The sequence below is a fragment of the Candidatus Glassbacteria bacterium genome, from assembly GCA_019456185.1.
In the GTDB taxonomy this organism is placed as follows: domain Bacteria; phylum Gemmatimonadota; class Glassbacteria; order GWA2-58-10; family GWA2-58-10; genus JAJRTS01.
Window position 1 is genome coordinate 13,383 of sequence record VRUH01000018.1, and the last position, 40,993, is coordinate 54,375.

31 protein-coding genes and 1 pseudogene (1 of these 32 running past the window's edge) are annotated in these 40,993 nt (G+C 61.3%); 18 read left to right on the forward strand and 14 right to left on the reverse strand.

Annotation, left to right across the window (positions count from 1 at the left end):
- The 7 genes and pseudogenes from FVQ81_08650 to FVQ81_08680 all read right to left on the reverse strand — a co-directional run.
- Nucleotides 1–625, reverse strand: a pseudogene (locus FVQ81_08650) (glycosyltransferase family 4 protein) (it extends 101 nt beyond the left edge of the window).
- A 64-nt stretch (nt 626–689) separates the two neighbouring features.
- The gene (locus FVQ81_08655) at nt 690–1,598 is read right to left on the reverse strand and encodes a bifunctional molybdenum cofactor biosynthesis protein MoaC/MoaB (protein MBW7996617.1); all 909 of its coding nucleotides are present in this window, start codon (nt 1,596–1,598) and stop codon (nt 690–692) included.
- Nucleotides 1,599–1,638: 40 nt separating this feature from the next.
- On the reverse strand, nt 1,639–4,851 hold the full coding sequence (locus tag FVQ81_08660) for an AAA family ATPase (GenBank protein ID MBW7996618.1): 3,213 nt from the start codon (nt 4,849–4,851) through the stop codon (nt 1,639–1,641).
- Complete coding sequence (locus FVQ81_08665; protein MBW7996619.1) at nt 4,844–7,873, reverse strand: PD-(D/E)XK nuclease family protein; 3,030 nt, start codon at nt 7,871–7,873, stop codon at nt 4,844–4,846. Before FVQ81_08665 ends, FVQ81_08660 begins: the two co-directional genes overlap by 8 nt.
- A gap of 83 nt (nt 7,874–7,956) precedes the next feature.
- On the reverse strand, nt 7,957–9,699 hold the full coding sequence (locus FVQ81_08670) for a DUF5060 domain-containing protein (GenBank protein ID MBW7996620.1): 1,743 nt from the start codon (nt 9,697–9,699) through the stop codon (nt 7,957–7,959).
- Between the two features lie 89 nt (nt 9,700–9,788).
- Nucleotides 9,789–10,013, reverse strand: coding sequence for a helix-turn-helix transcriptional regulator (locus tag FVQ81_08675; GenBank protein MBW7996621.1), 225 nt, complete (start codon nt 10,011–10,013; stop codon nt 9,789–9,791).
- Between the two features lie 19 nt (nt 10,014–10,032).
- Nucleotides 10,033–10,668 carry a DUF2975 domain-containing protein gene (locus FVQ81_08680; GenBank protein ID MBW7996622.1) on the reverse strand — a complete coding sequence of 212 codons (636 nt, stop codon included), beginning with the start codon at nt 10,666–10,668 and terminating at the stop codon, nt 10,033–10,035.
- Between the two features lie 462 nt (nt 10,669–11,130).
- Between FVQ81_08680 and FVQ81_08685 the strand changes: the two genes are divergently transcribed.
- From FVQ81_08685 to FVQ81_08710, 6 genes are all read left to right on the forward strand, one after another.
- Nucleotides 11,131–12,507 carry a hypothetical protein gene (locus FVQ81_08685; protein ID MBW7996623.1) on the forward strand — a complete coding sequence of 459 codons (1,377 nt, stop codon included), beginning with the start codon at nt 11,131–11,133 and terminating at the stop codon, nt 12,505–12,507.
- Between the two features lie 155 nt (nt 12,508–12,662).
- Nucleotides 12,663–13,628 (forward strand): acyltransferase, encoded by a 966-nt coding sequence (locus tag FVQ81_08690; protein ID MBW7996624.1) that lies wholly within the window; start codon nt 12,663–12,665, stop codon nt 13,626–13,628.
- Between the two features lie 199 nt (nt 13,629–13,827).
- Nucleotides 13,828–14,376, forward strand: coding sequence for a hypothetical protein (locus tag FVQ81_08695; GenBank protein ID MBW7996625.1), 549 nt, complete (start codon nt 13,828–13,830; stop codon nt 14,374–14,376).
- Nucleotides 14,377–14,453: 77 nt separating this feature from the next.
- Complete coding sequence (locus tag FVQ81_08700) at nt 14,454–16,088, forward strand: DUF5060 domain-containing protein (GenBank protein ID MBW7996626.1); 1,635 nt, start codon at nt 14,454–14,456, stop codon at nt 16,086–16,088.
- Between the two features lie 196 nt (nt 16,089–16,284).
- Nucleotides 16,285–16,875, forward strand: a complete 591-nt coding sequence (locus tag FVQ81_08705) for a hypothetical protein (GenBank protein MBW7996627.1) — start codon at nt 16,285–16,287, stop codon at nt 16,873–16,875.
- Between the two features lie 3 nt (nt 16,876–16,878).
- On the forward strand, nt 16,879–17,460 hold the full coding sequence (locus FVQ81_08710) for a hypothetical protein (GenBank protein MBW7996628.1): 582 nt from the start codon (nt 16,879–16,881) through the stop codon (nt 17,458–17,460).
- 62 nt (nt 17,461–17,522) lie between these two features.
- On the opposite strand, the gene larC is transcribed toward FVQ81_08710, so the two are convergent.
- From larC to FVQ81_08735, 5 genes are all read right to left on the reverse strand, one after another.
- Complete coding sequence (larC, locus tag FVQ81_08715; GenBank protein MBW7996629.1) at nt 17,523–18,743, reverse strand: nickel pincer cofactor biosynthesis protein LarC; 1,221 nt, start codon at nt 18,741–18,743, stop codon at nt 17,523–17,525.
- Between the two features lie 81 nt (nt 18,744–18,824).
- Entirely contained in the window at nt 18,825–19,547 is a 723-nt protein-coding gene (locus FVQ81_08720; GenBank protein MBW7996630.1) for a hypothetical protein, read from the reverse strand.
- A 120-nt stretch (nt 19,548–19,667) separates the two neighbouring features.
- Nucleotides 19,668–20,522, reverse strand: a complete 855-nt coding sequence (gene larE, locus FVQ81_08725; GenBank protein MBW7996631.1) for an ATP-dependent sacrificial sulfur transferase LarE — start codon at nt 20,520–20,522, stop codon at nt 19,668–19,670.
- A gap of 57 nt (nt 20,523–20,579) precedes the next feature.
- The gene (larB, locus tag FVQ81_08730) at nt 20,580–21,329 is read right to left on the reverse strand and encodes a nickel pincer cofactor biosynthesis protein LarB (protein MBW7996632.1); all 750 of its coding nucleotides are present in this window, start codon (nt 21,327–21,329) and stop codon (nt 20,580–20,582) included.
- A 237-nt stretch (nt 21,330–21,566) separates the two neighbouring features.
- Nucleotides 21,567–21,689 (reverse strand): hypothetical protein, encoded by a 123-nt coding sequence (locus FVQ81_08735; protein ID MBW7996633.1) that lies wholly within the window; start codon nt 21,687–21,689, stop codon nt 21,567–21,569.
- A gap of 876 nt (nt 21,690–22,565) precedes the next feature.
- Between FVQ81_08735 and FVQ81_08740 the strand changes: the two genes are divergently transcribed.
- The 5 genes from FVQ81_08740 to FVQ81_08760 all read left to right on the forward strand — a co-directional run bounded on the left by FVQ81_08740 (nt 22,566) and on the right by FVQ81_08760 (nt 29,364).
- Nucleotides 22,566–23,828, forward strand: a complete 1,263-nt coding sequence (locus FVQ81_08740; GenBank protein MBW7996634.1) for a hypothetical protein — start codon at nt 22,566–22,568, stop codon at nt 23,826–23,828.
- Between the two features lie 3 nt (nt 23,829–23,831).
- Nucleotides 23,832–24,614 (forward strand): hypothetical protein, encoded by a 783-nt coding sequence (locus FVQ81_08745; protein ID MBW7996635.1) that lies wholly within the window; start codon nt 23,832–23,834, stop codon nt 24,612–24,614.
- Between the two features lie 105 nt (nt 24,615–24,719).
- A complete protein-coding gene (locus FVQ81_08750) occupies nt 24,720–26,828 on the forward strand; it encodes a hypothetical protein (protein MBW7996636.1) in 2,109 nt (702 codons plus the stop codon).
- Between the two features lie 108 nt (nt 26,829–26,936).
- Nucleotides 26,937–28,937, forward strand: a complete 2,001-nt coding sequence (locus FVQ81_08755) for a hypothetical protein (GenBank protein ID MBW7996637.1) — start codon at nt 26,937–26,939, stop codon at nt 28,935–28,937.
- A gap of 154 nt (nt 28,938–29,091) precedes the next feature.
- Complete coding sequence (locus FVQ81_08760; protein MBW7996638.1) at nt 29,092–29,364, forward strand: integration host factor subunit beta; 273 nt, start codon at nt 29,092–29,094, stop codon at nt 29,362–29,364.
- 141 nt (nt 29,365–29,505) lie between these two features.
- Here the strand turns inward: FVQ81_08760 and FVQ81_08765 are convergent, their stop codons facing one another.
- Nucleotides 29,506–30,039, reverse strand: coding sequence for a hypothetical protein (locus FVQ81_08765; protein ID MBW7996639.1), 534 nt, complete (start codon nt 30,037–30,039; stop codon nt 29,506–29,508).
- A 33-nt stretch (nt 30,040–30,072) separates the two neighbouring features.
- Nucleotides 30,073–31,233, reverse strand: coding sequence for a divalent metal cation transporter (locus FVQ81_08770; GenBank protein ID MBW7996640.1), 1,161 nt, complete (start codon nt 31,231–31,233; stop codon nt 30,073–30,075).
- 909 nt (nt 31,234–32,142) lie between these two features.
- On the opposite strand from FVQ81_08770, the gene FVQ81_08775 reads away from it, so the two are divergent.
- The 7 genes from FVQ81_08775 (at nt 32,143) to FVQ81_08805 (ending at nt 40,770) form a co-directional block, all read left to right on the forward strand.
- Complete coding sequence (locus FVQ81_08775) at nt 32,143–35,517, forward strand: AAA family ATPase (GenBank protein ID MBW7996641.1); 3,375 nt, start codon at nt 32,143–32,145, stop codon at nt 35,515–35,517.
- Between the two features lie 179 nt (nt 35,518–35,696).
- The gene (csrA, locus tag FVQ81_08780; protein MBW7996642.1) at nt 35,697–35,954 is read left to right on the forward strand and encodes a carbon storage regulator CsrA; all 258 of its coding nucleotides are present in this window, start codon (nt 35,697–35,699) and stop codon (nt 35,952–35,954) included.
- A gap of 148 nt (nt 35,955–36,102) precedes the next feature.
- Nucleotides 36,103–36,651 carry a hypothetical protein gene (locus FVQ81_08785; protein MBW7996643.1) on the forward strand — a complete coding sequence of 183 codons (549 nt, stop codon included), beginning with the start codon at nt 36,103–36,105 and terminating at the stop codon, nt 36,649–36,651.
- Nucleotides 36,652–36,681: 30 nt separating this feature from the next.
- On the forward strand, nt 36,682–37,530 hold the full coding sequence (locus tag FVQ81_08790; protein MBW7996644.1) for a hypothetical protein: 849 nt from the start codon (nt 36,682–36,684) through the stop codon (nt 37,528–37,530).
- A gap of 183 nt (nt 37,531–37,713) precedes the next feature.
- Nucleotides 37,714–38,562 (forward strand): RNA polymerase sigma factor RpoD/SigA, encoded by an 849-nt coding sequence (locus FVQ81_08795; protein MBW7996645.1) that lies wholly within the window; start codon nt 37,714–37,716, stop codon nt 38,560–38,562.
- A gap of 333 nt (nt 38,563–38,895) precedes the next feature.
- On the forward strand, nt 38,896–40,053 hold the full coding sequence (gene pilM / locus FVQ81_08800; protein MBW7996646.1) for a type IV pilus assembly protein PilM: 1,158 nt from the start codon (nt 38,896–38,898) through the stop codon (nt 40,051–40,053).
- A gap of 54 nt (nt 40,054–40,107) precedes the next feature.
- Complete coding sequence (locus FVQ81_08805) at nt 40,108–40,770, forward strand: PilN domain-containing protein (GenBank protein ID MBW7996647.1); 663 nt, start codon at nt 40,108–40,110, stop codon at nt 40,768–40,770.
- Nucleotides 40,771–40,993 lie beyond the last annotated feature (223 nt).

The window sequence follows — 40,993 nt, forward strand, 5'->3', positions numbered from 1 at the left end:
CCTGTTCGCGACCGGCGAATTCAGCCAGTTCCGGCCAGACAGCTTCGAAATAACGCGAGGTGGCCGGCGAGCCGATCCAGCCGACTGTGAAGCAGTCCGGATCGAATGCCGTGCGTGGCTCGAAACGCGAACAGGCAATCGGAGTGTAAACTGTCTGCACTTTATCCGGCGACGCCCCCCGGCTTACCGCCTCATCGGCCGCCAGCCGGCTGACCGCCAGTACGACAGACGCGGTCCTGACCTGGTGGCTGAACCTGACATTGCGCATATCGCTGCGCAGGTAGACCGCGTCGTCGAAATCATAGACCACCCGCGGGTTGATCCTGCGAATCAGCTTCTGCAGGCCGACCGGAAAGAGTACGCGCTGGATCAGCACAATATCGGCTGTGGCTGCGCCGGCCAGCAGACGGACGACTGACCACAGGTGCCAAAACTGTTCGAGGACAACCCTGAGCGCCCCGATCCGGCGACCGTCAACCAGACGCCGGCAATAGCCATCCGAGGTGTAGCTGAGCGCCGTGTAGCTCAAAACGCCGTCGTTGCGCAGACGGTCGAGCAGGTCGTAGACCCTGATCCTGCTCGCAGGCGCGGTCCGGGTACCCTCTGTCAGCGCCAGTAATTTCAATGCGGTTCCTTACAGCCGACTGGAAAAGTAAAGATATTGGCGATCCACCGCTGACGGGGTTCTCTCAGTGGTCTCCCCCGCTAATCATCCGCAGGCCGTGTTTGACCGCCGGAAGCAGGCAGTCCAGGTACTCTTCCACGGCCGATGGCGAGCCGGGAAGGTTGATTATCAGGGTCCGTCCCCGGATACCGGCCGCCCCGCGGGAGAGCATCGAGAACGGCAGGCGGAGCTGTCCGTGGGCGCGGGCCGCTTCGGCGATTCCCGGAGCCGGCCGCTCGACCAGGCGACGAGTCACCTCGGGAGTGTTGTCCCTGGGTCCGGGACCCGTGCCTCCGGTAGTCAGCACCAGCTCTAGTTTGCGGCCGTCTGCGTATTCCAGCAGGGCGCGCTCCACTTCTTCGGGGTCATCCGGCACCACCCGGATATCGTCCACCAGGAACCCCTCCTCCTCCAGCCGTCCGGCGATCAGTCCGCCGGACTTGTCCGCCCGCGTACCGGCGGCGGCGCGGTCGGATATCACCAGCACGGCCGCTTTCGGCTCACCCTCGATCGGGGGATTGTAGTCCGATTTCCCCCCGCGTTTCGACAGCAGGCGCACCTCGCCCAGCTCCAGGTTGTCATCGACCATTTTCGCCATATCGTAGATTGTCAGCGCGGCCACCGAGGCTCCGGTCAGCGCCTCCATTTCCACTCCCGTGCGATGGATCGCCTTGACCTCCACCCGGCAGTCGATACCGTCCTCGCCCACCGTGAACTCCACCCCGACAAAATCCACCGCCACCGGATGGCAGTAAGGGATCAGCCGTGACGTTTCCTTGGCTGCCTGGACAGCGGCCACCTTGGCCACCGGCAGGGGATCGCCCTTGGGAAGGCCGCCGTCGCGCACCAGCGCCACCGTCGCCGGGGACAACCTGACACTCGAGACCGCGACCGCGGTGCGCAGGGTTTCGAATTTCCGCGAGATATCCCTCATAGCTTCTCCACCTCCGCTGATTCAGCCCTGTTTCTGTTGTTCAATCTATTGTCTTGTATAATCCCGGGCCAGTGAAATAGAGCCCTGTCTCCTTGACATTTTCCCCGACTGCGGATTCCCAGGCGGCCGCATAGAACCTGAGCTGCCCGGCGTAATAGACTGTCAGCTCGTCGAGACGGCTCTCTGCGTCACGGTCGGTCTTGTAGTCCACCAGCACCCAGCCGTCCGGCTCGCGAAAGGCCAGATCCACCATCCCGCGCACCACTGCCGGCACGCCCTGCTCGTTCCAGCGGACCAGCTCGAACGGCACCTCGGCCATCACCCGCTGCGCCCCGGCGGCCCTGCGCCACAAGTCGCTCTCCAGCACCGCGCGGGCCGTGTCGACCGCGCTGTCGATATCGATACCCTCGCAGTTCTCCGGATCAAGCAGCCGGCTGGCCAGCAGAGACAGGTCCTGGCCGGGTTTGCGGGCGCCGGCCTCCAGCAGCAGATGAACCGCCTGACCCCACTCGGTGCCGTGCTCACCGGATGCGCCCGGATGAGACAGACTACCCGAGAGCGCCAGGCGCTTGGCCTGGTCCAGCTCGTAACCGGGGACGGCAACCCGTTCCCAGGCCGCGGCCAGTTCCGGCGGATGCGCTTGCAAATCGCCGTCACCACAACCTTTCCCGGCATCTGCCAGGGGGTCGTTAAGGTTGCCGTAATCAAGCCGGTCGCAGTCATCCAGCGCGGAACGAAAATCCTTCCAGGGATTGTGATGGTCGCCCTTTTCACGCGAGCTTACAACCAGCCGGTCGCGGGCGCGGGTGGCGGCCACGTAGAGCAGCCTGACCCGCTCGGCTTCCAGAAACTTCCGCTCCTCGTCCATTTTGTCCGGCCAGTCGGGATGGGAAGCCAGCAGTTCGCCGGGTCCGCCGAACGGGTTCTGACGGCTGATCGCCAGAAAGCCGCGGCTCTCCGCGCCGGAGCGGTCCACGTGGACCTCGACCGTACGCCTGGCGCTGAAGCCGGTCGGGTCCGCCAGGAAGACCACGTCGGCCTCCAGTCCCTTGGCCTTGTGCAGGTTCATCACCGCCACCGGCCGCTCGTCGCCCGGACGGGCCTCCGTGCTGTCGGCCTCAAGTTCGCCTTCGGCCAGACGGCGCAGCAGCTCGAGCACCCCGGTGACCGAGTTCCGGGCCTGCTCCCGGCCGCGGACAATCTCCAGCGCCCGCGCCAGTCCACCCGCTCTCTGGTTGCCTCCCCGGGCGGCAGCGGCGGCTGCGAACAGTCCCATGTCCGCCGCGATCCGCTCCAGCGCGGCCACCGGTGCCAGTTTTTCCAGCCATCTCGCGTAGCGTTTAAGCCGGGCGAAAGCGTCACGGTAACTTTCCGCTGCCTCCGGTTTCAGACCGGGGGGCAGCTTGTCATCCAGGTAGCGGAACACGCCGTCGTTGCGCACCAGCTCGTACAATGCGGGGTCGCTGAACCCGAACGCCTCGCTGCGCAGGGCGGCCACCAGTGTCAGCGGGTCCTCTGGACGGGCCGCGGCCGAGGCCGTCAGCCAGAGCTGCCGCACCTGGGGCAGCAGACCCAGGGAACTGCCGCCGGACACCTGGTTGGCAATACCCAGCCTGTCCAGCGCGGCGGAGTAAAGAGCGAGACCGGCGCGGCGCCAGGTCAGCACCATCACGCGGGGGACTTCGCCGTCACCTGCCCGTTCCAGAATATCGCGGACAGCGGCGGCGACAATCCCCGGCTCCACGGCGCGGACACTGCTGTTGCTTTCCGATCCGGCCTCATCCAGCCACAACTGCTCCACCCTCCCCCCCTCCGGGTCATCGCGGGCCGGTTCGAGCCTCACATACTCCGGCGAGTAGAGATCGCCGCCGAAGTTGTCCGCGAACTGATCGTTAACCCAGCCGACAACCTCGCGTTTAGTGCGGAAATTGGACCACAGCAGCAGCACCTCGCCGCCGCTGTCCCTGATCCTGTCCCGGACCTGCTCGTAGGTGACAATATCGGCCCGGCGGAAGCGGTAGATCGACTGCTTGGGATCTCCGACCACGAACAGCGCTCCCGGACGCGGCCTGCATCGGGTCCAGTCCGTCTCAGCCGGGTCTTCCGCTGTGAGCAGCAGCATGATTTCCGCCTGCACCGGGTCCGTATCCTGGAACTCATCGACCAGCAGGTGGGTGAACCTGCGGGCGAAATAGCTCCTGGCCTCGTGGCTGTTCTCCAGCAAATCCCGCGCGGCAAGCAGCAGGTCGGTAAAATTCAGCCGGCCGCTCTGCAGTCTGCCGTGACGGTTATAGTCGGCGGCCCTGTGCAGAAGCTCCATGGAGGCCGTATAGCGCATGGCGCGCCAGCGCGCGAGCAGGGGTTCCGCCTCGCGAGTGCAGAACTCCTCCCATTCATCCCGCTCACGGACCGCCCTTTGACTGTCCGGCCAGATTTTCCGGACAACCGTCCGGGGACGGCAGGCGGTCAGAATTTCCGCCAGCTCGGCGGGGCTGCTCCTGTCCGCCTGGGAGAACATCCGCAGCAGCTTGCGGAACAGGGGTATCAGCTTGTCGTTGCCGGTGTCCGGCGGCAGCCGCAGCTCCCTCAGCAACCGCCCGATTCGCTCGATCCGGGGGGCCAGTACCCTGTCCAGCTCCCCGGCCGTCAGCGGCTCGATCTCCGGGGGCAGCGGCCAGCGGTCGATATCGGGGTAATCGCAAAAAATCGAGTAGGCCCGCTCCAGGTCCGAGGGTAGAATACCCAGCCGGTCGAGTTCGCTCAGCGCGGGGTCGGAACCGGCGATCAGCCCGGCGATAAACTCGTGCCAGCACTCGGCCCGCAGCTGCTCGTCCTCCTCCTGCTCGATCTCGCGGAAATCCGGGTCGACTCCGGCTTCCACCGGCCGCTCGCGGATCAGCCGGGCGCAGAAGGAATGGATCGTGCCCACAAAGCCGAGGCCGGGCTGTTCCAGCGCCTTCGCTATTCTCTCCGCCCGTTCGCCTGTTTCCTGATTGTCTGGCGGTTCGAGACGCTTTTCAAGTTGCTCGCGGAAACGGGTCCGCAGCTCGCCGGCGGCCTTGCGGGTGAATGTGACAGCCGCCATCTGCTCCACAGCGCAGCGGCCGGTGGCCACCAGTTCCACCATCCGGCCCACCATGCTGGTGGTCTTGCCGGTCCCGGCGGCGGCCTCGACCAGGAAATTCCGTTCGAGATCGGTGAGGATCGTCTCGCGCTGGGTGGCGTCCCTGATGTTCGCTGCGCGCTCAGTCATAGGTCCTCACCCGGCGGACATTCTTCAGCACATCGTTGGCTGGGTCCTCCAGCTTGCGCGCCTGGGCCGCGGCCTGGGTTTCGACATCGCCGCAGATTTTCCGGTAGGCGCAGTAGCGGCAGTCGGCTGTATCCTCGGAGGCCGCGAACGCTCCCTGGCGGCTGATCCCGCAGAGTGAATCGAGCAGTTCCCGTCCCCGCCGCAAATCTCCCGCTGTCCATACGACAGCCTCTCCGCGTCCGCCGCCGGCCGGGAAGAAATAGCGGAACCTGTCGGCAGCGGCGCCTGGCCGGAGCTTATCGAGCCGGACCTGCACCATCGCCAGATACAGTGCATGCTGGACCCGCCGCCCCCCGTTGAACGGCCTAGGAATGCTGTAGCTGAAAGTGCCGCCTGACTTGTAATCGGTAACCGTAAACCGGTTCCCGTCGTCTTTCAGGCTGTCGATCCGGTCCACCCGGCCGCGGACCCTGACTGTCCCGCCGGGCAGCGCCAGCGGCAGCGGCGTGTCACAGCCCAGCTCATCGCTGCCCTCGGCCGCCAGTCCAATCGATGTCTCCAGCCAGCGGGGTACGTGCCTGGTGCAATATTCCGCCTCCTCGACCAGGAACACCCGGCAGGCCTGCAGCAGCCAGTTGCGGCGCGCCTGGGCCGCGGCCTCGCCCGGCACGGGGAACTCGACCCTGAACTCCGCCAGCGATTCCGCGGCGATTGCGGCGATCAGCTCGCGCTGTCCGGGGGAATTCTCCGGCAGGACACCGTCCTCCAGGAGCCGCTCCAGGAAGCGGTGCAACACCTGATGGACCAGCTGGCCGGCGGCGGCGGGGTCGAGCCACTGGGACGGCGGCGGGGGTTCGCAAGGCTCCTCGAGGCCCAGCACGTAGCGGTAGTAGTAGCGACGGGGGCAGGCTCCCAGGGTTTCCAGGCCGCTGGCCGAGAGCACCGGCCCATCCCCGGAGTACGGGTCGAGTTCCGCCCCGGCCTCCGCGAGCAACCCGTCGTACACGCCGAATGACGTGGACAATCTGGCGCGGACGGCCTCTTCCCCGCGCACGAGATGGGGAAAATGTTCCCCGAGCAGCGTTCGCGATTCCCCGCTGCGGTTACTCAGCAGCCGGGCCAGCCACCAGTCGGTCTCGCGGCAGGCCATCCCCGCCTCCGGCGGCGCAAACGAGGAGGGCGCCGCCAGCGACTCCAGCAGCTGTTTCTGACCCGCGCCGCTGTCGCCGCAGAGCGAGCGGTAGACGGGCAGGAGCGCCGGAGCGGGAAACAGCTCGCGGCCATCCTGCGGATCGCTGGAGGAGAACGAGAGAATCACCCGTCCCCGCAGGCGGGCCAGCAGAAGACCCAGTTCGCGCTCTGCGCGCTGCTGGCGTTGGAGCGAGGTGGCGAGGCCGGGGCTGAGGCGCTGACGTTCGCTATCGAGCAGCAGCGGGTTCTGGCCGCCAGACGGAGGCCAGCGGGTATCGTCCATGCCCAGCACCACGCTCAGCGGCCGGCCGGAATGGCCGCCGGAGATTATACCCGCCACGTGGAGTTTGCCCGGCTGCGGCGCGTTACCCATCACCGGCACTTCACCGGCCAGCTCGGCCAGGTAGGCAGCCGCCTCGATCCCGCCGCCGTGGACCTGCCGCCAGTCACGCAGCCCGGTCAGGCGGTCCAGCAGGGCGCGGCGGGCATAGGTGTCGAGTTCGGTGGGATGGGCCGCGAAATCCTCGATCAGACGGCACGCGCCCGCGACAAGCTGTTCCTCATCGCCGCCGCTTTCCGGGCTGATTTCCAGCAGGGATGAAACGGTATCTCGCAGCAGCCGGGCCGCTTCCAGTTGACGAGGTTCGACACCGCCGCGATCATTTTTCCGCCGCCGTCCGAGATTATTCACCCGCTGGCCGAGCAGCCTGATCCAGCGGTCCCGTCCCTTGCCGACCGGCAGGGATTCGAGCTGCGAGGCCAGGAAAGCGTAAGGGAGCTGGTTGTCATCGGAGCCGGGCGGCAGCAGCAGACCCTCGCCCACCATCTCGGCAATCCCCTGCATGGCGAACCCCGATTCGACCCAGCGCAGCCAGGCGGCCAGCAGCCGGCCCGGTCGGGTCAGCCGCGACCGGACACCCTCGGCGAACGTAACCGGCAGGCTGTCGCCACGCAGCAGAGACTCCGGCAGGGACTCCTGGAGAAGTTCATAGACCAGCTGTGGATATGTTTCCCGGTCTGGATGGACCAGTTCCACCTGCTCAAGCGGAATTCCCGCTGAAATTATCCGCCGCAGGACACCGCGGACCTCGTTGGCCGGACCGACCGCCCGCACTATTTCCGCTCCCGTCCCGACCGTGCTATCCCGGAAACGGCAGTCATTCCCCGCCTCTTTTTCCCAGCCGCAGCCCTCAGCGGGCGAGTCCACCGGCAGGCGCTCCACCCTGCCCCCGGGCAGCGAGTCCAGAAACCCGCTTTCCATGACAGTCAGCTCGGAATCCTCCGGCAGAAGCAGGAGCGGCAGGTTCGCCCGTTCCCGCTTTAGTTCAGCGGCAGCCATCCGCAGCAGCCCGGCATAGTCGGCCAGCTTTTCGCGTTCGAGGAATTCGAGATAGTTTTCGAGCAGAGCTGAGAGTTCCCGGCCTTTCAGCCCGTTTTCGAAGGCCCTGCCCGCCAGCTCGTCGGGTTTAAGCCCGGCCAGACGGAATTCCTCGAGCAGGCGGCTGAATCGGGCAATCAGCGCGGGAGTGGGCCGGAGGGAAAACAGATAGCCGCCTTCACCGGTGCGCCGGGACTGGAAGAGCCTGCCGGTGAGCAGCAGCGCGCTGCGCGAGTTGAGGATTTCGAACCCGCCGCTCTCGAGCCGGGGGGCGGCCAGCGAGGCGGCAGCGCCGCGCAGGGTGCGGACATGCAGGTTCAGGACTGGACAATCGCCAGCCGCTACGGAATCGATCCACTGGTAGCCGACCCGGCGGGTGGGCGCGATCAGCCATTTCTCATCGGCGGGATGCGTGCGGCAGAAATCGGCGATCGCACTGGTGAGAGTATTCATAGCCGGAATCCGAACCAGCCGGGCAGGCGGAACCTCCCGGCCCAAGGAGTAGTCATGCGGCAGCCTCCGGATCGCCCGGTGTGTTACTGTCCGGCCCCGATACTCAGCACCCAGTCCTCGGCGCCGGGCGCGGTGAATGTCCCGACCCCGCCGCCGGAGACAGTGAACGGCTCGCCGTAGCTCCCGTCACGGGGGTCGAACCAGCGGGCGCTCAGTTTGCCGGTTGCTTCGCTCAAGTCCAGGCTGATTTTTCCGCCGGCCGGGGCGTAGACCATGTACTGACGGCCCGGTTCGGCCAGGCAGTAGGCCTCGCCGCCGCCCTGGACCAGCTCGTTGTGCGGCTCCATCTTCCAGTACTCGTAGCGTTTGATATGCTCCGCCGCCAGCGCGAGCTGCTCGTCGCCCACACAATCTGCCCCCAACTGACGGAGACCGAACAGGTGGCGCTCCAGCGGCTTGGCCGGCGCCCAGCTGCGGCCGATGGAGCCGTAGGTATGGTCGTTGTTCTCGTAGCGCCAGTCGGCCCAGACAGTGTGCGCGCCGGCGGCGTAGAAACTCCAGATTATTTTCAGCGGTTTCTCCGCCCGCGCCTGGCCCTCCCAGAGACCCTCGGTGACGATCACCGGAAAACCGCCCGATTCCGGCGGCGAGGCCCAGGTATCGAGCGCCAGGGCGTTGTTCAGCGAGGCTTTCTGCCACTCCGGGTTGCTGTAGTTGCCGACCGCAGTCTGGACGGTGTTCAGTTTACGGCTGTCGGGGATATCCAGTTCGCTCAGCCAGCGGCGGTCCTCGTTGTGCCACTGCTCGCAGTCCTGGGCGGTAATCATCCTGCCGAACGGGGTCAGCGAGGCGAAGAACCTGCCGTATTCGAGGAACTCCTGCTTATCATCCACGCAGTAATCGAAGACCTCGGTGTTGCCCAGCGACCAGTAGGCCACATTCCAGAACGCGGCCTGGCGCGCCAGGAAATAGCGCATCAGCGAGATGTTGGTCTCAGAGTCGAACCGGTCGTGAATCCTGGGTTCGAACACGAGCTCATCCGGCGGGTACTTGCCCTTTTCCTGACCGCCGAACTTGCCGCAGGGTCCCTCGAACGAACCGAGATAGATTCCCGCGGCGGCGGCGGTGCGGATCATCTCGTCCCATTCGCGCCACATCGGGAGGTTGAACCGCTGGTAATTCACGATTTTATGGAGGTCCTCTTTAACAAACTCGGCTTTTTCCGATGGCTTGGTGGCCCAGGCGGTCCGGTTACCCCAGCCATCGCCCCAGACAGTTGTGTTGAAATTGGGTACGACCAGGGTGTTGTAGCCGCGAGCCTCGCACCAGGCGATCATGTCGCGCCAGTCGGTGGGAGTGAGATGGCAATCGGCGAACACCGCCAGGGGCAGGAAATGTTCGCCGTGCGAGTCGGTCAGCCAGCGCGGGTTGTCCGGGTCCTGCTTCCAGGGACCGGGCAGGGAGCCTTTTTCCACGCACTCGAAACTGCCGACCTCGCCCGGCCAGCCGTCGCTGAAATTCAGCGAGTAGAACCAGGTGCCGAGTTCATCGGGCATGAAGCGCTGCCGCCAGAGGTTTATCCCGTCGTAAAAACCCCAGAAGCGGACCACGCGGCCGCTCGGCGAGGTGAAGCTGGCGTTGAGCGTAACATCGGAAAACGGGTTGCTGTAACGGGACTTGTTGGTAACCGAGGTCTCGAACAGGCCATAGAGCGGCACGCGCACCTCGCCCGTGCGCGGCAGATCAAGCTCGAATGCTTCTTTACCGCAGGAAAACGATAACGTCAGGGCGGCAAGCAGGACGGCATAAGTCAAAATTCGGGTCATGGCAGGTTTGTCCTCCACCTGTGCAGGCTGATTGTGACAGATACTGTTTAACTCAGGCAGGGACAAGTTAAGGCAGGAGGGGGGCAAAATCAATCCCCCGGCTCGTGGTCGTCCGGCGTGTACTCCAGGATGTCGCCCGGCTGGCAGTCAAGCTCGCGGCAGATCGCCTCCAGGGTGGAAAACCGCACCGCGCGGGCCTTGCCGGTTTTGAGCACCGACAGGTTGGCGATAGTGACCCCCACGCGCCCGGCAAGCTCGGTGAGGGACATTTTTCTTTTGACCAGCATTAGATCCAGATTGATTAAGATCGGCATTTTTTGCAGTTTTCCATTGTCACACTGTCAGATCACTGTCTTTTTGCAGGCGCACACCCATGTCGAACACCTGGGCCAGGACCAGGACCAGCAGGCCGAGAAGAGGAAGATTTATTGTCCAACCCACATTGAAACTGGCGCTTACCTCGGCTCCCGGAATTTTCAGATATTCAAGATAGCCAAGAGAAACAAGGTAATACACCAGGGAAAGCAGCGGGCCATAGAGTACTATAATGATGCCGATCAACCTGACCCGCCGCACGTTATCGAACGTAAACGGCCTACCATCCCGCGCCGTGCGGACGATTTTACGTAACATGAAAGCCACGATAAGATACAGGAAAGATACCGGGACGACAGCCATCTGTGTCCAGTTGTTGGCCTTTTCATTTACGCGAAGAACTGCAGGGCCAGACATGTATTGAATAGCAACAGGGCTTTCCTCCAATGCGGCACTGCCCACAGCGGCTTGTTCATTGAATTTAAGAGTCAGCGTTGCGGTTGCTATACCCTCAGGTCCGACTCCGGTAGCGGTCATTGCCGTTTCAATCAACATAAAAGTTAACCCCAGCAAACCGGCGTACCAATTAATATCCACCACGATTACCGCAATCCTGGTCAGCAGAGTTTTCTTGACCGCACTCGTTTCAGCCATTGTAAGCTCTCCGGGCAAAGGTGTAATAAGCAGTTGTTGACAGGTGTCTTTTACCTATTATCGCTAATCTTTTATCGTTTGTCAATAAATGTTGCAGAATATTTTTAACCTGGAGTTCGTTCCAGTTCAACGCACCCTGCCCAAATCTTTGCATCCCCGCCCGCGGCCTGTTATAGTGTTTCTCGAAAGTTTTGTCTTTTTTGCAAAGGAAAGAAAATCCTGAGAATGGTACGGAATAACTTCCATTGTTCGTAAGAAATCGTAGGGGCTTTCCCTTGTGTTCGCCCGTTAAGCTGTTGGGCTACTGTATACTTTGCGGGCGAGGCATGCCTCGCCCCTACGCGGAAAGGAACGGCTCTTCGAAGGTTATTCACGTGGACATTTCTTTTGAGAATCGCACTAGTATGAATCTCAATTGAACTCAGCAATTATCTTACTACAGCAACCTAGAGGGCCTCGACGATGAAAGAAAAAGTGGTCCTGATCGGCGCGGGCAGCGCCATGTTCACCAGCGGGCTGGTGGCGGATTTGCTGAGGGCTGAGTGGGAGGCCGAGCTGGCCCTGGTCGATATCGACCCGGAGGCACTCTCCGTGGCGGAGAAAGTGGCGCGCAAGATGGTGGCCGCCAGCGGAGCGCCGGTGACTATCTCCGCATCCGCCGAGCGCCGCGATCTCCTGCCCGGCGCCACGGCCGTGGTCTGCACCGTGGGGGTGGGGGGACGGCGGGCCTGGGAGCAGGACGTGCTGATTCCCCGTAAGTACGGGATCTTCCAGCCTGTCGGCGACACGGTGGGGCCGGGCGGGATGAGCCGCGCGCTGAGGATGATCCCGGCGATGGTGGCGATTGCCGAAGACGTGCTTGAACTGTGCCCGGACGCGCTGTTTTTCAACTACTCGAACCCGATGACCGCTACCTGCACGGCGATCCGCAGGGCCACCGGCGCCAGCGTGACCGGCCTCTGCCACGGAGTGGGCGAGGTGGCCAAGTACCTCTCGGAGCAACTGGGTGTTCAGGAGGATGAACTGGACTGGCAGGCGGTGGGCTTGAACCACCTCACCTGGTTCACCCGTGTGGCCGCCGGCGGGAAAGACATGTCGGACAGGCTGGAGCAAATCGCTCGTGAGAAGCTGGAATGCGAATGGGTGGACGGCAATCTGGCGGAGAATTTCCTCGACAACTGGCAGTGGCGCCGTCCCGATGACGAACCCGAGGAACTGAACCCGGTGAGCTGGCAGCTGCTGCTTTCTTTCGGGGCGTTCCCCGCGGCGATGGACCGTCACGTCACCGAGTTTTTCGGCCTCCAGTATCTTCGCCAAGGATCCTACCACGGCCGCACCCTGGGGGTGGACAGCTACAGTTTCGAGCGCACAATCGCCGCCGGGGACCGCGAGTACGAGATCATGCGCGAGCAGGCCGAAAGCGCGGGCGAGCTGGACGAGAGTTTCTTCCGCCACAGCAGCGGCGAGCACGAGCAGGTGATGGAGATTATCGGCAGTATCCGCGGCAACCGGGGGCGGGTCTATTCGGCAAATCTGCCCAACCGCGGCCAGGTGGAGAATCTCCCGACAGGCGCGGTGATCGAAAGCCCGGCGGTGGCCAGCGCCGAGGGACTCCGCCCGATCCGGCCCTCGCAGCTTTCTTCCGCCCAGGCGGCGGTGATCCGCAACCGGCTTGAGGCTGTCGAGATGATTGTGGAAGCTGCATTGGAGGGCAGCCGGGCAAAATTCGTGCAGGCCCTGATGCTCGACGGGGCGGTGGCGGGCGCGGGCGCTGCGGAAAAACTGGCCGATGAGCTGCTGGCCGCCCAGCCGGATTTTTTACCCTGGTACGGGGGATGAGACTGCCGGTGATTTTAGCCGGGGCAGGAAATTAAAATCATTTCTCCTCGTCTTTAACGGCTGGTGTATTTCAGATGCTTGCCACCCAGTGCAGCTTCTAGTAAACTGCGGTCAACCACAGTCATACATTCCACTTAAACGGACCCACACACTCGATGAAACCTCTCCGCGCCGCCGCTGTCCAGTTCGAGCACGCTCCAGGCGACAAGGACGCCAACCTGGATAAAATCCGCCGGTTCACCGCCAAGGCCGCAAAGCGCGGGGCCGATCTGGTGGTCTTCCCCGAATGCTGTATCACCGGCTACTATTTCCTGCGCCACCTCTCGCGCCGGGAGCTGACCGAACTGGCCGAGCCGGTCCCGGCGGGGCCATCCACGCGCGAACTGGCGCGCCTGGCCGCAAAGCACAACATGGCTGTCGGGGCGGGGCTGGTGGAACTGGCCAACGACGGCCGGCTGTACAACAGCTGGGTAATCGCCCTGCCCGATGGACAGGTCCACAGTCACCGCAAGCTGCACTGTTTCGTGAGCGAGCACATGGACAGCGGCGATGAGTTCACCGTGTTCGACACTCCCTCGGGCTGGCGGCTGGGCGTGCTGACCTGTTACGACAATAACATCGTCGAAAATGTCCGGGCCACCGCGCTGCTGGGCGCAACCGTGATCCTGGCCCCCCACCAGACCGGCGGCGTGCGCTCGCCCGATCCGCACACGATGGGCCTGATCGACCGCGCGTTATGGGACAACCGCCAGCAGAACCCGGCGGAGATCGAAGCCGAACTGCGAGGCGACAAGGGCCGGGGCTGGCTGATGAGGTGGCTGCCCTCGCGCGCTCACGACAACGGCGTGTTCTACGTGTTCGCCAACGGCGTGGGCGTGGACGACGACGAGGTCCGCACGGGCAACGCGATGATCCTCGATACCTACGGCCGCGTGCTGGCCGAGACTTGGAAAGCCGGCGACGAGATGGTGAGCGCCGAGCTGGACCCGGTGCTGCTGGAGCGCAACACCGGCAAGCGCTGGATACTCACCCGGCGGCCGGAACTCTACGGCAGCCTGGCCGAATCGACCGGCAGGGAACGCCCGACCCGAGAGGTGCGTTTCGATGGAGAAGGAGTCTGAGCAGCGAAGAGACCCGGACCGCTTTATCGCGCTGCTCCGGGAAAGACAGCACTAGTGCTGTGTCCTGCAAATAAAGTAGGAAAAAAAGCGAATTATAAATCCCCCTCGATCCCCCTTTACGAAAGGGGGAGGCCGCTTCCCCCCTTGTATAATAGAGGGTAAGTGTTAGGATAGGTTAAGAGCAACCGGGAGGCCGATAGTGACATTCGAAGACAAACCGGAACCCGGGATGGACTACCTGGCGTTTCTTGTCCTGTCCACCGCCCTGACTCTGGCTACCAGCATCTGGCATGCCGCGGACAAGGACCCGTCGGGCTGGGAATTCCACCTGGTATTCCTGTTTTCCATGGGCACGTTTCTGGTTGTCCTGATCAGGGCGTTCCATGCGGCCTATCATACGTCGTACCGGCTGGACGGAGAGGTGCTGACTTTGCGCCGGGGCGGGAGCGAGAAAAAGGTGGTCCTGGATAAAATCAAGTCGATCGATCAGGTCGGTTTCGACCTGAACACGCTGTCACTCGGGTTCGGCTCGAAAGATTTCAGCAACCGGCTGACCGACAAGGTCAAGCTGACAACCGACGACGGGAAGTTTTACATCAGCCCCACCAACCCGCAACTGTTTGTCAGCCATGTCCGCGGGATGCGCTACCACGTGCAGGAAGATAGCGCTTCCGGAATCATCGCGGATGAAACTGTGAAAGCCGGCACGGTCCCGGCGAAGAAATTGAATGACATTGTTCCTGATTGACTGCAATATCCTTTCTGTTCGGGACTGAGTCGCGGCGTATCCTCGACGACTCTCCACTCCATCACGAGGCAGCCCCCATGACCACCTTGACCCGGATATTTATCACCGCCCTTATGCTCTTCCTGCCTGTTTCATGCCGAGTAACCTCGCCCCCGGTCGAGCTGACGGTCGGCCGCAACGGCGTGGCCGAACTGGCGGTCCACTACTCCGCGCCGCTCGCTAACCCGTTCGCCGATATCGAAGCAACCGCCTCGTTCAGCCATCCGCAATCGGGCCGCAGCGCGCTGGTGGACGGGTTCTATGATGGCGACTCCACCTGGCGCTTCCGTTTCGCCCCGGATGAGGAGGGTGTCTGGACCGCCGAGCTGAGTCTGGTCCGTGACGGCAAAACAGTGGTCCACAACCGCGTGGGAATCGAGTGCGAGGGCGCGGACCAGCACCGCTCGGCCGGGTTCGTCCGTCGCAGCGAGCAGAACCCTTACCGGCTGGCGTTCGAGGACGGCACGCCGTTCTACCCGGTCGGAATCCAGCCCTGCGGCGCGGCGGGCGCGGGTCTGGATGGCCCTCTACGCGGCGAGGGCAACTGGCGCACCCTGCCGATGGACCAGTATCTGGACGAGATGCAGGGGGCGGCCAACCTGTTCCGTATCCAACTGGGGCAGGGCACGCGCAAGGGCTGCGCCCGCGAGATCATGACCGACGAGCTGGGGTTCTACCGCTACGACCTGGAGGTCTGCCGCCTGCTGGACGAGACCTACCGCCTGCTGGATGCGCGCGGGTTCGCCACGATCCTGATCGCGTTCCAGGACATGAGCCTGTGGGGACCCGACACCACCGTATTCGGACCCAGCAAGACCATGGAAGGCTGGAAAGACCGCTCGAACCGGGAGCTGATGGCGGCGATAAAACATTACCTCCGCTACATTGTTGCCCGTTACGCCGTTTATACGGATATCTGGGAGATATTCAACGAGGACGTTTACACGCCCGACGAGTGGCTGGAGGAGGTTGCCGGTTTCGTGCGTGAGCGGGACCCCTACGATCACCTGCTGACCACCAGCTACGAGCGCCCCTACGCCGAGTGGTGCGAGCTGGTTACGCCACACCTTTACGTCCGGGTCCCGGCCAACGAAACGGGCTTTATTCTGGAACGCCAGTTCGCCCGCCATAAAGGCTGGGGCAAACCAGTCCTGTATACTGAATTCGGCAACAAGGGGACGATTTCCAACCGCGACCCGGACAAGTGGCGTGTGGCTGTCTGGACCTCTTTCATGTACGAGAGCGCGGTAACGTTCTGGAGCATGGGCGGAATAGTCACCCTGCCCCACACAGACGCCGGCAACGCGAACGCGTACCTGGGCCGGGAGGCGCGGGGCTACTTCCGTAATTTCCATGCCTTCTCCAGAGACCTTCCCGCGGACATGCGCCCTGCGATGAGCGGTTACGAACAGGGCGATGGCGTGGCGCGTTACGCTCTGTCAAACGGCACGACCGGCGTACTGTACCTTCACCACTACGCGGGCTATGACACCGCCACGAGTTGCGGCATTTACTTCTGGAGCTGGCCCGGCACTTTCGAAATACGCTGGTTCGACCCCTCGGCCGGAACATGGGGCGGAACCGATACGGTCGAAAGCCGGGGCAACGCGCTGGTGTTCGGCTCACCGGAATTTAGCGAGGACCTGGCCGCGCTGATAACCAGGATCGACTGATGCTCCATATCAACAAGAGGAGTTCATCAGAAAAGCCCTGTCGAGAATCCACTCGTGGTGTGGACTGCTGCGCGCCGGTCCTGATCGTGTTCGGGTTCACTGCCGGGATGGCGCCGTACCAGATGTTCGCCTGCTGAGACTTTTAAGATACTGTGCCCGCTGACAGCATTTCGTCCACTCAAAACGGAGGTCAGGTTTGCGAAAGAATCTCTCCAAGCTGCACATTTGGCTGGGTCTGCTGTGTGCCCCGTACCTGATTATTACCGGGTTCAGCAGCCTGCATTTCAACCACCATTTCGGCTTTGTCGATACCGGCGAATACGCGGTAAGCTGGGAGCGGCAGTTCGACGCCGTGGCCGATACGACCGACGACGGCGCGCTGGCCGAGCGGGTTCGCCTGGCGCTCGATCTCGACGGCTGGATCCCGTGGTGGGAGTACGACCGCCGCGATGACAACCGGTTCCAGTTCTTAGTCAATCGACCGGGTAAGGAATACAGAGTGGCTGTCAACCCCGAGCGCACCCATGCCAGCGTGGAGGAATTACGCCAGGGGCCGCTTGTGGTGCTCAACAGCCTGCACTGGCTGGGAGCTGTTCCCGGCAAACCGTTTACGAAGTTCTGGAAATACTACATATATATCTCCGTGCTGTTCGTGCTGTATGCCGGCGGCAGCGGGATCTATTTCTGGAGCAGGCGTAAGGACGAAACACTGATCGGCTGGATAATGCTCGCCGGGGTTACCGGCGGTTCCGTGCTGCTGATGATCTTTGTCAGGATCTGGGGGTGAGACATGAAAGAAACGATAAAAAAAATCCACCTCTATTCCGGCCTGGGCCTGATGGCGTTCGTGGCGATGTATTTCATCACGGGCTTCGTGATGATCAAGCATGACTGGTTCCCGAGCAAGGACCCGGACAAGAGCACGCGCGTGGAGCAGGTGCAGATTCCCGCAGGGCTCGACCTGGACCAGGCCGGCGAGTGGATCGCCGACAAGTTCGACCTGGGCGGAAAGCCACAGCCGGTGCAGACAGTGGATGACGGCCGCGTCCGTTACCGCTTTTTCCGTCCAGGAGTTAACCTGGTGGCCCACCTGGCGGCCGATAAGGCCAGTGTCGAAATCGAACGCACGCAGTTGGATTTTAGCCGCTTGATGGTCGGCTACCATCGAATGCGCGGCTATAGCGGAAACATTGTCTGGCTGCTCTGGGGCCTGATGTACGATCTGGCGAGCCTGGGCTGCATCGTGTTCGCTCTCAGCGGGGTCTGGGTCTGGGCCACCGCCCGCGAGCGCGACAAGGTGAGCTGGGTGATGCTGGTCACCGGCGTGGGTTTCACCCTGGCGATGATCCTGTATCTGATGCTGACGAAATAAAAACAGGGCGGCCGGGATCAGATTATTGGTCCTGGCCGCCCTGACGCATTTTCAGCCGATTTTTATTCTTTCCGCGCTTGACTGTCGTCGCCGGCAGCGTCCATTTTCCGGTCATTCCGCAGGTATGCCTCGATTTTCCCGGCCAGGCCCAGCAGAGTATCTCCGGTCTTTCGCGCGAGAATTTTCAGGTCATTGTATTCGGGTTTAACTCTCAGTTCACCGGAAGGGAGACGAACTTCCTTGACAGTCACTTCTCCCCAGGGCGTCTTTATTTTCCGGCTGGATCTTTCCAGCGTGATCCGGCTGACCGTGCGATAGCGCAAACCGATTGCAGACGTATTTTCCAGAATCGTGTTAGACAGAGTGTCCACATCCTTTTCCTCGGCCAGCACGTTCAGCCAGACGGCGGGACGGTTTTTTTTCATCTGGACCGGCACCAGGAACACGTCCAGCGCTCCGGCGGCGAACAGGGTCTCCATCAGGTGTTCGTAATATTCGGGGTTCATGTCGTCGATATTGCATTCCAGCACGGCTACATCCCCGGCCTTGCCTTCCGGTTCCGTTTGCTCGCCGAGATGGAGACGCAGCAGGTTGGGGCGGTCTTTCAGCTTGCGGCTGCCCAGTCCGTAACCCACCTGGTTGAAGATCCGCGTCCCGGCCGGCTTGAAATCTTCCGGTTTGACCACGGTGGTAACGATTGCGGCCCCGGTGGGTGTGGTAAGCTCCGCCTCCACATCGGTGTGCTCCACGGGACAGCCGCTTGTGAGCCTGGCCACCGCCGGCACGGGCAGGGCCAGTCGTCCATGGGAAAACTCGACAAAACCGGTGCCGAACCTGAAAGGTCCCGCATAGCAGCGCTCGATGCCAAGGTGGACCAGTCCCGCCGCCGCGCCGACAATATCGACGATTGAATCGAGCGCACCGACTTCATGGAAATGGATTGATTCCAACTCCACCCCGTGCACCGCGGCCTCGGCCTCTCCGAGGCGCAGGAAAATCCGGCACGCGAGTTCGGTCACCTCGTCCGGCAGTGAACTTTTCTCGATCATGGCGTTGATTGCTTTCAGCCCCCGATGGTGGCGGCCTTCCTCGGCATGGACTTCCACCCTGGTGGCCATGATTCCATGCGACTGATCCCGGCCGATCTCGATCCGGACGTCTTCCAGGGAGAGAGCTGTTACGGTTTCCTGGAGTTTTTCCCCTGGGAAACCGTTATCCACCAGCGCGCCGAGAACCATATCTCCGCTCACACCCGAAAACATGTCGAAATATGCAGTCTTCATCCTTCCTGTAATCTCCTTCGGGCCGGTCAGGCCTTTACCGTAAATCAGCCAGGCAAATAATCATTCCCCGGCGCGTAGTTCTCAGAGACCGAGGAACAGGATCGCCGCGCCGCAGAGGGTAATCGCCGCGCCGGCCAGAAAATGGCTGAGACGCTCCAGCGGACCGATATTCAGGGATTTGAGACCCGCCGACAGGACTATGACCAGTACGAACATCGTCCCGATCGTAGCCAGCGCGAAAACCAGGGCTACGACCATAACCGCGGCAATATTTTTCTCGCTGGCCGGGTACATCAGCAGCGGAATCAAAGGCTCGCAGGGCCCCAGGACAAAAACGATGAACATTATCCAGACGGTTCCCTTCGAATCATTTTCCGTTCCCTCGTCAGCTTTACTTTGTCCGTCCATCTCCGCGTGTTCATGAGGATGGGCGTGAGCGACACCCGCCCGGTGCATTAAAGCATGGCTGTGTCCTGTAGGTTTGAAATACTTCCAGAGACCCCAGAGCATGTATACCAGGCCGAAACTGAACAGCAGCGTGGCCGCCAGGTCTCCGCGGATGGCCTCGAAAGCCTCCAGCCTCCCCACGACAATCCCCGCGGCCAGACCCACCAGGCCGAGAACTATCGAGCCGAGAACGTGGCCGATCCCGCAGAGCCCCGTAACCATCAGCATGCGCGTCCGGCTCCAGTTCCTGCTGCGCGCCAGGGCTACAAACGGAAGATAATGATCGGGACCCAGGACAGTATGCGTAACTCCGATAGTCAGGGCCGTTACGGAAAGAGTAAGCATGCCGCCAGTCAACATATCCTCGCGGGTTGAATTAAGCGTACCGGCAATTGAGTATTACGAAATCAACTATTGTGTTACTTCATGGACCTGCAAGTCCTTCACTGTAAAGCCTGATTCGCGCTAGCCTTTAGTTCAGGATTGACCGGAGTTGCTGATGCTTTCGATGACTTCGTTGAGGCTGCCGCTTCTGAAACCCTGAAGGTCGATCGTGACGTACTTGTAGCCGATTTCCCTGAACCTGGCGACAATGCCGGCCCGTGTTTCAGGGTTGATGATCCGGGAGAGTTGCTGCGGATCCAGTTCTATGCGCGCCAGGTCGCCGTGATGCCGCACCCGGATCGGTCCCTCCATCCCCAGCGATTTGAGAAACTGTTCGCCCTGGTCGATGCGAACGAGGGCCTCGTCGGTGATTTTCATCCCGTAGGGTATCCGGGAGCTGAGGCAGGGAAACGCCGGTTTTGACCAGGTAGGCAGACCGGCCTGTTTCGAGAGCAGGCGAATCTGCTCCTTGGTCAGTCCCGCTTCCATCATCGGCGAACGGATTCCCAGTTTCTTGGTCGCCTTCATACCGGGACGGTAGTCCTTGACATCATCGGCGTTCGACCCGTCGATTACGGCCTCGAATCCCTTATCCCGCGCCACCTTGGTCAAACAACTGTACAACTCGCTTTTGCACATGAAACAGCGGTCGGTGGGGTTATCCCGGAAACCTGGCTTCTCCAGTTCCCGGGTGTCGACGATTTCGTGGTTGGCGCCGATCAACTCCGCGTACTTGACCGCCGCGTCGATCTGGTGCTGCGGGATGGTTTTGCTTTTTCCCGTCACCGCCAGCACCTTGTCCCGGCCCAGCGCCTGCACTGCGGCGTACAGCAGGAAAGTGCTGTCCACACCGGCGCTGAAGCCGAGCAGTACCGAGCCCATTTCCCTCAGCAGCCCGTTCAGCCGTTCGAGCCCTTCGCTCGCCTTTTCAGCGTTTGCATCTGTCATATCTTTACTCCAGAATCTGCGGCTGGGTGACGCCGCCTTATTTTTGCAGTTCAGCAGTCAAACCCGCTTGTTTATCAGGGATGCCGCGTAAGCCGCCCCGAATCCATTGTCAATGTTTACCACGGTAACTCCCGCGGCGCAACTGTTGAGCATGGTCAGAAGAGCGGAAATTCCGCCGAAACTCGCTCCGTAGCCCACACTGGTAGGCACGGCGACCACCGGCTTGTCGAATATCCCTCCCACCACCGAGGCCAGGGCGCCCTCCATCCCGGCCACCACGATCAGCACCCTGGCAGCGGCGATTTCATTGCGGCGGGCCAGCAGGCGGTGCAGACCGGCCACACCGATATCATAGAATCTTCCCACCTCGCTGCCCATCACTTCAGCGCACACGGCGGCTTCCTCGGCCACGGGTATATCCGCGGTTCCGGCGCAAAGTACGGCCACTGACCCCTGCATCGGCGGCGGCGGCGCCTGGGGCATCACGACCACCCGGGCCTGTTCGTGGTAAGAGGCTTTCGGGAATTCCTCCAGCAGGGCCTGAGCGGTCCGGTCGTCACAACGGGTGACCAGCAGGTTTTGTCCCCGTGAAACGATGCTTCCGGCTATTGCTACCACCTGGTCCACGGTTTTTCCCTGGCTGAAAATCACCTCGGCGAAAGAGTTTCTCAACTCCCGGTGATGGTCTACCACCGCGAACCCCAGGTCCTCGAACGGAAGGTTCTTCAATTCCTCGATGGCCGCTTCGATCTCGACCTTTCCGTTCCTGACTCCCTGCAGCAATTCCCGTACGCGCTCCGGGTGCATCCGTCTGCCTCCCGTCGTAACACAATGAAACGCTCATGCGGCCGACCGGCTCGATACCGCCTGTCGCCGCATGGATTACCCCGGGCGCTTGCAACACGGTCTTTATTAGCCTGGATTCAATCCAGTTGACTGAACCCGCCGGCGGTGCAACTGCGCTTCGCGGGGAGTACTATATACTTCTTTCACAGCCAGTTATCAAGACATTAACGTCAAATTCCAGCGATCTTGATTCAAGATCTATCCCGAAAGCTCTTCGGGATCGGGGTTCGGCGGCAGGTTGTCGGATTGCCGGCACGCCTTGACGCACTCCCCGCACCCGATGCATTCGGTAAAATCGATCAGCATTCCGAGTGGCTCCATTGACCACCCTACTTGCTCCGGGTATTGTGAAAGAGTTCACGATTAAACCTGTTAACTAACACGACCAGTTTCGGCAGTCGTCTCAAACGTACCTGCGCTTATGCAGCTGGGTACTGGAACCGGTGTTCAATTGCGGCCTGCGCCAGAGCGCGCGACCTTGTGGATGAAGATCGGGAGAGCCGGACCATCATCCGGCGGGAACCTCCGGAAGGCCGGTATTTTGCGGTTTTCCTACCATACCGGCCGGAAAACACTTGCCCGCAGCAAGAATTTGATTATTTTATGTCATTCTTAAATGCACAACAGAAGGACGACCGCGTAAAAGATCAGTAGTGGTTTTTTAACGTAACTGTCATCCAATCAGTGCAGTAACGGTTGTTAGATAATATCTTTCAGTTCCATCTTTTATAACTTATTATCAATCTTCGAGTCGCGGGAGCCGCTGAAACGATTCCCACTTTACGCAGAATCCGTACCACGGCGAGCGAGACATTTCGGCCGTAGCCTCGTTCTTAACTGGTGAGCCTGGTTCAGCTTGCGCGGGCCAGGGCCGGTCGGCCGGGCAGGCTCACCCGCCGAGATTCATCTGCCCGTTCTCTTTGAGCACCGGGAAACCTCAGACCGGTTACAAGCGCACCCTTACATCGCCCGGAGATAATGATGAGTTCGTCCATCAACAGGACTCCGCTGATTTGCGAGCTCTCAGTCGCCGTCACGCTGACAGCAGTCACTCTCCCGGCTTCCCACGCGGATATCCAAGCCATTCCCCACGGCCCGGCTCAAGGACGGCCTGCTGCTGGTGGCGGCGATGGACATGAGCCACCGCCGGCGCAAACCACGTAACGACTGAAACCCGTGATTGGAAGATTACCCGAGATGAGACGCCACAAAACCAGACTGACGCTGCTTGCCGCGGCTTTCTGTTGGCTGGGAACCGGCAGCGCGGCCGCCCAGAGCGATGATCTCTGTTTTGAATGCCATAACGACCCGGAGATCACCGGTTCGGCCGGGGACACGATCTATCTCGACAGCGAAAGGTACACGGAGTCGGTTCATCTCGAAATGGGTCTCGAATGCGTAACCTGCCACTCCGATCTGGCCGGATTCGAGGACTGGCCCCATGCCGAGCGCCTGGAAAAAGTTGATTGCTCGATGTGCCACGACGAAGCGTTCGAAATGTGGGACGCGGGAGTGCACGGCCAGCCGGCCCGCGAAAAAGGCGATCTCGACGCCGCCAGCTGCGCCGACTGCCACGGCAAACACTACATCCTGCCCGTGGCAAACCTCAATTCGACAGTCTACCCCACCAGGCAGCCCCATACCTGCCTGAATTGCCACGGAGACCCCAAACTGGCGGGCAAACACGAGGGGATGGGCAGCAGCGAAATCGCCATCGCGTTCCTGGAAAGCGTTCACGGCCAGGCGCTGGAGAAAAGCGGCCTGGCGATCAGCGCCACCTGTTCGAGCTGCCACGGTACCCACAAGGTGCTGAAGCTGGACCAAATGCTGCCCCGGATTCCCGAAACCTGCGGCGAGTGCCACGCGCCGATCTACCGGGACTATGTCCACGGCGTGCACGGGGAAGCCTACGAAACCGGCAACCACGACGTGCCGCTGTGCACGGACTGCCACGGCGAGCACAATATCCGCAGCGCCGAGGACCCGGCCAGCACGGTCAGTCCCCGGCAGGTCGCCGCCAGCTGCGCCAGGTGCCACGAGGACATGTCGCTGTCAACCAAGTACGGCCTGCCGACCAACAGGCTGGACAGTTTCAACAACACGTACCACGGTATCGCGCTCAGCCTAGGTGACGTCCGGGTGGCCAGCTGCGCGAGCTGCCACGGCTACCACAATATCAGGCCCTCCAGCGACCCCGAAAGCATGGTCCATCCGGCCAAACTGGTCGAAACCTGCGGCACCTGCCACCCCAACGCCGGTGAAAATTTCGCCGGAGGCAAAATCCACGTCAAGGACAGTCCCGAGGACAATATCGGCGCCTGGCTGATCAAGAGGGTCTACGTGATCTTCATCGCCGGGCTTATCGGCGGCTTCGTGGCCTATATCGTTATCGACCTGATGGCCCACCGCCGCCGGCAAAAATCCAGCGGGCAGAACAGCAACGAGCCGGAGGAAAGCTGATCGATGGCTAAGCAGAGCTACCCGATGCAGAGCAGGCTTGTCGAGTACGAAGGCAGGTTGTACTACGAAAGGTTTTCAAAAGCCCAGCGGTTTCAGCATTACATGCTGATTGCCAGTTTCACGACTCTGATCCTGACCGGCGTTCCGCTGATGTTACCCGACTCCTGGGTGGTCCGCCAGATGTTCTGGTTCCAGGGCAGTTTCACCCTGCGCGGCATTCTGCACAGGACCGCGGCGGTGGCGCTGATGCTGATTTCAATCTACCACGTGTTTTACTGCCTGTTCACTCCGCGCGGAAACCGGGACCTGAGGGAAATGGTGCTCTCGCTCAAGGATATCAAGGACCTGTTCGGCATGATCAGCTACAACCTGGGCAAGATAGACAGCCATCCCCGGTTCGGACGTTTCAACTTTATCGAGAAGTTCGAGTACTACGCCGTGGCCTGGGGCAGCGCGATTATGCTGGCCACGGGCGTCGCGCTCTGGTTCCCGGTCGAGGCCACGATTCTCTTTCCCCGCTGGGTGCTGGATATCATCCGGGTGATCCACGGGTTCGAGGCGATCCTGGCGTTCCTGGCCATCATTATCTGGCACATGTACAACGTGCACCTCAATCCCGAGGTGTTCCCGATGAGCCGGATCTGGCTCAACGGCAGGATGGAACTCGACTTCCTGCGGCGGCACCACTCACTGGAGTTCGAAAGGCTGCTGGAATCGGCTCCCGCAGAGATCGGCGAGAGAATCGCCAGGCAATTGGACGAGTCCGGCGCAACTTCAACCCACTGATAATCGTTTGTCAATCATACGCTCATTCCGCAGCACCAGCGCCGCCGGCATGCGGCAGATTGTAGATTATAATAACTCTGGCTGGATAAACCGGGGAAATTGCAGATGAATTCCATTCCCAGATTGCTGGCAGTCACCGCGCTCGTGCTGCTCGCGACAACGGCGCCGGCCCAGGATGAACCCACCTGCATGCTCTGCCACGGTGAAGAGGGACTGACCACCACCAACGAACAAGGCGAGGAAGTCTCGATTCACGTGGATTACCAGGAGTTTTCCGGCTCTATCCACGGCGGGTTCGGCTGCACCGACTGCCACCTGGACCTGGCGGGCGCCGAGGAGTTGGGCGCCCACGACGTGCCGGTCGTCCCGGTGAACTGCTCGATCTGCCATTCCGATGTGGGCGAAATATACGAAACCAGCATTCACGGCCAGTTGCTGACCATGGGCGACACCGACGTCCCGGACTGCGCCTCCTGCCACGGCAAGCACGATATCCTGCCCGCCGAGGATGAGAACAGCTCGGTCAACAAGTTCAACCTGATGTACACCTGCGCCAAGTGCCACCAGAACGAAGAACTGCAGAAAAAACGCGGGTTCACCCGGCCCGACGCCCTGCCCCGGTTTTTCGAGAGCGTGCACGCCAAGGGCCTGCTGCGCGACGGCCTGATCGTGGCCCCGAGCTGTAGCGACTGCCATGGCACGCACGATATTCAGAACAGCGGCAACCCGGCCTCGCCTATCCACAGCCGGAATGTGTACAAAACCTGCGGCAAGTGCCATACGAAAGTAGAGAAAACATACTCGCAGAGCGTGCACGGCCAGCTCGTCGCCGGAGGCGACTCCCGCGGCCCGGTCTGTATCAACTGCCACGAAAGCCATCGGATTCAATCGCCGGAAACACTGGCATACAAGCAATATGCTGACGAGCGCTGCGGCAACTGCCACGAGGAACAGCGCAAGTACTACGAGGAAACTTTCCATGGCAAGGCGATGGTCCTGGGCGCCACCAACGTGGCCGCCTGCTACGACTGCCACGGCTACCACGCTATCGTGCGCAGCGAGGACCCCGCCTCGCCGATCCACCCGGAGAACCGGGTCGAAACCTGTTCCAGATGCCATGAGGACGCCAACGAGGGATTCGCCGGCTATATCACCCATGCCAGCCACATGGACAGGGAAAACTACCCGCAGTTGTTCTACACCTTCTGGTTCATGACAATCCTGCTGGTGAGCGTGTTCCTGCTCTTCGGCCTGCACACCCTGCTCTGGATCGCCCGTTCGGTGGCGCTCTACCTGCGCGACAGCAAGTCGTTCCGCCAGGCCAAGGTCAATGTGCTCAAGGACGAGCTGATCTACACCCGGTTCACTCCGATCCAGCGGTTGCTGCACGTGCTGCTGATTATCAGTTTTCTCACCCTGGCCGTAACTGGCCTGCCGCTGAAATTCTACTACGCGAACTGGTCTGACGCGCTGATGAGAATCCTGGGCGGCGTGGAAATAGCCAACTACCTGCACCGTACCGCCGCCGTGATTCTGGTCGGCGTGTTCGTGGTCCACATGGTCAACCTGATCCGCAAGTTCGTCCCTAAGCTGAGAACGATCAAGGACCCGGAATCCGGCAGGTTCACGTTCAAGGCCCTGCTCGATTATATGTTCCGCCCCGACTCCCTGATCCCGAACTGGCACGACGTGCAGGATTTCTGGAACCATCAGCTGTGGTTCTTCGGCCGCGGCGAGAAACCGCGTTTCGAGCGCTGGACATACTGGGAAAAGTTCGACTACTTCGCCGTCTTCTGGGGTGTGCTGATTATCGGCGGCTCGGGCCTGGTCATGTGGTTCCCGACCTTTTTTACCACGTTCATGCCCGGCTGGATAATCAACGTAGCGCTGATTATCCACAGTGACGAGGCGCTGCTGGCCGCCGGGTTTATCTTCACCTTCCATTTCTTCAACGTCCATTTCCGGATCGAGAAGTTTCCGATGGATACCGTGGTGTTCAGCGGCAAACTCAGCCGCGCCGAACTGATGGAGGAACGCGGAGAGTGGTACGATCGCCTGCTCAACAGCGGCCAGTTGGAGCAGCTGCGCAGCGGCGATGAGTGGGACAGCTGGCGGCCGATCGCCAAGACGTTCGGGTTCCTGGCTTTCGGCACCGGTATCCTGCTGGCGCTGGGAATTTTCGGCGCGATGCTTATCCGGCTGATTATCAATTGATGGCTGTCCGGTAAGTTATGGCCGGTGTTTCGACTTTCTCCCCGGTAGTCCGGATCTGAAAACGGCCGGAGGTTCTCAATAATCTCATTTCAGGTATAGCGTGTCCAGATGAGCCCCAAACTGAAGAAACGGCTTACTTTCGCGGGTATCGCATTCGTCGGGATGATCTTATTCATCCTGGCTTCCATGCAATGGACCTCCCGCTCCGAGTTCTGCAACAGCTGTCACTACATGGAACCGTTTTACCAGGCATGGCAGCACAGCTCGCACTCTGATGTCGCCTGTATCATCTGCCACTACGAACCCGGGATCATGTCCACCTTCCGCGGCAAGATCAAGGGCCTGGAACAGTTGTTCATGTACGCCACCCAGAGTTACCTGCGCAGCAAGCCGTGGGCGGAGATTCCCGATGCCAGCTGCCTGCGCTCCGGCTGCCACGAAAAGCGCCTGCTCCTGGGCGAGGTGGAATTCAAGGAAGGGATCTTGTTCGATCACAGGCCGCACCTCTTAGAACTCAGGCGCGGCAAGAAGCTGCGCTGCACCAGCTGCCACAGCCAGATTGTCCAGGGCGAGCATATGACTGTCACGGCCAGCACCTGTTTCCTCTGCCATTTCAAGGGACTCGGAGCCGAGGCCTCGCCGAGCTGCACCCAGTGCCACGATGCGCCGGTGGCCACCCCGGAACAACAGGTGAGCTACGACCACACGATGATTATCGACCGTGATATCGACTGCCGGAAATGCCACGGAGAGATGGTGGTCGGTGACGGGGCGGTGCCGACGGACAACTGCGAGGACTGCCATTTCGAGCAGGCCATGCTGGACCAGTACGGCGACACTGAAAAAATCCATGTTATCCATATCACCGAACACAAGCTCGAATGCCAGCGCTGCCATCTGGCAATCCAGCACAAGAGCGTCTCGCGAAGCGCGGAGGTCAAACCGGCCTGCCAGAGCTGCCACCCCGATTTCCACGAGACCCAGGCAATGCTGTTCCGCGGCCAGGGGGGCCGTCACGTGGCCGACCATCCCAGCCCGATGTACACCGGCGGACTCAACTGCCAGGGCTGCCACATCTTCCATCAGACCACCGAGGAGTTCGCTCCCGGCGGCGAGACTGTCATGGCCAGCGACGAGTCGTGCGAGTACTGCCACGGTCCCGGCTACAGCGAACTTGTCGAGGCTTGGAACGATTCGACCGAGAAACGGTTGAAGATTATCGAAACCTCTATCGAACGGGTGGAACACGAGCTCACCCTCATCGACACCACCGGCGGAATCGGCAGGCAGGCCGCCGGGAACCTACGCGACGCCAAATTCAATTACCAGCTGGTCGAATACGGCAAGAGCGTGCACAATATCACCTATGCCGACGTCCTGCTGCAGGAATCCCGCAGCCTGCTGATTACCGCGCTCGACCAGATCGGCTCCGGCTATCGCCTGCCGCCATACCCCTGGACCGACCAGATTATCCCGGGCGAGTGCGCCAGTTGCCACGAGGGTGTCGAGGACGAAGTGATCGAAACCGCCGACGGGCTGCGCTTCGACCACGGCGTGCATCTCAACGCCGACAGCCTCTCGTGCCGCAACTGCCATTCCAACATGCGCCGCCACGGCGAAATGGTAATGAGCCGGGACAACTGCCTGAGCTGCCATCACGAGAAAATGGCTATCGAACAGGGAGCCGAATGCGCAAACTGCCATGCCACCCAGCTGGAGGTTTACAGCGGGCGGGCGCTGGGAGCCGGGATGCCGGATATCATGTACGAGGCCGAACTTGAATGCAGCCAGTGCCACACGGGGGATGAAAGCGAAGTTGTTCGTTCCGACGCCGACATATGCATTGCCTGCCACGGCGAGGGCTACGATGAAATCCTGACAACCTGGCAGGAAACGACAGCCGGACTGCTGCTGCAACTGGACGCGCTGCTTGGCAGGGCCGATGGCATGCAGCTCAGCGCCCAGCAGCACCGGCTCCTGAGCAGGGCCAGGGATATCAGGAATCTTTTTACGGTCGACGGCAGCAGGGGCGTGCATAACAGCATGTTGGCCGAGGAGTATCTTTCGGAGGCGGTGGGCAGCCTGGAAGAGTTCCTACCAAAAAGTTAGCCGTTTTGCAGCGTTGAGAATATATTCAGGGGGCTTCGAATTTTTTTCTTGACATGTCCGGGTAAATATAATAATTCAAGGGAGTTTCGTCTCAGCTTCCCGCGAGTTGCATTCCCTCATACCGCTTCATTTCGCCCGAAAGGAGCCTGAAACCATGACCAAAGCGGACATCGTCGAACTTATCGCCGAGAAAACCGGTTTCACAATCAAGGACATCAAGGTCGTGGTGGAAGGTTTTATCGACGAAGTAAAGGAAACCCTCGTCGAGGGTAAGCATATCGAGATTCGCGGATTCGGCACGTTCAAGGTCAAGAAACACAAGGCGCGCAAGGCGCGCAACCCCAGGACCAACAAGGAAGTGATGGTCCCGTCGCGCAAGAAAGCCTTCTTCAAGGTATCAAAGGAATTGAACAAGATCCTGAATTGACGGCGGTAAAACTTCCGCAAGCCAGTTTGCCCCGCAAGCCGACAACCTCGATTACGCTGAGACGAATGAAGCCGGAAAACGAAAGGGCGGATCCGATCAAGGATCCACCCTTGTATTTTCTGCATAACTTATTCCGCCGCCTTAACTCGCCAGCCCGGCCACTCCGCCCAGCACGGCCGCCAGCAGGAAAAGTCCACCGACAAACACCAGCCAGCCCAAAACGCAGACCACCACCGCCCGTACGGTGCTGTCGTAGTCCAGCGCCTGACGAACCGCGATCACCCAGGCCGCCAATACCCAGATTCCCACCACGGTCTGTATAATACTTGTAAATCCGGGGATGACCCCGAATACGAAAAGCAATCCCGGTGCGTTGGCGAACCCCAACGTGCGCAGCAACTCGCCGGGATTGGATTTTGTCTGCGGCTCGGGCAGCAGCTTGGTGCCGACCACGAAAATGATCAGCGCGGCGATCACCCATCCCCCCAGCGCGCCCAGCACTCCGGCCACCATTCCGGGGCTGCCCTGGCCGCTCATCCCGATTCCGCTGGCCAGCGCCGAGAGCACCACCACGCCCATCGCCTGGCCGGTGGCGCGCTCGTCGGCCTCCACCTCCTCGTAGGTATTCTTATCCAGCTTGATCGCGCCGATTATCCGTCCCCCGAATGCGGCCATCCGAACCTCCCTTGAAATTACCCGTTAACGGTTTCAGCCCAGCAGTCCTTTCAGCGAGTCCACCAGGCCCAGCACTCCGCTATAAGTCGTCACCAGGCCGAATATCAGCGTGGCCAGCAGGCCGGCGTTGAGCCAGAAGCCCGCCTTGTACTCGCCCATCACCGCCCTGTTGTTGATCAGAATCAGGATCGGCACGGTGATTACCGGCAGCAGGATCGCCTGGAACGCCTGGCTGGCCACCATGATCCACACCGACCGTCCGCCGAAGACCGGCACGGTCAGGCAGATCAGCAGAGCCAGGCCGCCCAGAACGCGGTACATCGGGCTGCGGATGTTGCGCGGAGTGCCGCGGTAGTCGCTGATCAGCCACGGGGCCACCAGCACGATCGGGAACAGGGTGCTGATTCCCGCGCCCACTATACCCAGCACGAAAATCGAAATCGCGAACCGCCCGGCCAGGGGCTCCAGGGTTTGGACCATGTCCACCGTCGCTTCCACCGGCTTGCCCATCTTGTACAGCGTACCCGCCGCGCAGGCCATCACGGCCGCCGAGAGCAGCAGCATCATCCCGCTGCTGACCGCTGCGTCGATATTGCCCTGCTTCAGATCGTTCCTGCCCCAGCCTTTCTCGGCCACCACTACGCTGCGCATGATAAACACCATCGCGCTGCAGGTGGTCCCGGCGATTCCGGCCACGATCAGGAACGCTTTCGGGTCGTCGGGGATACCCGGCACCAGCCCGGCCAGCAGGTCCGCCGGCTGGGGCACCACCAGGAACATGGTCAGCAGGAAACTGGCGCCCATCACCAGCACCAGCACGGTCAGGAATTTCTCGAACACCTGGTAGCTGCCGCTCCAGAGCAGCGCGAAACAGCCGATTATGATGATTACCGCGCTGGCCACCGGGCTCAGGCCCTCGCCGCCGAACGCGTAGCTGGTCCACTCGCGGATCAGGTCGGTGACAATCCCCGTGATCCCGGCCAGGGCGGTCAGCTCGCCGATACACAGCGCCACGATACAGTAGAGCGCCAGCGGCTTGCCGAACACGATCTTCTCGCGGAACGCCCTCATCGCGGTCTGGCCGGTAACCGTCGTGTACCTGCCGTAGGCCACCAGCATCACGTAGGTGAACAGGCAGCTCAGCACCAGCGCCCAGAACAGGGTCATCCCGTAACGGCTGCCGGCCATGGCCATGGTGGTGATACTGCCGGTGCCGATATTGTAACCGATCAGGAACAGACCCGGACCTACCGCGGCCAGCCCGATGCCGATTTTTTTCCACAAACCTTTGCGCTCGGTATTCACTGTGCTCAGATCCTCCTGTTAGCGCGGGATGTTTGCAAACAAGAACTCACCGGGCAAAGTTAGGACCCGGCAAGCGATGTTGTCAATTAATTCAGACCGCGCGGCGGTGATTTATCCATTTGACAGTGCGGCGCTCCGGGTTATTTTTGATCAGGATCACCGATGACGGATTTTTCACGGATTAGAACTTGGTTCATAACTTCAATTCGGGTTGAAGTAGTGTGTTTAAGGGGCTGAGAGGCGGGGGCTAATAACCGGGCCGCATGTCTGAGCCAAGGTAGTTTATCGCGGATTTTTTGCCGCGGATCCCACGTCATATCATATGACCCGCATAAGTGGGGCGCGCCTTCTATTGTCCCGACGCACTCCGTCGGGACAATTCAGGCCTTGGGCGACAGCAGCGGTTTCAGAAACTCCTGAACAATCAGGCTGGTTTTCTTTATGCGTGGATGCGAGTTCGGCCCGGTGAAACCTTTTTGGTTCTTTTTGGTTTCAAAAAGAACAGATAACTCTTATTCCATTGTTCCACCGGATCCATGCTCCAGAGGAAACCACTAGCTGCTCCTCTGGGCTTATGAAACAGATTCCAGTGTGGTGTCCCGGAAGTATATGTAATAATTCGACGGGCTGGTAATGGTTCGATCAGCTCAAGCTGAAATCCCCCCTGGCCCCCTTTGGCAAAGGGGGTGGCCCCGACAAATCGGGGACGGGGGTTGTCTTGCAACAGAAATAAACTACACAAATCTGACTTATCTCTGCTGATTTTTCTCTAAGTTTCTCAAAACGGATTACACCCAATTGCAATATGTCGCCGACCTCCATATCCATTCGCACTACTCGATAGCCACCAGCAAGCACGCCGACCCGGAGCACCTGTTCGCCGCCGCCGCGGCCAAGGGAATCACCCTGGTCGGCACCGGCGACCTGACCCACCCCGGCTGGCGCGCCGAACTGGCTGAGAAGCTCGTCCCCGACGGCGAAACCGGCCTGTTCCGTCTCCGGCCGGACCTGGAAGAGCATTTCCGCAGGACCCTGCCCGGCGAGACCGGCGGCGCTGTCGTCCGGTTCGTGCTCAGCGGCGAGATCAGCTCGATCTACAAGAAAGACGGCCGGACGCGCAAGGTGCACAACGTGGTGCTGATGCCCTCGCTGGAGGCCGCCGAACGCCTGAGCGGCAAGCTCGAAGAGGTGGGCAATATCCGCTCCGACGGCCGTCCGATCCTGGGTCTGGACTGCCGCGAACTGCTGGCGATGACCCTCGACTCCGACCCCGAAGCCTGCTTTATCCCGGCCCATATCTGGACGCCACATTTCAGCGTGTTCGGCTCGCGCAGCGGGTTCGACACCCTGGAGCACTGCTACGGCGACCTGAGCGCTGAAATCTACGCTGTCGAAACCGGACTCAGTTCCGATCCGCCGATGAACTGGCGGGTCAGCGCCCTCGACCGGTTCACCCTGGTGTCCAACTCAGACGCCCACAGTCCGGAAAAACTGGCCCGCGAGGCCAACCTGATCGACGGGGAGCTGACCTATCGCGGCCTGATCGGCGCTCTCAAAGGCAGCCGCGAGCATAAATTCCTGGGCACTGTCGAGTTTTACCCCGAGGAGGGCAAGTACCATTTCGACGGGCACCGTAACTGCAAGGTCCGGCTCACTCCCGAGCAGGCCGGTGAACTCGACGGCCGCTGTCCGGTCTGCGCTGGAAAACTCACCGGCGGCGTGCTGGGCCGGGTCCACGAGCTGGCCGACCGGCCCGACGGCGCCCGGCCGGAAAACGCCCGGCCCTTCCAGCGCCTGGTCCCGCTGAGCGAGGTGCTGGCCGAATGCCTGGATGTGGGCCCCGCGACAAAAAAAGTCAGGGCCCAGCTGGACTGCCTGCTGCGGAGAGTGGGCAGCGAACTGCACGTGCTGCGCTCCGCCCCGCTCGACCAGATCGCGCGGGTGGGCGGACAGCTAGTGGCCGAGGCCGTGCGCCGCAACCGCGACGGCGAGGTGAAAATTGAGCCCGGTTATGATGGAGAGTACGGCACGGTAAGGATTTTCGGGCCGGGAGAGCGGCAGGTATCGAGCGGGCAGATGTTCTTTTTCGACGTTGCGCCGGATCCACCGGCACAGGCTGAAATAACCTCGCCCGCTGAGCGTAATATCGATATCAAGGTCGGCGCCGCCGCCCGCTTTCGCGACGAGGACCACATTCGGCCCGGCCCCGATATCGAGACCGTCGAAGTGGCGGGGATCGCGCTCAACACCCATCAGGCCGCTGCGGTCACCGGCGAACGCACTCCGCTGGCGGTGGTGGCCGGACCCGGCACGGGCAAGACACGCTCTCTGGCGGCCCGGGCAGCCTGGCTGGTGAGCGAAAAAGGGATCGACCCCTCGCGGATCATGGCTGTTACGTTCACCAACCGCGCCGCCGCCGAAATGCGTCAGCGGATCGCGCAGCTGCTGGGCGGCAATCCGCCGCCTGAGCAGACGGTCCGGGCGATGACTCTCCATCGCTTCTGCCTCGATTTCCTCTCCCGCGCCACCGGCCGGGCGGTCAGCGTGGCCGATGAAGCCGACCGGGCTGTCCTGCTGGCCCGCGCCACCGATGGTATCGAGACGCGCGGCAGGCTGAGGGAAATCAGCGAGGAAATCAGCCGCGCCAAGTCCCGCGGCGAGCGCCCGGAGGATTTTTCCGGCGACGAGGATCTCCGCCGGGTGTGGACCGCTTACCGCAACCTCTGCCGCCGGCTGGGCGTGCTGGACTACGACGACCTGATCGGCGAGGCGGCGGCGCTGCTGACTACTGACAGCAGCTTGAGAGCAGAAACGGTAAAAAACCTGGACCATCTGCTGGTCGACGAGTTCCAGGACCTCAACCCGGCCCAGTACGCCCTGATCCGTCTGCTGGTTGACAGCAGCGGCGCGGGGCTGTTCGCGATCGGCGATCCCAACCAGTCGATCTATGCTTTCCGGGGCGCGGACAGCCGCATTTTCGACCGCCTGCGCAGCGATTACGCCGGGTTGGAAGTCCGGCGGCTGGAAGCGGGCTACCGCTGTCCGCCGGGAATAGCAGACGCGGCCGCGGCGGTGGTGACCCCGGTCTGTTCCGCCGAAAGCGCTCCGCCGACGCCCGTGGGCGGTCGCTGGTCGCCGGTCAGGATGGTGCGCGCGGTGAGCGAAATGGCCGAGGCGCTGGCGATTGTGCGTGAAATCGGAGCACTGGTGGGCGGCACCGGAATGCTCGAGGCCCACGGCCAGGGACGGACCGGCGACGCATCCGGCGGGGACGAACTCTTCAGTTTCGCCGATATCGCGGTAATCGCCCGTACCTCGGGGCTGCTCGGCACGCTCGAAAAGGCACTGGTCACCGAGGGGATCCCCTGCCGGCTCCGGGGCGGGCGCAGCTTCCTGGAGCACGAACTCGTGCGCGGCTGTTCCAGCTGGTTGAGGCTGCTGGTCAACCCCGGCGACACCCTGCGCACCCTGGAGTCGATGCAACTGGCCGGGCTGGACGTGGAGAGCGGTGATCTGTTGGAGCTGAGACAGCAGGCGGCGGAATCGGGACGGGGGCTGCTGGAACTGCTCAAGCACAGGATCAGCCGCGAGGTGCCGCTGCGTGATGAGACCCGTCCGCTGGCCGAGTTCCTGGCCGTATTCGACAGCTTCCGCCGTCGCAGCGGCAGCCCGCCCGCGGAGCTGCTTGAGGAGATAATAACCAGCTTCGTGCCGGAGGAAAAACGCGGGACAGCCGAACTTTCCCACCTGCGCTCGGCCGCCGCCGCACAGCCCACCGTGACCGCGTTCGCCGGCCGGATCGCCCTGGCCCGTCAGGCCGACCTCGAACGCACCTCCGGGCCCGGCGGCGCAGAGGCGGTAACGCTGATGACCATGCACGCGGCCAAGGGTCTCGAATTCCCGGTCGTGTTCGTGATGGCCGTCGAGCGGGACATAATCCCGTTCACCCTCCTCCGCAGCGATCCCGACGAGGAGCGGCGGCTGCTCTACGTAGCCATGACCAGGGCGGGAAGCCGGCTGTATCTCACAAGTTCCGCCAGGCGGACGGTCTGGGGCAGCAGGCTTACGGGGCAATGGTCGCCCCTGCTCGACTCTCTGCCCAAAGAGAGCAGGCTCGAAATCGCGGCGCAACGGCCGGGCCCGAACCGTGAAAAGCAGCTCGATCTGCTCTGAATGCTCCTCGCGGCAGTCTTGACTCGGCTTGAGGAATTCAGCTAATTTTGGCTTGTTTTTAATATTGGTGTATACTATACTTGGCTTTTCAGAGCCTGTTTTTTCGGGGGCTGTCCGCCTGAAATCGCTTATATCGCCAGGCAGCCGAATCTCGTACCCGCAGCAATAAGGAGGCATGGATGCTGATCCTGACCAGAAAGCAAGGCGAGTCGGTGGCTATCGGCGATGACATTCAGATCACGGTTGTCGAAATCCAGGGCAAGCAGGTCAAACTGGGAGTCAAGGCGCCGCGCGAGGTGGCGGTCCATCGCCAGGAAATATACGAAAAGATTCAGCAGGAAAATATCCGCGCTTCCCAGGTCGATGCTTTCGACCTCTCCGAACTCAAAGATGCAGCCGGAGGGAGCGAAGAAGAAGACGGAAAAGAGGGGGCCTAGCCCGGGTCTCTCCGCCAGCCCTGTTGTTTATCAATGTAACCATCGGCCTCTACCGGCCGTTACCCAGCAACAGATTGTCCCGCCTGGCCGGGTAGCCGGCCGGGAATTAATTCAGTCAAGGGATATTGTCTCACCGGAGGGAGCAACTGTGGACGACTCCCTGGAGAGAGATCAGCTTAACCTGTGGGAAAAGCTCAACCACCTCTATGGTGACGAACCGCAAGAGGGTTCGTCCGACGCGGACAGCCAGGCGGGTGAGCCCGGGGCCGATACCGGGGAACCGGTTCAGCCCGGAAACCAGCAGGCCGAAGCTGTGGAGGAAAACCGGACCGGCGATACCGGCCGCCGCGGAGAGTTGGGTTCGGCGGCGCTCGACGAGGTCGACATGACCCCGGTCGCCGGCGCCGTGGACGGGCCCGGAGCTGTCAATACGATCTGCGTGGACTGCCGTTACGACTGCAAGCAGCCGGCCGCTGGTTTCGTGATTTCACGCTGCCGGCTGGCAGTGAGCAGCCAGCAGGAAAGCCGGGCTGTGACTCCCAATCAGCTTGCGGCCAGCCAGGGTTCGATGGGGATCGAGAAGATCAACGAAACCTGCCGCCGCTGCCGTCGCAGCTGCAAGCAGCGGACAGTGAAACTTAACAAAATGCTCTGCCTGGAATTCCTTCCGATCGAGAACGGACCGGCCGATGGCTGAAACCGTCGAAGCGGAGGAAGTTAACTCGCAATACCCCGGAGGCAGGCGGTGATAATCAAGTGCACCAACTGCGGATCGCGCTACCGGGTCAGCGATGACCTGGTGGCCGCGGGACCCAAACGGTTCAAATGCAAGAAATGCGGCACGGTTCTGTTGATCCAGCCGCCATCGAAAAAAAGCGCGCCCGCCCCCGCCGAGCAACCGGAACCCAGCGGGCCGCAGGCGCCCGAACAGGCCGCGGCGGCAGTCGAAGAGCCACCGGCCCCGCCGGAGGCGGCTGATTCCGAACCGCCGCCGGAGCCGCCGGCAGAAACCGCGGCTGAGCCACCGGTGGAGCAGCCCCCCGCGGAGAAACAGGATGAGGAGGCCGCTGAGACCACTGAGGAGGAGGCCGCTGAGACCACTGAAGAGGAGGCCGCTGAGACCGCTGAGGAGGAGGCCGCTTCCGAAGCGGCGGACGATACTGCTGATAAGAGTGAAGAAACCGGGGAGAGCGACGAAGCTGGCGGCGGGAAAAAAACGGAGCTCGATCCGAACCTGACCCCGGAGGAAATCGCCGCCCGGCAGCAGGCGGAAATCCATGAGAAGCTGGAGAAACGCCGTCAGCAGATGGAGGACGAAATCAGCGGCCGGTTGAACAAGGCCGCTCTGGAGACGCTGGATTTCGAGATTCTCAGCAAGCTGGCCAAGCAGATCCAGCAGATCCAGGAAAATACGGATTACATCCCCGCGCCTGACACGAAGTTTTTCAGTTGCATCAAGTGCGAGGCCATTTTCTGCCTCTACCCTGACGACTCCAGGTTCTGCGCCAACTGCATCGGCGAGATCAGCCTGGTCAGGGCGGACGACATTCTCAAACAGTACGGCATGTTCGGCTGAGACGGTGCACAAGGGAACCAACCGGCACCGTCCGGTTTATATATTTTCCCCGGAGGCCGATAATCACACCGGCCCCGTTCCAGTGAGGAATGCCCTTTGAGCGGCAAGCAGAAAAAATCCAGTTCAGCCGATGCAGGGAAACAGACGGCCAAAGCCCCCCGCAAGGGAGGTAAACTCGGCAGGATGGCGCTCAAGGGCGCGCGGTTCGACGAGGACTCGATTTCCCTTTACCTCAAGGAAATCAGCAATTACCCGCTGCTGACCCCCGAGGAAGAGGTGTCCCTGGCCCTGGCTTACAAAGCCGGCGAGCAGGGCGCTATCGAACGGATAGTGCTCTGCAACCTGCGGTTCGTGGTCAGTATCGCCAAAAAGTATCAGAACCTCGGCATCTCGCTCTCCGATCTGATCAACGAGGGTAATATCGGTCTGATCCGCGCCGCCCACAAGTTCGACGAGACCAAGGGTGTCCGCTTTATCACCTACGCGGTCTGGTGGATCAGGCAGGCGATCATCCAGTACCTCAGCGAACAGAGCCGGATAGTGCGTATCCCGCTGAACAAGGCCAGCGCCATGTTCAAGATGGAGAAGATGCTCAACAACCTGGCCCAGGAACTGGGGCGCGCTCCGACGACCCAGGAAATCATGCAGGGAATCGACATGACCGCCGCCGATATCAACGAGATGCTGCCACTCTACCAGCCCCAGTACTCGCTTGATTCCAGTTCCAACCCCCAGGACGACATTATCCTGCTCAACTCGATCCCCGACGAAAAAACTCCGGGGCCGATGGACGGGGTGTTCAAGAACGACCTCAACGAGGCGATCGAGGGCATGCTGAGCACGATCAAGGAACGCGAAGCCAGGATCCTGCGCTTCTATTTCGGGCTGGACAACACCGAGCCGATGACGCTCGAGGAGATCGGCGAGGTTTTCGGCGTGACCCGCGAACGGGTGCGCCAGATCAAGGAAAAGGTGATCAAGCAGCTTAAACAGGCCAACCGCGACAAGCTGCTGGAGACTTACTTTTCTTAAAGCCCAACTGCCAGCCGCCGTTATTTCTTGCTTGACAATCAGCGGAATTCCGTGCTATAATCTCTTAAGCAAGCTTCGGAAAGCAGCGATTAAAGTCATCTCGCAGCAGTCTTCCCCGGTTCCCCGCCGCAATAAGCCACGGAAGCCAAAAAAAGCTCTAAAACACTTTAGGTCACAGCCTCTTTCTTAAAAAACCGCAAAGCATTATGCAATTTCAGAGAATGAGGTGCAATTTTCAGATCGACTTGTGCTTGTGTGCTTGACAAACTTCCGCGGCCTATGGTACAATTGCCTCGCAATGAAGTCTAAGCCTTTATCTGCAAGGGATTAGCGATGATTTTCAATTTGCGCAGACGCAGTGTTTCCTCGGTTGTCGGACTCGACCTGGGCAGCCACTCGATCAAGGTGGTCGAAATCGACCACTCCGGCAAGGCTCCCTTGCTGGTCAACTACGGGATTACCGAGCTGTTGCCCGGCGCGGTTGTCAACGGCCAGATCAAGGAACGCGACGCCGTGCTCGAGGCGATCAACGTCCTGTTCGATTCCTGCCAGATCACCGGCCGTCAGGTCAATATCGCGCTCAACGGCGCGGACGTGATTATCAAGACGATCAAGACCGACCGGATGAACGACGAGGAACTGGCCAAAGCGATCACCTGGGAGGCCGAGCAGCAGGTCCCCTTCCCCCTGAGCGAGATCAGCATGGACTACCAGGTGCTCGACCCGGACACCGAAGGCGAGCAGATGAATGTCTTGCTGGTGGCCGCCAAGCGCGACCTGATCAACGAGAAGCTGTCGCTGCTGGAGGAAGCCGGGTTCGACGTCCTGCTGCTCGATGTCGACACGTTCTGCCTGCTCAACGCCCTGGAATCCAGTTTCGCCGCCCAGCCCGACAGTTGCCATTGCATTGTCCATTTCGGCAACGAGAGCACTCATCTGGGGCTGGTCCGCGGCGGCCTGCCGATCCTGACCCGCAACCTGCCGGTGGGCGGCCGTAAGCTGGTGGACATTATCCAGGACCAGATGGGTATTGATGAAGACCAGGCTTACATGGCCCTCTACGGCTCCGCCGGTGATGAAGAGCTCTTGGAGGGGGCCGCCGTGCAGGAAGAACCGGCCGAAAGCCCGCTGGAACCGTCAACCGAAACCTCCGAGCCGACGCCCGGCGAACCCCCGGCGCAGTCAGGGGACATCTCGCCCTATATCGACTCGTTTCTCGACGACGTGTCGATCGGAGTCAACCGGGCCGCCGCGTTCCTGGAAAGCACCGAGGAAAGCGGCTCGATCACGACTATCTATCTCAGCGGAGGTTGCGCCAATATCTCCGATATCGATCGCAAGTTCGAGGAGAAGGTCGGTATTCCGACCATTATCGCCAATCCGCTGAGCGAATTATCCTATAAAGCAGAACTGTTCCAGGCCGAACCAGCCGAAAAAGTAGCCGCCACGCTGATGCTGGCCATCGGGCTCGGACTCAGGGTACCCGACTGATCATGACGTTGGGCGGGGACCGGCCTTGCCGGTCTCCCGGGAGTGCTGTAAACGATGATTAAAATCAACCTGTTGCCGCCCGAAAAGCGTAAGAAAACCAAGCGGGCAGCACCTGTAGCCCAGCCGGACGGAGCCGCCAAGGCCGGACGCGGCCTGTCGCTGCCGGGGTTGAAGCTCAGTCCGGTGATGGCCCTTCCCGTGGGGATGGCCGCGCTGGTGATCATCTTTATCGCCGGCTCGTTCCTCTGGCTCGGCTTCCGCGAGAATAATCTCAAGGAGAGACGCGACGAGCTTCGGGTGGAGTTGAACAAGCTCAACCGCGTGATCCTGCGCATAGACGAACTCAAGGAGAACACGCGCGATGTTGTCAGCCGGATGGAAGTGATCGTCAAGGTGGACCAGAACCGGTTTGTCTGGCCGCGCACGCTGGATGAAATCAGTTCCGCTCTGCCACGCTACACCTGGCTACAGACAATCAGCGAGATTTCGCCCTTTCCACAGTTGACCATGAGGATCGAGGGCAACACGATGAGCAATATCCTGCTCAGCGAACTGCTGGCCAACCTGGAAATGAGTACCGTCCTGACCGGCGTGCGGCTGATCAGTTCCGTCGAACGGTCGCTGGGCGGCTATGACACCAAGTTTTTCGTGATCGAGTGCGAGTCGAATTTCAACCAGCGGCCGGAGACGACCGCCCAGGTGGCCCAGGCCAAGTGAGCCGGGCGGGGCGCGGCGCTGGTTTTCAACCAAACACGGATGAGGTCAAGATGACAGGCACAATCGGCAGGACGGCTCTGGTGCTGGTGGCCTTGCTGCTCCCCCTGCTGGCCGGTTCATGCGACAACGAACAGGGCGTGCACGCCGGCAATCTGGTCACGGTGGCCGGCTACGTGTTCCAGTCTCCCGAATTGCGGGTGGGCGTGGCCGACGTGACCGTGGT

Coding starts and splice junctions, on each gene's coding strand:
- FVQ81_08685 (MBW7996623.1), top strand. CDS start 11,131: ATGAAAGAAAAAGTGGTCCTGATCGGCGCGGGCAGCGCCATGTTCACC.
- FVQ81_08710 (MBW7996628.1), top strand. CDS start 16,879: ATGAAAGAAACGATAAAAAAAATCCACCTCTATTCCGGCCTGGGCCTG.
- FVQ81_08735 (MBW7996633.1), bottom strand. CDS start 21,689: ATGGAGCCACTCGGAATGCTGATCGATTTTACCGAATGCATCGGGTGC.
- FVQ81_08665 (MBW7996619.1), bottom strand. CDS start 7,873: ATGAATACTCTCACCAGTGCGATCGCCGATTTCTGCCGCACGCATCCC.
- FVQ81_08675 (MBW7996621.1), bottom strand. CDS start 10,013: ATGCCGATCTTAATCAATCTGGATCTAATGCTGGTCAAAAGAAAAATG.
- larC (MBW7996629.1), bottom strand. CDS start 18,743: ATGAAGACTGCATATTTCGACATGTTTTCGGGTGTGAGCGGAGATATG.
- FVQ81_08745 (MBW7996635.1), top strand. CDS start 23,832: ATGGCTAAGCAGAGCTACCCGATGCAGAGCAGGCTTGTCGAGTACGAA.
- FVQ81_08750 (MBW7996636.1), top strand. CDS start 24,720: ATGAATTCCATTCCCAGATTGCTGGCAGTCACCGCGCTCGTGCTGCTC.
- FVQ81_08770 (MBW7996640.1), bottom strand. CDS start 31,233: ATGGCCATGGCCGGCAGCCGTTACGGGATGACCCTGTTCTGGGCGCTG.
- FVQ81_08765 (MBW7996639.1), bottom strand. CDS start 30,039: ATGGCCGCATTCGGGGGACGGATAATCGGCGCGATCAAGCTGGATAAG.
- FVQ81_08680 (MBW7996622.1), bottom strand. CDS start 10,668: ATGGCTGAAACGAGTGCGGTCAAGAAAACTCTGCTGACCAGGATTGCG.
- larE (MBW7996631.1), bottom strand. CDS start 20,522: ATGACAGATGCAAACGCTGAAAAGGCGAGCGAAGGGCTCGAACGGCTG.
- FVQ81_08760 (MBW7996638.1), top strand. CDS start 29,092: ATGACCAAAGCGGACATCGTCGAACTTATCGCCGAGAAAACCGGTTTC.
- FVQ81_08795 (MBW7996645.1), top strand. CDS start 37,714: ATGGCGCTCAAGGGCGCGCGGTTCGACGAGGACTCGATTTCCCTTTAC.
- FVQ81_08740 (MBW7996634.1), top strand. CDS start 22,566: ATGAGACGCCACAAAACCAGACTGACGCTGCTTGCCGCGGCTTTCTGT.
- csrA (MBW7996642.1), top strand. CDS start 35,697: ATGCTGATCCTGACCAGAAAGCAAGGCGAGTCGGTGGCTATCGGCGAT.
- FVQ81_08690 (MBW7996624.1), top strand. CDS start 12,663: ATGAAACCTCTCCGCGCCGCCGCTGTCCAGTTCGAGCACGCTCCAGGC.
- FVQ81_08700 (MBW7996626.1), top strand. CDS start 14,454: ATGACCACCTTGACCCGGATATTTATCACCGCCCTTATGCTCTTCCTG.
- FVQ81_08660 (MBW7996618.1), bottom strand. CDS start 4,851: ATGACTGAGCGCGCAGCGAACATCAGGGACGCCACCCAGCGCGAGACG.
- FVQ81_08755 (MBW7996637.1), top strand. CDS start 26,937: ATGAGCCCCAAACTGAAGAAACGGCTTACTTTCGCGGGTATCGCATTC.
- pilM (MBW7996646.1), top strand. CDS start 38,896: ATGATTTTCAATTTGCGCAGACGCAGTGTTTCCTCGGTTGTCGGACTC.
- FVQ81_08805 (MBW7996647.1), top strand. CDS start 40,108: ATGATTAAAATCAACCTGTTGCCGCCCGAAAAGCGTAAGAAAACCAAG.
- larB (MBW7996632.1), bottom strand. CDS start 21,329: ATGCACCCGGAGCGCGTACGGGAATTGCTGCAGGGAGTCAGGAACGGA.
- FVQ81_08670 (MBW7996620.1), bottom strand. CDS start 9,699: ATGACCCGAATTTTGACTTATGCCGTCCTGCTTGCCGCCCTGACGTTA.
- FVQ81_08655 (MBW7996617.1), bottom strand. CDS start 1,598: ATGAGGGATATCTCGCGGAAATTCGAAACCCTGCGCACCGCGGTCGCG.